The sequence below is a fragment of the Enterococcus sp. GC34 genome (assembly GCF_040886645.1).
Taxonomy (GTDB): Bacteria; Bacillota; Bacilli; order Lactobacillales; family Enterococcaceae; genus Enterococcus; species Enterococcus faecalis.
In genome coordinates, this window is record NZ_JBFOEF010000007.1 from 1 (window position 1) to 57671 (window position 57671).

The window sequence follows — 57671 nt, forward strand, 5'->3', positions numbered from 1 at the left end:
TGTTTGAATGTCAAGAACTTTTTTTAAAAAGTTTTTTCAAGTTGTTTTGCTTGGTCGTTGTCGTCTGTTGTGACAACTTCTATATCTTATCATTAACTCAGTTGTTTGTCAACAACTTTTTAAAACTTTTTTGTTATTTTATAACAAGTTTTTTTGATCAAATGATTGATTTAAAAGCAATCTCTTTAACGACTTTGTTATTCTAACATGTTATTTATCTTTTCGTCAAGAAAAATTTTCAACTTTTTAAAACTTTTTTCTTAACGAACTGTTTGTCAGAACAGATATTAATATACCAAGGATTTTTCTAAAACGCAACTATTATTTTGCAGAAAAATAACATTTTTTTCAATTTCGAACGATGAATATTTTCTACAAAGAAAACATTCGTTTCTTTATCTTATAATCCCTTTTCTCTTACTGAAATGTTCGTTAATCATTCGTAAAAAAAAGCAACGTACTTTATTGTACGTTGCTCTCTTCTTTTATTCCAGCGATTGGAATAAAAATTCTAAAGATCGTTCCTTGATGCAATACACTTTCTGCATCAATACGTCCTTTATAGTTTTCGACTAATTGTTTTGCAATCGATAGACCTAAGCCATTACCACCTTTATTTCTTGCACGGGCTTTATCTACTCGGTAGAATCGATCAAATATTTTCTCCAAGTCTTCTTCAGTGATTCCTTCACCAAAATCTTGCACAGCTATTTCAAATTCATTCATCGTTCGAGAAATGGAAATATGCACTTCTTTTCGATCTGTTGAATATTTAATCGCATTATCTAATAGAATAATTAGCAATTGTTCAAAGTGATTACGATAGATTTTCAGTTCAACTTCAGTCGGTAAATCATCATCTAATGTGATATGAAATTCAGGATAAACCAATTGGAAGTTATTAAATACTTGGTAGACTACTTGTTTAGCATCTGTTCGTTCATTTGCATATTGGGTGTCCACTTGTTCAGCGCGTGAAAGGTCAAGCATTTCTTGGACCAAACTCTTCATACGACTAATTTCTTGTAAACTGGCCTTTAATGATTCATCTAAAATTTCAGGATCGTCTTTTCCCCAACGATTTAAAAGGTTTAAATGGCCTTCCATAATCGCAACGGGCGTTCTTAATTCATGGGAAACATCTTCAACAAACTGCTCTTGTTGTTCGATATAGCGTCTCATACGATCTAACATTTCATTAAAGATTTCCGAAATATCTGCTAACTCATCTCTCGTATTAATCTCCGGCATGTGGACATCTGATTGCGGGTCTTTGCGGATTGTATCCATCGTGTCTCTCAATACTTTTAATGGTTTTAAGAAATAAGAAGAGAGGATAAAGCCTAAGACACTACTTACAATCAAAGAAATCACTTCTAGAACTACAAGCGTTAATAATAAATGATTACGAATTTCATAAAAAGAAGAAAGTTCATAAAACGCTTGAATATAGCCAATCTTTTCTCGTGTTTCTTTTGAAAAAATAGGTTCCACGGAATAAAAACCGGTTTTATCAAAAACGGTTCGAACAACAGGTAATTGTCGATCCAATTGTAATAACTTATCATATTCATTTTGCGTTTTAAAAACTAGTTTTTGGTTTGTGTCATACACAGATAAATAAAGTTCTGGTTGTCCTAGTTCAGATATGAAACTGTCCATTTCCATAAACGAACCTTCTACTGCTGTATGCTTATTATAGTAGTTTTCATCTCTTTCACTCGGCGTTTTTAAATAGTCAAAAACGTCTGTTACCGTTAAATTTTCATTGGCATTAGCTAATCGATTTGTTACTTCTGCAATCGTTGCTTCGACATTTTCCTTTTCTTTGGCAACAATAAGACTGACAGAAGACTTATAGGTAATCACCGCAAAAATGGTAAAAACTACAAATATAAAGAAAGAACTTGCGAAAGCCCACTTTATAGTTAAAGATGGGCCTTCCAGTTCTTTTTTAATCGTTCTTTTCATTAATTAGTTCTCACGAACGCATAACGTAGCCAGTTCCACGGACAGTTTGGATGTAGCTTTCTTCTCCAGGTACGTCAATTTTATTTCGTAAGTAGCGGATATACACATCCACAACGTTTGTTTCTACTTCTGTTTCATAGCCCCAAACTTTATTTAGTAACACATCACGTGCCAAGACAACGTTCACGTTTTCCATTAGCGTTAATAGTAATTCGTATTCGCGTTTTGTTAATTCAATCATTTCAGAATTACGACGAACGACACGATTTTCTTTTTCAATTGTTAAGTCACGATATGTAATCGTTGTTTGTTTTGCAACGTTTTTATCGCCCTCAATATCAATACGACGAAGTAACGCACGTAAACGAGCTAACAATTCTTCAATTGCAAATGGTTTAACAATATAATCATCCGCTCCATGGTCTAAACCAGAAACACGGTCAATTACTGAATCACGCGCAGTCATCATAATAATTGGTGTATTTTTCACTTGGCGAACACGGCGACATACTTCTAATCCATTCAATTCTGGTAACATCAAATCAAGAAGGATAGCATCCCATTCGTTGTTAAGAGCGGCTTCCAACCCTGTACGACCATTGTAGTGTACTTCTGTCGTATACCCCTCATGTTTTAATTCAAGCTCAACGAATCTCGCTAAGTTCTTTTCATCTTCAATAATTAAAATGTTGCTCATTTGATTAATTGTCCTTTCTCTTTAAAAGCTATACTCAAGCTCAACCTTTTTATTCCTTACTACTTATTAGAGAATTACTACTCAATCTGTCTGGTTCTTTTTTAAGCCACAGTAAAACCATGAGCATGGTGAGCCACACTCATGGTCTCCAGCGTGTTTATTCTTCGTTGTACCAGCTGTAATGGTAGATTCCTTCTTTGTCTGTGCGTTCGTACGTATGAGCACCGAAGTAATCACGTTGTGCTTGAATTAAATTCGCTGGTAAGCGATCTGAACGATAAGAATCGTAATAAGCAATTGCAGATGAGAATGTTGGTACAGGAACACCTGCTTGAACAGCAATCGCAACAACTTCACGAACGGCTTGTTGATATTTTTTCGTAATTTCTACGAAGTATTCATCTAACAACAAGTTTTCAAGTGCTGGATTTTTTTCATATGCATCGGTAATTTTTTGTAAGAATTGTGCACGGATAATGCAACCTGCTCGCCAGATTTTTGCAATTTCACCAAATGGTAAATCCCATCCGTATTCTTCAGAAGCTGCACGGAGTTGTGCAAAACCTTGCGCATAACTCATTAATTTACTAAAGTATAATGCTTCGCGAATTTTTTCAATCAATTCTTTTTTATCGCCTGCAAAGTTAAAAGCTGCAGGTTTTGATAAAATGCCACTTGCTTTTACGCGTTCTTCTTTGTAAGCCGAAATAAAACGTGCAAATACTGATTCTGTAATTAATGGTAATGGTACGCCAAGATCTAACGCACTTTGGCTTGTCCATTTACCTGTTCCTTTGTTGCCTGCTGCATCAAGAATAACATCAACGATTGGTTGGTCGGTTCCTTCATCATCTTTACGTGTCAAAATGTCAGCCGTGATCTCAATAAGGTAACTGTCTAATTCGCCTTCGTTCCATTCTTTGAAAATCTCTGCCATTTCATCAACAGATAAACCTAAGATTTGTTTCATTAAATCGTAGGATTCAGCAATTAATTGCATGTCCCCATATTCAATCCCATTATGAACCATTTTTACATAATGTCCAGCACCATTTGGGCCAATGTAAGTCACACATGGTTCACCGTCTTCTGCTTTAGCTGAAATTTTTTCAAGAATTGGCGCAACTAACTCATACGCTTCTTTTTGTCCGCCAGGCATGATAGATGGTCCTTTCAAGGCTCCTTCTTCTCCGCCAGAAACGCCAGTACCAATAAAGTTAATTCCTGAGTTTGCTAGTTCTTCATTACGTCGCATTGTGTCTTTGAAGAACGTATTACCGCCATCAATTAAGATGTCGCCTTTATCAAGGTGTGGTAACAATTCTTGGATTGTCGCATCTGTTGCAGGTCCAGCTTTAACCATCAACATAATTCGACGAGGTTTTTCAATTGCATTCACAAATTCCTCAATTGAGTATGTTGCTTGAAAGTTTTTGTCAGGATGTTCTTCAACCACTTCTGTTGTTTTTGATCCTGTACGGTTATACAGCGCAACTGTATAGCCTCTGCTTTCAATGTTTAAAGCAAGATTTTTTCCCATGACAGCCATGCCGACTACGCCAAATTGTTGTTTTGTCATTTTATGACCTCCTATATTATAATCAACGAAAATTCTATGAGCATTCTCTTATAATCCTCACTATTATAACGCACTATCTTTCATATGAAAACAATATAGTGCCAATAAATTTCCAATTTCTTCATATTTTCTTAAAAAAATACAAATCCCCTAGGCTCCATGGTTAGCCTAGGGGATTCAACATTTCAAAAAATGTTTTTATGCTTATGCTTCTTTAGACATTACGTCTTTTCCATCGTAGTGACCACATGCTGGACATACGTGATGGCTTTTTTTCATTTCACCACAGTTTGAGCATGCATTTAAGCCTTTGATTGTTAATTTGTAGTGTGTGCGACGTTTTGCTTTTTTCGCTTTAGAAGTTCTTCTAGCTGGTACTGCCATTGTTGTTCCACCTCCTTGTAAAGATGCGTGTATTTACATACACAATATATTCCAACCTAGCTGTTATCTTCCTCTTCAGCATTATCGCTGAGTAATTCTGATAGTTTAGCCAGACGAGGATCCACTGTTTGTTCTGCTGCTTTCTGCTTACTTTCCAAATATGCTTCTTCTGAAATCACTTCCCAGTCATTGCCACTTGGCATTTCTTGACTGTTTTGTTCTTCTTCTGTAAGCACTTGAATTGGAATGGACAATAGAATGTTGTCTTCGACAGATTCATCTAAATCAATTGTTGGCTTGTCCAATAAAATAATCTCTTCAGCTGCAAATCGTTCATCTCTTGTATCCATTTGTTCTTTTGTCATAAAGACTTCATCGACCATGATTTGCATTGGCAAAGCCACAGGTTCTAAAGAACGGGATGAAGGAACGGTTACAGTTACCTGAATAGTGTAATGAAGTAAATATTCTGATTTATTGACTGCTAATAAGCCTTCTACTTTGATTGGACTTACATCCAACAAGGTATCATCTCGTTGAAGAAGCTCTTCTTTAAGATGCAATGTTTCTGAAAACACTAGCGGCTCTTCTTTGTATTTATTTAATTCTAACAAAGACCACTTCATAATTATCACTCCTAAGCAACAAAAGCTATTATACAGGGGTATGAAAGCTTTGTCAATGAAATTTTCTTGACAGCCCTTTCTTATTTCCTGTTTTTCTTTCGTTTTTTTTATAATTGTTTTTCTGTTGAAGATAACTTAGCGCTTATTTAATTAAATAACAAAATTTTTGTGTGAAATAACATAAATAATTTAAAACTAAGACATAATTTTACTATTTGCGCCCAACTCTTTATTTACTGAATACGTGTTTTCTGAACATTTCATACCACTGTCTTCCTTGTAAAAAAAGCTGAGACAAACTGACGAATCGGTTTGTCCCAGCTTTGCGTCCGAGTACATATTGCTTAAAATCAAATGATTGAATTAATTAGACTTAGATAGCTGTTGTTGCTCCGCGGTAAACAATACCACGACGAGGATCAACAGTAATCACTTCGTCATTATTAATTAATGATGTTGCATCTGCAGCACCTACGATAACTGGAATATTTTGTGCAATCGCTACAACAGCTGCATGAGAAGTTAAACCACCTTCTTCAACAACTAATGCTGATGCTTTTTCAATTGCAGGCATGTATTCTTTATCTGTTGTTTTTGTAACTAAAATAGCTCCTTCAGTCGCTTTAGCAACTGCTTCTTCAGCAGTTCCTGCAACAACGGCTTTTGCAATAATTGCTTCTTCACCGACACCTTGACCTTGAACTAATTTAGAACCGATCATTTGAATTTTCATTAAGTTTGTTGTGCCTTTTTCGCCAACTGGAACACCAGCAGTGATAATGATTAAATCACCTTCTGAAGCATAACCTTCTTCTTGTGATACTTTTGAAGCTAAGTTAAACATTTCATCTGTGCTTGATGGTTTGTCAGCAACTGTTGCGTAAACACCCCATGATAATGATAAGCTACGTGCTTTTTGTTCTGAGAACGTAATTGCAACGATATGTGCTTTTGGACGGTATTTAGAGATCATACGTGCTGTATGGCCTGATTCTGTTGCCGCAACGATTGTTTGGATACCCAAATTACGTGCTGTATGGCCAACAGATTGTCCGATTGCTTCAGTCATATCTGTTTTGCTATATAATTTCAATGCGAATGAATCTTGGTTAACTAATGTTTCTTCTGTACGAACTGCAATACGAGCCATTGTTTGAACAGCTTCTAATGGGTAATCCCCTGCTGCAGTTTCGCCTGATAACATTACTGCATCTGTTCCATCGTAGATTGCGTTTGCTACGTCATTTGCTTCCGCACGTGTTGGACGTGGGTTACGTTGCATTGAATCTAACATTTGTGTTGCAGTGATAACTGGTTTACCTAAAGCATTACATTTTTTAATTAAAGCTTTTTGGACAACTGGAACATCTTCTGTTGGAATTTCAACACCCATGTCACCACGAGCAACCATTAAACCATCAGAAACTTTTAAGATTTCATCGATATTATCGATACCTTCTTGGTTTTCGATTTTAGGAATGATTTGGATGTGTGTTGCGTTTTCTTCTTCTAAAATTTTAGTGATTTCTAAAACGTCAGAAGCACGACGAACGAAGCTAGCTGCGATAAAGTCAATTCCTTGACCAATTCCGAAACGGATATCGTTAGCATCTTTTTCAGTGATCCCTGGTAAGTTTACAGAAACGCCTGGTACGTTAACGCCTTTTTTGTTTTTCAAGACGCCTTCGTTTTTAACAACTGTTACGATTTCGTTTGCATCACGGTCGATATCAGTTACTTCTAAATCGATTAAACCATCATCTAAAAGAATGTGTGAACCTACGTTTACATCATTGATTAATTCTGGATAAGTGATTGAGAATTTTTCATTTGTTCCTAAAACTTCTGTCATAGAAATACGTACTGAATCACCAATTTTCATTGTGATTGCGCCATTTTCCATGTCATTTGTGCGGATTTCAGGACCTTTTGTATCTAGTAAGATCGCTACGCGTTTCCCTGTAATTTTTACAGCTTCACGAATGTTTTTAATACGAGCACCATGCTCTTCGTAGTCACCATGTGAAAAGTTCAAACGGCAAACATTCATACCTGCATTAATTAAGTTTACTAGCATATCAACGGATTCACTAGCTGGTCCAATCGTACATACGATTTTCGTTTTTTTCATTACTAAAACGCTCCTATTCCAAATTTGTTTATACAAAGCTAATAAGATTAGCTAATATACAAGATTAAAAAGAAATTTCATGATTTAACTCATAAAGAGATAAATCTGGTTTGTGTTTATTGTTTTCTAACGTGTCAATAATATCAGCTGCAACTACTTGGTTATCTAACATACCGATACATAAACCGCCTTTGCCTTCTTTTAGAAGTTCAACAGCATATGACCCAAATTTACTTGCTAATACACGGTCACGAGCACTTGGCGAGCCCCCACGAACCACGTGTCCTAAAATTGATACACGCGTATGGAAATCACCATATTCAGAAAGTTTATCAGCAAATTCATTTCCGCCCATTACGCCTTCTGCTAAAATGATTAAGCAATGTTTTTTCCCGCGGTCGCGGCCTTCTTGAATACGTTTGGCAACGTTTTTCATATCAAAATCATGTTCAGGAATAATGATTTCATCTGCTCCGCCTGCCACGCCTGACCACAATGCGATATCACCAGCGTTACGTCCCATTACTTCGATAACGAATGTACGAACATGGGAAGTCGCTGTATCACGAATTCGGTCAATTGATTCCAAAACAGTGTTAATCGCTGTATCAAAACCGATTGTGAAATCTGTTCCAGGAATATCATTATCAATTGTTCCAGGAATTCCAACAGCGGGGAAACCACGTTTTGTCAAAGCCATTGCGCCATGATAAGAACCGTCTCCACCAATAACAACTAAGCCTTCAATACCGAATTTTTTCAATTGTTCGATTCCTTTTAATTGCCCTTCTTCAGTAGCAAATTCAGGATAACGAGCAGAATACAAGAATGTTCCACCACGTTGAATCTTATCGCCAACGTCAGCAACATCTAAACGACGGATGTCGCCTGCGACTAAACCGGCAAATCCATAGTTAATACCGTAAACTTCGATTCCATCAAAAATACTTTTGCGTACGACTGCACGAATTGCAGCGTTCATTCCAGGGGCATCTCCCCCGCTGGTTAAAATACCAATGCGTTTCATTCGCTATTTCACCTCATATAATATACTTTCAACTGCCAAAAGAAACCTTTTCGCAAAAATTGATATACAAAAATATTACGTCATTCATTTTACCATTAAAGAACCAAAATGTCTTGAGTTAAGAAGAAAAAAATGAAAAAAGTTGAAAACAACTAGTATTTTTTACCGTAAATCATTTGAAAATGACGTTTTGCTCGCCTAAAACGTAAGCTAATTGTTGCTGACTAGCGCTTGTATGAGCGACCCAATTTTCTTCATTTAATACTATTTTCTTACCTGTTTTTTCAAAATAGACAATCACTGGAATGTGTCCAGCGTGACGACTGAGTACCTCTTTCATTTTCTGAAAAACGTCCGTTTGTTCGACATCTTTTGTAATTCTGATAAAACACGTTTCGTCACTAATTGATGTTTCTACTTGTTGGGCTTTTTCTATTCGTTGAACCAATATTTGCAATTCTTGATTGTACGTACTGCGTTCCACTTTTCCTTCCACATAATAAACTTGCCCTTTCTCGACACTCTGTCTTAACTGGCGAAAAACAGTTGGGAACAACGTTAGTGAAATACTTCCTGTTGTATCATCCCCATCAACAAAGGCCATTTGTTCTCCCTTTTTGGTCCGAATCGTCCGAATGTTTTTGACATAAATCAATAATTTCGTGGGCTGATTTTCAACAAGTTCATGAACAAGTTGCGTTTGCTTGGCTAAGCGTGTTTTTTTGAACTCTTCTGTCGGATGTCCTGATAAATAGACCCCTAAATATTGTTCTTCTTGTTCTAGTCGCTCTTCTAGCGGATAATCGACAATTTCTTCTTCCTTTGGCTTCAACGTTTCTAACAAATCCATACTACCACCGCTGAGAAGAATACTTTGGATATTACTCTCTAAACCTACCGCTAATTGACGGCGATTGGGTGCAATTTCGTCAAATGCACCGATGGCAATCAATGGTTCGATATTTTCAACTTTCAACCACTTACGGTCAATTCGCAAAAGAAACTCATCGAACGTTTTGTACGGTCCATTTTCTCGGCGTTCATTTAAAATATTTTGAATGAAGTCTCGGCGGATTCCTTTTAAAGAACTAAAACCAAATAAAATTTGCTGTTGCTGATTTAGGTAAAAGCTGTAGTGACTTTGGTTAATTGACGGCTGCAAAATCGTCTGCTTGTTTTTTCTAGCTTCGCCAATATATTCTTTAATTTTTGTTGGATTATGACGAACAGAATGCAACAATGCGACATAAAAAGCACTCGGATAATGAACCTTCAAGTAAGCCATTTGAAAACCAATAAAGGAATAGGCAAATGCATGCGAGCGGTTAAAGCCATAATTAGCAAAGCGCTCAATATAATCGTACACTTGGTTAGCTGTTTCTTTGGGATAGCCTTGTTGTAGCGCACCATTAACAAAATGATTTCGTTCTTCATCTAGCACATCTTTTTTCTTTTTACTAATGGCCCGACGTAAAATGTCAGCTTGCCCTAAAGAGAAGCCAGCCATTTTCGCAGCAACTTGCATAATCTGCTCTTGGTAAACAATAATTCCGTACGTATTTTCTAAAATGGGGGCGAGACTAGGCTCTGGATAACTAATTTGTTCCAAGCCTTTTTTTCGGCGGATGAAAACATCAATATTTTGCATCGGACCAGGACGATACAGGGCATTGACAGCAGCAATATCTTCAATGCTAGTTGGCCCTAATTTTCTTAATACATTCCGAATTCCAGCAGATTCAAACTGGAAAACGCCACTTGTTTCCCCTTTTCTAAATAAAGCCAGCGTTGTTTCGTCATCTAATGGAATCTGATTCAAACGAATGGTTTGATTATAGACGCGTTTAACAGCTGTGAGGGTATCATCAATGATGGATAAATTTCTTAAGCCCAAGAAATCCATTTTCAGAAGACCAATTTTTTCAACATCATTCATAGTAAATTGGGTCAATAAAATTTCATTCGATCCTGGTTGTAACGGAACCAAATTCAAAAGATTTTCATCACTAATTACCACACCTGCTGCGTGCGTAGAAACATGGCGAGGCAATCCTTCTAGCTGAACAGCTGTTTTATAGAGCAATTGATTATTTGGTGAAAAATTGACCAATTCTTGCATCCGTTTCGACTCTTGGTACGCTTCTTCTAACGTAATTTTCAGCTTGTTTGGGACAGCTGCCGACCAACGATTCGCTTCACTCTGGGACAACCCGAAAACACGTGCAACGTCCCGTAAAACCATTTTCGCAGCCATCGTACCAAACGTGGCAATTTGCGCCATGTGATAATGACCATATTTTTGACTGACATAAGCTAAAACTTCCTCCCGCCGATTATCAGGAATATCTAAATCAATATCGGGCATCGTGTAGCGTTCTGGATTCAAAAAACGTTCAAAAAGCAAATCATATTTGATTGGATCTACATCTGTAATTGATAGCACATAGGACACTAAAGAGCCTGCAGCTGAACCTCGGCCAGCGCCTGTAACAATTTGATTGTTATGACAGAAGTCCATCACATCCCAAACGATTAAAAAGTAATCATCAAAGCCCATATTGTGAATGATGGTTAACTCTTTTTCTAATCGTTTTTGGTAAACTTCATTTAGATGAGGCACTCTTTCTGGTAATTTTTCTAAACACAATGTGCGTAAATAAGAACCAGCCGTTTGATTATCAGGCACAGGAAAATGCGGTAATAATTTTTGATGTAAAGGAATGTCAACTCGGCAATTTCCAGCTAGCTGAATCGTATTCTGGACCACTTCTGCACCAGCTATTTGAAGCATTTGTTCCATCGTCGTCTCTGCTTCACGCAAGTAATTCAGACCTTCTATTTCCGGTGTTTGACTTGTAATATTCAATTGATTATTTTCTTTGATGCTCTCAAGAACAGTTACGGCAAAGCCTTCTTCCCTTGTTAAATGACGTACCTCTTGCAAAGCCACGCCAGGTAATTGTTCTCTTTGGTAAAAAGAAAAGAGCGCTGGATTGCGTTGTTGATTCATTGAAAAAGAATGTTCAACAAATAACGACTGGGGATCAAAATATGAAGCAAGTTGTTGGAAAGTGTGAACCGCTTGTTGTTCATCTTCAAAAAATGTTTGGGCGACTTCTCCTTTGGCTGACAAAGTCACGGCAAATAAATCACTTAATAAGGATTGATGTTCCGCTAAGTAAAAGGGACCCTCTGTCGTCATTTTGCTGCTAGATAGTTGCATTAATTGCTGATAACCTTTTAAATTTTTAGCAAATAAAAGCAACTCGGAATGCCCTTCTTTTTCTGCTGGGGTATATTCTAATCTTAAACCGATAATTGGTTGAATTCCCGCTTCTTGGCATGCTTCATAAAATTCAACCGCCCCATGCAAGACATTGATATCGGTAATCGCTAATGTTTGATAACCTAACGCTTTCGCTTGTTTTACATAGGAACGAATCCTAACCGTACTAGATAAAAGCGAATAGGAAGTAACGGTATGTAATTGTGGAAATGACATTGGACAGCTCCTTTTTGAATCCTTGCTATTTTTTGCCTCTTCTCTTATTTTCCTATCGCGGATTCTTTACTTTTAAAGAAAATATGCTAAACTAAGAGCTAGAAAAGAGGTGCTCATATGCGTTATCTTGTTGTATTTTTCTGGACCTTCGCATTAGGCCAAGTCGTTGGATATATCGGCGGTGCATTATCTGGTGGTTCATACGACTTTAAAATGACAACGATTCTATCGTTGGCAACAGCCGTTATTATTTTATTAATTGCACACTTTGCAGTACCGAAAGAAACCAAACCTGTTAAATAAGAAAAAACCAGTTACTAAAGTTATTGTAACTGGTTTTTTTATCTTTTCAACTGTTTAGAGCTTTTTATTTAAAACTTTTCGGAAATTAAAGAAGGACAACCCAATGTTTCCTAAAACGAAACAAGCGGTTACCAGAAAAACAGAAGAATAGCCAAAACCATGGGCAACTGTTGACCCTACCATCGGTCCTAAAACTTGACCGAAATTACTACACATCTGATTGTAACTATAAACTCTACTTACGCCCTCTGTTGGCGTTATTTTACTAATTAACGTATTGATTGATGGCATTAAAGCACCTGTTGAAAAACCTAAAAGGAATCGTAAAACACCTAACTGAAAAGGTGTTTGCACAAACGCCATGGGAATGTAACAAATAAAAGAAAGAATTAATCCGCCTAATAAAACTTTTTGGTTCCCAATGCGGTCCCCAATTTTTCCCAAAGTTGGAGAAGAAATAATTGCTGAAACGCCGGCAATCGAAACAATCAAACCACTAACAAATAATACATTCTCTGTATCGCCACTTAAAGATCGAATATATAGCGTTAAGATTGGGCTGATACTTGTAATTCCTAATTGTAAAATTAACGTAGTCACAAACAAACCAATCAATACTGAAACATGATCCATCTTACTAAAAATTTCTTTCGTCGTTAATAAATCCTTTTTCTCAACTGGTTGAAAATCTTCTTTAACTAAAAAGATAGTCAACAACGTTGTAATGAATAAAATAACGCCGGTAATAATAAAGACATTTTCCATTCCAAACCACTGTGCCAACGCACCGCCAATCGATGGCGCAATTAACGTCCCAGCAATTGCACCTGTTGATAATGTTCCTAGAGCCCAGCCATTTTTCTCTTTTGGCGCCTGCGACGCAATCATCGCTGTTGCGTTAGGAATATAGCCGGATAAAATCCCGTTCATAAAACGCATAATCAACAGCCAGTATACATTAGGGACAAATGCTAACGCCCCCATCGTGATCGTCATTCCTGCTGCAGCCCGAATCATCATAATTTTCCGACCTTTTCGATCAGCTAAATTTCCCCAAATCGGTGCAACAATCGCAGCAGCAAACGCCGTGACAGAAATTGCCAATCCAGAAAACAACTCTACTTGACTCTTAGGCGTCCCTAATTGTTCAACATATACTGGAATAAATGGCATAACTAAGCTAATACTCGCCCCTGTAAAAAAGCAACCAATCCATGCGACTAACAAATTCTGCTTCCATTTTATTTTCATACTTTTATCCACCTTATCACCTCTTCACCTACCACTATACTCTAAAAGAGTGAATCTCTCAAAAGAAAATTCTTTTAAAAAAAGTCTGGCAGACCGGCCAAAACGACCAATCTGCCAGACTTCTTAACACTTGGGCTTAAGATAAATAGCTGAACAAATGCAACACCTTCGAAGCTAACCGCTGTTATCTCAGCCTCACTTCTGTTTACTATAAAATAGCTAAGATTACAAAGTTTAAGATAAACAACGCATCAATGACCCAAATAATTGGTGAAACTTCTTTGGCTTTTCCTTTGACTACTTTCACCACTGCATAAAAGATGAACCCAGCAGCAATCCCATAAGAGATGCTATAACATAATCCCATGAAAATTGAAGCAAAAAATGCTGGAATCGCATCTTCTAAATCCGTCCAATTGATGTCTTTGAAAGAAGCTAACATCATAATTCCCACTAAAATTAACGCTGGAGCCGTAGCTTGTGCCGGCACAATAGCAATAAGTGGTGAAAAAAGACTACTTAGGGCAAATAGAATTGCTACCACTACCGATGTTAAACCTGTTCGACCACCCGCACCGATTCCTGCTGCACTTTCTACATAAGTTGTCGTATTCGATGTACCAAAAATCGCACCGATAGATGTTGCAATAGCATCTGCAAATAGAGCTTTGTCCATTTTAGTGCTGAAACCCTTACTATCTTCTAAAGCTAATTCATCTTCTTTAGAGAAAATTCCTGTTCGACGTCCCGTACCGATAAATGTTCCAATTGTATCAAACGTATCTGATAAACTGAAGGCAATAATGGTCATTAAAACTTGAGGAATTTTTGAAGAATCGCTAAACAATGACTGTAAGCCCTCAGCACCAAAAGCAGCGCCAAAAGTTGTACCTAATTCTTTAAATGAATTGCCCAACGAATTAGCATGCCAATCAACCGAAGCAGTGTCTACCACCCCCATTGGAATTGCGACTAACGTAGTAACCACAATGCCAATTAAAATAGCCCCACGAACATTGGTTACAACTAAAATCGTTGTTAAAACTAACCCAATTACCGCCAAAATAATGGCTGGATTATCAAAATTTCCTAAAGCGGGCACGATACTCGAACCATTCACAACACCATTTTTAGGTTCTGCTTGTACTGTGAAACTTAGTAAACCAGCATTTTTCAACCCCACATAAGCGACAAAAATTCCAATCCCACCACCAATAGCATGTTGTAAACTCTCTGGAATTGCTTTAATAATCATTTTGCGAATTTTTGTCACTGTAATCAAAATATTAATCAAACCACAAATAAAAACCATTGCTAATGCTTGTTGCCAAGTATACCCCATCCCAAAAACGACCGTAAACGTGAAGAAAGCATTGAGTCCCATTCCCGGCGCTTGAGCGTAAGGTACATTAGCAAACAGCCCCATAATTAATGTACCGATGATTGAAGCAATAATGGTCGCTAAAAAAACAGCCTGAAAAGGCATCCCTGTTTCTGAAAGAATGGACGGATTAACAAATAAAATATAACTCATTGCAAAAAAGGTCGTAACCCCCGCCATTATTTCAGTTGATACCGTTGTCTTGTTTTCCTTTAATTTGAAAAACGTATTCATAATTGCACTTCTCTCCCTTAAAATCCATGTTTTCGAATAATTACTCTTTGATTATAAGAGAATCGCTATCTTTTTACAACAAAATATTAACTATTATATATATTTATCTATATAATGTTCGTATTTTGCGGATATAAAAAAAGAAAAAGCTTTACATTGCTTCTTCTTTTCCTAATAATTGGATTAACCCAAACAACAGCATCTGTAGAAACATCATTAATAAAATAAACATTAATTTTTGAAGGGACCAGTCAAAAAAGATAATTTTCACTGTTTCAATCGGATTCATAAAAAGATAGACACTGTGTAATCGATCAAAACGTCCAACATAAATCGCCAAAGCAGACAAGAAATGAAGGCTGGCTTGAAAGCCTATAATTGTTCTATAGCCGCAATAACTTTGCAATTTCTGGCTAACAGTTGTTACTGTTTTCATCCCTAAAAGTCCATATATAACAATCCCGCTAGTTAAGCAAACAAACGCCCACCAATCACCAATTTGGTTTGCAAAAATCGTATTAAAGCCTCGATAAATAGATAACGTTTCTAAATGAAAAAATCCGTAAATAGGTACGGTGCATTAGGATAAAAAATTAACCAAGCAAAACCTATCAACCAATCCTTTTTACGTTTTTCTGCGTTTAAAAGATAACTAAGTTCAATTGGAATATAGGCTAACAACACGTTCAACGCCATAAAATGAAAATGAGTAGCAAATAACCACATATAGATACAATAGATTAAGGTGATCACTCGTAAATAATTTCTAGAATTTTTCAAGATGCTCTGCGCTCCTTTTTCAAACGGTTTATTTTAGTGTAGCATACTTCTTAAGCTTTTTTTTAAACCTTATAAATGAACATACTTCTCCCCTTGATAATCTTCGGTTTTATGCTAGACTGAGTAAAAGGCATTTAGGAGGAATTTTTACTTGAAAAAATTAATTGCTATTGATTTAGACGGCACAACATTAAATGCACAGTCTTTAATCAGTCCAAAAACCGAACAAACACTAAAAAAAGCGATTGACAACGGTCATTACGTCAGTATTGCCACTGGACGTCCCTATAGAATGAGTCATCAATTTTACCAACAACTTGGCCTAACGACCCCTATGGTTAACTTTAACGGCGCTTTAGTCCACATTCCAGAGAAAAAATGGGACTTGGAAAGCGAAGCCAATATTGAGCGTGACCTAGTCTTTGACATTTTGGCACAGAAAAAAGAATTACAATTAGATTTTGTTGCTGCTGAAAACAAAGAAACATTTTATATCGATACGTTAGATGGGTTCGATCCGAAATTTTTTGCTTCCAAAGCAACCTTAGATAATTTACTTAATGCTAAAAATTTACGAAGCAATCCTACCTCAATGATGGTTCGGACCACGCCAAACCAAGCTGAAAAAGTTGCTGATACATTGACAAAACAATATGGTGATTATATTGATGTCCGCACTTGGGGCGGTCCAATGCCTATTTTAGAAATGGTCGCAAAAGGAATTCAAAAGGCCCATGGCGTTGATCAAGTGGCGAACTTTTTATCTGTCAAACCAGCTGATATCATTGCTTTTGGCGATGAACATAATGACGAAGAAATGTTAAGTTATGCTGGTTGGGGTGTTGCTATGAACAATGCCACGGATAAAATTAAATCCGTAGCCAACGATGTCACTGAAAAAACAAATGATCAAGATGGTTTAGCAGATTACTTAGAAAATTATTTAGATCTATAAAAGGCTAAAATAAAAGTATTTCTTTAAAAAGAACTCACTTTGGTTTAGCTGATAATCTTAAGATTACGAAAGTAGGGCATAAGTCGAAACGACTTATGCCCTACTTTCGTTTTTCTTATTCCTTCAATGAATTTTGAAACGTGCTGATTTTTTCAGCCAATCTTTGATAAGTAGTAAAAGACGAATGCTGTAGCTCTTGTTCTTCGTTAACGGATAAAGTTTGTTGTGTCGTAATGGCCTTTGTTAGTGCATCTACAAAATGAATAAAAGAATTGTTGGTTTGTTTATTATATCCTGGTGAATAATATTTCGATTGACGATAAAAAGGCCGCAGGGCTGTTTCTGTGATTTTTTCCTGTTCATCTGAAAAGTATTCATCATAGCTGACATGTTTTATTTTCTGCTCTTCTGTTATCACTTGAAGTCGACCGATTAGGCCATTACCTAAATCTTCTGCGTAACCGATATACGTTTCTTTCGATGGCTCTTTTAGCCAAGTGTCCATCTCTGCTGCTAAAGGCATTAAACCTTCACGAGCAGAAGTTGATGAACCGCGTACCGTATAAAAATTACCTGTGACACGATTTTCGTCACGCATTTGTTTTTCTACATAAGTAATACCATTAACAACGGTGACTAACGTATCGTCTGTACGCGTGTTGCTTGCTTGAAATTCAGGATAATCCGACAGGCGTTTGTTGACACCCGAATAGCGTGTATCGTAATAAGGATCACTAGCAAACTCTGTAAACTCAACATTCAGAATCCGTTGCGTTTCAGGTTCCGTAATAATCTCTACAATGCCGTAATTTCCGCCAGTAAATACACCTTCATTTTTATAATAGTTACCCGTCATTAATCCCAAAGGCGGTTGATTGGACCAAAACATTTTTTCCTTTTTTTCTTCTGGTGTATATTTTGCTGGTGGGGTTGTCCCAAATGTCGTTTGTGTGGCCCCTGTAACCACTTCGTACGTGTATTCATGAGAATCAAAAGTCAATTGATTAGCAATCAGTTCGTCATTTTTAGTCGGCGCTTGTTTTTCCACCGCAGAAGTCGTTTGATTGGTGACGGTAACTTGCTTCACTTGCTTTGTCTCTTGCGGTCCACTTGTTGTTTGTTTCGTTGACTCTTGATCTGGCGCACAACCAACCAAAATAAATAATCCGATAAAAACCAACATTCCTTTAATATGTTTCATTCACTTTTCTCCTTTTTATAAACGCTTAATTTCCTCTTATCTCCAGTGTAGCAAACATTTATAAACCAAAACTGACGGAAAAATGAATAAATAATAAACAAAAACGCTAAGTCTCCTGTAGCTTAAGAGACTTAGCGTTTTTTTATTTAATTGCTTGGCGCTTTTGGCGCAACCACTCTTCTTTAATGTGTTCAGATAGGCGAATCATTCGTTTACCAACTTCACTATATTGGTTAGTAGCTAAATTGGCTAAAGAAATTCGAACTGACCATTTGTCACTCCCGAAAGCATCCGCTTTTAAAAGCATTAATTTTTCTTTTTCTGCTAAAGAGGTTAATACTTTTGTGATCGTCCACGATTTCGTTAAATAACTTGAAAATTCTGGGCCATAACGTTTTTCTGTCCAATCTCTAAAGTTAATTTCACAATAGTATGCTGTATTTAAACTTGCTAAAGGCTCTTCAATGCCTAAGGTGCGGAACAAGAGCTTTTCACGCGTATGACAGATATCCATCACTTCGTCTTTATATGCTTGACCGTCTTTTAACAAAGCATACAAACTAAATAAAGCCATCATTGCTTGCTGAATAGAAGAAAGTCCCGCTGCATGGTTCAACGCAATATCGCGGCTGTCTGCGACTAAGCGGCTGATAAAGTTAATTTGGCTTGTGTCTGCATTCAATGTAGCATAACGTGCCTGTAATTCCATTTTTCGAGCCACTGGCAATTCTTTTAATAATTGATCAAAGATGTTCTCTTGGCTGACCGCAATGGTCCCCACACGCCAACCGGTAGCGCCAAAGTATTTAGAATAAGAATAGATACAAGCTGTATTGTAAGGTAACTCCGTAAATAGTGAACGGAAAGCTGGCACAAAAGTTCCGTAAACGTCATCTGTTAAAATCATTAACTTAGGGTTATCCACTGCAACGATTTGTTTGATTTGTTCAATGGTAGGTTTTCCCATAGCATTAGCAGTTGGATTGCTGGGATTTACGACAAAAACCGCTTTGATGGACGGGTCTTTTAGTTTATCAATTTCCTTGTTTGAGTATTGATACGTCGTTTTTCCATCAATAATCATTTGCTCTGCTTTGATTTTAACCACGTCAAAATCATAACGTGGTAGTTCTGGAATTTCTAGATAAGGAGCAAACGTTGGTAATAACAACGCAATACGATCACCTTTTTCTAGTAAATAATTATTTGCCAACGTATCAAACAAGTAACAAATCCCTGCTGTACCACCTTCAACGGCAAAAATATCAAACGGTTGCGCTTCGCTGGAAAATAATTCTTGATTTAAATATGCTTTAATCGGTTGTTCACACGCCTTCAAGCAACGAACAGGATTCGGATAATTATCCCCAATCACATAGTCTAACATGGCATCTAACCACATTTCCTTATCCATCCCAAAATAGTTATGCTCTGCTGTCCAAATTTCTTGTAAGAAGGTTGCCCCTTTGCTAGGATTTTCTGCTAAAAAGTTTAAGAAGCGTTGCGTTCTACCAAAACTTGGCTGAATCATACCAGCCGTTTGTTCGCTCCCCTCTCTTAACGTTTCTTTTGTAGCAAATTGACCTAATAAAAAAAAGGCTTCCCTTGGTGTTGGCGCCGTCCAATTAGGATTGCCTCGCCCTGCATTTAACAATGTTTCTAAATTATGATTTTCTTCATGTAATTTCTTCTCTAAAAATAGACTTAATTCAAACGGACTAAGGTTTTCTGTCAATTCATCACTTGTTATCATTTTATCCTCCTGAAGCACACGCAGTCATTTAGTATTTAGTATTTAGTATTTAGTATGTAGTCTATACTACTCTTCTACCTCCAGATGTCAACCATTTAAGCGGAATATTCTGACAATTAATAAAAAAGAAGCAATCCTTTATAAAAAATAAAGGATTGCTTCTTTTTCGCTGATTAACCAAAGAACCGTTGCATCTCAATTTTTGCTGATTGGACAGAATCAGAAGCATGGATTAAATTTTTGGTGACAGACAACCCATAATCCGCTCGTAAGGTGCCACTTTCAGCATCTAACGGATTCGTTGCTCCAACTAATTTACGCACTTTTTTAACCACATTGTCCCCTACAACGACCATCACAACCACTGGGCCACTTGTCATATAGGCTAATAATTCAGGGAAAAATAGTTCATCTTTTAAGTGCTCATAATGTTCCTTCACTGTTTCTACTGTTAGTCGTTCGAATTTAAGGTGCAATAAGTCAATACCTTTATCTTCAAAACGTTGAATGATTTTGCCAACTAACTTTCGTTCAACGCCATCTGGCTTAATAATTACTAAACTTGTTTCCTTCATTTTTTCTTCCATCCCTTTCAAAACTTCCTTTTGCCCTTTCCCAAGGGGTAGCTACAGAATAAAATGAAAGCGGATACTTTGTCAATGATAAATTTTCTTTTCCTTTTGATTAAATAAAAAATTAAAGATTATTCACAAGGTTTGTGAATTGTTCTTTCAGTTCTGTATTACTTGTTTCTTTTAAAAACAAATAAGGTTGCTCTTCTACTGGCTGTTCTTTACTCACATAAACTTTGGCTTCACCATTCACTAAAGTAAATAAATAGACATGCTTCTGGGCAACTTGTGTCGCACTGTCAGAGTATACTGCCACCAGACAATAACCCCCTTCGTTGCCAGTTTCTGACCAATTTAACCAAATGGGATTGTTCCCAATAGCTGGTTGTATTTTAGGTTCATAACTCAATAAATCATCAGGCACTTGAATCGTGTAAAAAGCTACAGAGTGACCTGGTTGGTACGCTTGATAGTTCTGATTGCGTTCTTGACCCCAGGTTTCCATGTATTGTCCTAACTGTTTTGCTTTTTGCTGATTCCAAATCGTCCCTTCTTCTGTAACTAATTCAGTTAATTCTTGTGTTTGCGTTGTTTGCTCTAATTCCAACGCCGTGGTTTGACTAACTTCGGTTGCTGAAATCGCTCTTGTTTCTTCAGTATTTACATTGTTTGTTTGTACGGTTTGTACTTTCTGTGATTCCTCTTTCGATTTTTGCCAACCACAGCCAGATAAAACGCTTCCAACAACTGCTATCATAATAATCCCGTTTAGTTTCATTCCTTAAACTCCTGTTTTTATTTTTATTCTATCGAAATAAACCTAAAATCTCAATCCCTTTCTTTGGATAGTTGAAAACCATTTGGGAACTAGTAATTCTCCACAATTATAGTCCTCTAGTAATTGTTGGTATTGCTGTTCCATAGTCCTGATTTCTTTTTCACCAAAGCTCAGTGCCCAAACTAAAGAATAGAGTCCTGCGTGAAAAGTATAAAGCTTTTGAAACTGCCAAAATAAGGTAGGAACTTTCCCAGCAAAATAACCTTGTAATTGACCATAAGCAAACAATGGCGAAACTTTTCTTGAAAAAAATTGTAACTTGTAAAAGTCTTCATAAGGATCCCCAAAATCCCATCGATTAAAATCAATCACACCGACCTGCCTAGTTGGCAAGTAAATAAAATTTCCCACATGGAAATCTCCATGCTGATAAACTACAGGCCGTTGTTGCAATAACGGTAATTGTTTTTCTAAATATGAAATTATTGGCTGCTGGTACGGCATACAAAATTGAGATTCCTTATACTTATTTAGTTGGCTCTGCTTTTTTTCGTATAAATTTTGCGCAATCTCTCTTTGACTAATCCTTTCAGGCAACAAAAGCTTATGGATTTTGTTTAAATAGTGGCCCGCCTCTACGCCTAAGTTCAGTTGTCTTTTGGGAGAAAGAGCGGGTAAAACATCGCTTAAGTCTTCACCTTCTAGATACGTTAATAACATGTATCCTTGTTCACTTTCAGGAATAAGTGCACATAAAAAAGGTTTAGAACTGGGAAATCCTAACGCCGCTACTTTTTTGATAAATTGATATTCTTGTTGTTTGGCTAATAACTCTTCTTGTTGAAAAATTCGCAATAAAAAGGTTTCTTGATTTTTGGTAACTTTAAACTTTAAATCAGTTGACCAACCACGGTGAATAGCTTCAACTTTTTGCCATTGCTGAAACTCTGGAATCTTCTCAAACGCCCTCATTACTTTCGCCTCCATTTCCCTATTGGTTTTAGTATACCAAAGAAAAAAGGCTGGAGACAATTGGGGATAAATTGTCTCCAGCCTTCACTGGTTATCGTTTTCTAGTTTTCCTTATATAAATCGTTCCACTCGTTACTAAGAAAGCTCCTCCTAAAACAATCCAGAAAGTACTAGGTACTTCTGCACCTGCTTTTGGTAATACTTTTTTGGGAAGCTGTTCTTTTTTCCCAATCATATTTTTATCAGAAAAAGCATGCGTACTTCCTGTTGATTTGGTTCCCTGATTTGCTGATGATTTCAGCGAATTATCTAAGGATGACTCACTAGTAGTTTTTCCAGCTTTGTCTGGGTTTTGGTTTTGGTTTTGATCTTTTCCTTCGATTGGTCCTTCACTTGTTTTTGTTTCTTTGTCTTTTTCTGGTTCGCCACTTGCATCTGGCTCTTTGTCTTTTTCTGGCTCGCCACTTGCATTTGGTTCTTTGTCTTTGTCTGGTTCGCCGCTTGCATTTGGCTCTTTGTCTTTTTCTGGCTCGCCGCTTGCATCTGGTTCTTTATCTTTATCTAGTTCGCCGCTTGCATCTGGTTCTTTATCTTTATCTGGCTCGCCGCTTGCATCTGGTTCTTTATCTTTATCTAGTTCGCCACTTGCATCTGGTTCTTTATCTTTGTCTGGCTCGCCGCTTGCATTTGGGTCTTTGTCTTTTTCTGGTTCGCCACTTGCATCTGGTTCTTTGTCTTTGTCTGGTTCTTCTACATGTGGTTGATTTATCTTGTGGTTATTTTCAAATAAAGCACCTAATTGTAGCAATGTTCGGTCTTCACTTAATGCACTATTAAATTGAATCCCCAAAGGCAGTCCTTCTTTTGAAACGTAAGTTGGCACACTTAATGATGGATGTCCAAATAAATTTGCTTGTTGTGTAAACGGTGTATATGTGAACGCCGTCAGCCATTGGTCATAAATCAATTGTTTTTGTTCTGTTGGTGACAATTGATCAATTTTTTCCATCTGTGCTGCATGTTCTGGTTTTAGTAACGGATTATCAATACTAGGTGCCGTGGCAGCCGTCGTTGGTGTTAATAAGATAGGATACTGTTTATAAAATTCGTCCATCGCTTGTGCTTGTAAAGCAATATCTGTCCAAGCCGCAGTTGTCTCTTCACTCGTTATATTTTTTCCTGTTTGAAAAAGCGCCCATGTTAACAGTTCTACATCATTTCGTTCAAGCGGTCTTTTCAATTTCTGCCGCGCCATAAAATCGGCAATTCCTGCTGAGCCAGCAGCTACAGTATAATAATTTTTCATTAGACGTTCCCCATCAACAGGGTGCTTCACTTCAACCAATGTGTACCCTTGGTCTTTTAAAAAAGCAACAGCTTCAGCGACCGCCTCTTTTGCTTCGGCACTTACAGGCGTTCCGGCAGGGGATTCTGTTGTATAAGCAATGGGTTGCGCTTGACTTAAATGTCCCGCAGGAAGATCTTTTTTGGTTAATAAGGTTTCAAACAATGCATTTGTATCCGCCACGGTTCGACTTAAACCAAAGTGAACAGTTTGACCTTTTGCACTATTAGAATTGCCAATGATTACTCCTCTAGAAGGTTTCAAGCCTACGGTGCCTGTCCAAGAAGCAGGGATGCGGATAGAACCACCAGCATCACTTCCAGAAGCAATGGGAACAAATGCCGCGGCAACACTAGCACCCGCTCCGCCTGAAGAACCACCTGAATAATGGTTAGGATTCCATGGATTGACGGAAACGCCATATAACTTTGAATCTGAAATATTCTTCCAACCTAATTCTGGATAATTCGTTTGACCAATGATTATGAATCCGGCATTTTGTAGTGCTTTGACAAAGGTCGATGTCCCACCAGCTACTTGATCTTGGAGAAAACCAAAACCGTTCGTGTTGCTTTCACCTTTCAAGGATTGTCCTAACCCTTTTAGTAAGAGCGGCACACCTAGAAATGGTTGACCTGTATCTTGTAAAGCTTTTGCTTCTGTCAAAGCCGCTTCTTCTCGTAAAGTAATGACCGCATTTAATGTAGGATTTTCACGTTTAGTGATGGCCAACGCAATTTTTACTAATTCTTCGCTCGTTACCTTTTTTTCTCTTACTAAAGTTGCTAACTCCAGTGCAGTTGCTTGTTTATAATCTGCTTCTGAAAAAACACTCTCTGCAGAAACAGCTTTTTCATCTGTATCACTATTTTGTATCTCATTTGTGGTTTCAGTAGTTACTGCCACCACATTTCGGCTACTGCTTTCGGCGATTGCCGAAGAGGATTCTTTTTCCTGCATCACCGTTTGGCTAGTAGTTTCAGATTCCAAATTAGCTACAGTCTGACTGGTTTCTGTTGTTACTGATTCCGTCTCTGTTTGAACGGTTGTTTCTAGTATACTTTCTTGTGCCAACATTGGTACCCCTACCAGTGTTTGGCTAATTAATAAAATAATCCCTAACTTTTTGAACAAAATCGACTTCTTCATAAGTCACATCCTTTATCTATTAATACAGATAAAAAATCTGTATTACTTATAGCATAAATGAAAGCGATTAAAAAGTAAAGTTCTCTTGAAAATTCCAATGTTCAACTTTTAGGCTAGGTTCTTTTTATATGCTAAAATAGAATAGAAACGGAGGTTTTTTAATGGAATGGATTGAAATTAAGCACGCAACACAAAATAATTTGAAGAATATCTCTGTCAATATCCCTAAAAAGCAACTAACTGTTGTTACTGGACTTTCGGGTTCAGGAAAGTCCTCCTTAGTATTTGACACATTAGCCGCTGAATCACGTCGTGAACTAAATGATACATTTAGTTCGTTTGTTCAAAACTACTTACCCAAATATGGTCGTCCAGAAGTTGAAAAAATCGAGAATCTTCCTGTTGCAATTGTCATTGACCAGAAAAAAGTAGCAGGTAATTCTCGTTCGACAGTGGGAACGTATACAGATATTTATACGTTTTTACGTTTGTTGTTCTCACGAGCAGGTTCTCCATTTGTTGGTTATTCAGATACTTTTTCGTTTAATCATCCGGATGGAAAATGTCCCACATGTGATGGCTTAGGAAAGATTACCGAAATCAATCTTCATCAGCTAGTTGATTTTGACAAATCATTAAACGAAGGCCCTATCGATTTCCCCACATTTACAGTTGGCAACTGGCGGTGGAAACGTTATGCCCATAGTGGTCTATTTGATTTGGATAAAAAAATCAAGGACTATTCTCCTGAAGAGTTAGCATTATTTTTATATGCTCCACAACAAAAACTAGCTAATCCACCCAAAGAGTGGCCTCATACAGCTTTGTATGAAGGAATCGTCCCGCGCATGCAACGTAGCATATTGCATACAGACGAAGGCAAACGTCATCAAAAATACCTTAATCACTTTGTTACCGTAAAAAGATGTCCTGATTGTTTAGGAAGTAGAGTCAATGAACGTGTTCGTAGCTGCAAAATTAATCAGAAAAGTATTGCTGATGCTGTTGACATGCCACTCACTGAATTACATTCTTTTATTCGTTCAATGGACCTATCCTTAATAAAAACTATTCAAGAAGAGCTACTTGTACGTCTAGAAGCATTAATTAATATCGGTCTCTCCTACCTCACATTAGGACGAGCAACTGAAACACTTTCTGGTGGTGAAGCACAGCGGATTAAAATTGCTAAGTATGTAAACAGCGCCTTAAACGATATTATGTATATTTTAGATGAACCAAGTGCTGGCTTACATCCAAAGGACATCGAACGGATCAGTCGTGCGTTGCTCAATTTAAAAAATAAAGGAAACACCGTGGTTCTGGTGGAACACAATCCACAATTAATTAGAGAAGCTGATTTTATCATCGATATAGGACCTTTCGCAGGCGAAAATGGTGGCCATGTCCAGTTTTCAGGAACGTATGACGCATTTTTAGCCTCCAAAACCTTGACTAGTCAAGCGCTTCAAGAGCCGCTCCCTTTAAACGACCAACCAAGAAAAGCAAGGAAGTCTTTAACAATCGAACATGCGACACTGCATAATTTAAACAATCTATCTGTCGAAGTTCCGTTAGGAGTTTTGACTGTTATTTGTGGGGTCGCTGGTTCAGGTAAATCATCATTAGCGGAAGAAATTTATCAAAAAGCCCAAGCTGATAACCAAGAAATTATTCATCTTTCACAAAAAAGCATTACCGCAAATTTACGATCCACACCAATGACATATCTCAATATTTTTGATAAGGTCCGCAAACTGTTTGCGGAAGAAAATCATGTTAGTCCAGCTTTATTTAGCTATAATTCCAAAGGCGCCTGTCCTACTTGCAAGGGGAAAGGCATAATTGTCTCCGATATGTCTTTTATGGAGGATGTTACTAGTATTTGCGAAACCTGTCACGGAACGCGTTACAAAGAAGAGGTGCTTCATTATCTGTATAACGGAAAAAATATCGTTGAAGTACTAGCTTTAAGCGTTAAAGATGGCTATGATTTTTTCAAAGACCAGCCTTTTGCTCTTTCATTAAAAAATTTACTAGAAGTTGGCTTAAGCTATCTTAAACTCAATCAATCGCTCTCAACATTATCTGGTGGCGAATTGCAAAGGGTAAAATTAGCAGACACACTTCACCAAAAAAAAGCTATCTATTTAATGGATGAACCTACAGATGGCTTACACTTAATTGATATCCAACAAAGTCTTCAACTTTTCAATCGAATGGTAGAAGAAGGAAACAGCTTAATTTTATTAGAACATCACATTGATGTGATTAAAAGTGCCGACTGGTTGATTGAACTAGGTCCCGAAGGTGGAGAAAATGGCGGACAGCTTCTTTTTACAGGAACGCCAGCAAATATGTTAAATTCCACTCACTCTATTACTAAAGGCTATCTGTAAAATAATTGGAACAATAACAATGTTACTTTTATCCCCAACCTATATTACTTTTTAAGCTTGGAACAAAAATCTTTCTGGATTTTTGTTCCAAGCTCTTTCTTTTTTAATTTATATATGCACAGACCAATTCAAATACTTTTTCCATTGCCTGTGTTTGTGTATCTTCTGTTACTTTGACTGCGTTAGCATCCGCTCTATCGCAAATAATTCTTATAGAAACAAAAGCGCAATCATTTAAAAAGCAGCATTGTGCAATAGCTGCGGATTCCATATCCACACAGTCAATAGAGAATTGTTCAATTAAGTTTCTTTTTTCAGTTGTGTCACAAACGAAGCCTTCTCCAGTTCCAAAACGAACACACTTTATCTTTTCATCTAGATGTTGAAGTTCGGCCAGCATTCCTTTATCTCCTTTATAGTACAGCTGATAAGGAAATTTATTGATTGACTGTCTTTCACGAATATCGTAATGGCAGTATTCCTCACCTAGCACCATCTCAAAGAGTTGCAGTTTTTCATTTAAACAGCCACAAATACCGATATTAATTAGTTGTTCTATTTGAAATGAATCAATAAGTATTTGACTATATAGCGCAGCATTCGTCTTTCCTTGTCCTGCACAAACCATAATGACTTGCGATGTTTTTTGTTCATAAATATAAAATGTATTTTTTGCTAGCTGTATCTTTCGTTGTGGTGGAAAATATTCCAATAATTTTTGAAGCTCTAAATCCATTGCGGCAATAATTCCTAATTTCATCTATCTCCTCCTTTTTTCTATTTCAACCCAACTTCCATCTTCACAGGTTGGTGATCTGTATATTTAAATTGTTCGTCCTTTGTTTTCACGCTATGAACAGCCACATTATCAGAAACAATAAAACCATCAATTACATACACTTGGGATGTTTCATAGGAGCCAGTGTAAGGCTTATTAAGCACCCGCACAGTCGGTTGTTGGTCATCATAAGCAAGTGAAAAATGTTTAGGTAAGTCTGCTGGATCAATTTCTCCTGGTACCCAACCAGCTTCCCCTAAGTCAGGATATCGATGACTGCCTTTGAAAACTTGATTAAAGTCACCTCCAGCAATTACATAGTTTCCTTTAGCGTATTCTTGGGATAATACGTCAGCTAACTTTTTGCTTTGAGCAATCTTCCCTTCCCCATTGTCATAGGCTTCCAAATGTAAGTTAAAAACCACTAATTCTTTGTCTGTGCCTTTAATTGGAAAGCGCGTTTCTAGAAGCGCTCGTTTTAAGTTACTAATGCTAACGGGCCAACGAAAGGGATTTGGTAAAGCAATGCGTTTGGCCTCTGTTATTTTTTCATTTGATAATGTTAATAAACCACTTTCTACTCGTCCAATCGGCGGCCAAGGAATGGGCACATAATCTACCTTAAAGTTATAAGCAAATGCGCTGTTCAGCTGTAGCTGTTTTTGTAATTCTTCCTCTTGATTGACTTCATAAGAACGTTGCGAGCGACGATCGACTTCTTGGAATAAGTAAATCATCGCTGGTAATTCTTTTAAAGTTCCTTCAATGCCTGTTAAATTCTGTTGGACCATTGCCTTATTAACTGGTTGGACAGTTTTGCCACCGTCCATAAAAAAATCTTCTGTTTGTCCTAGGCCGGCATAGCCTATGTTATACGTGACTAAAGAAATGGATTGCTTTTTTTCGATGGTTTGCTCTGAAAATTGTTTATTTATAGCAACTGGTTCAACCGCTCGTGGTCGAAACTCTCGAAAGGTTAAATATCCTATCAAAATTAAAGCTATGCTTAAAAGAAGGACCATCAAGCTACCGAGATATTTAAAAAACTTTTTCATTGATTCCGATGTTCCTTTCACATTATGTCAAACCAAAAGTAGCAATTATCTTCGTTGCTACTTCTTCTGGTGTCATGTTTGAATTATTTATTTTCGTTATTTTTACATTTGGAAATGTACTTTCTAGTTCACCTTCGTGGCTTACTAATCGATGTTCTTTAAAGGTATTGAGTAATTCTTTTCGAGAAAAGTCGACATCGCGTTTTGAAGGTTTTGCCTCTAGCCGCTCTGGATGAACATTCCGTTCTAGGCGGATTTCTGTTGAAGAGACGAGTTCGACGAAATAAACGGACTCATGTTTACTAAGAAAAATTTCTGATATTTCTTCTAAAAATTGAAAATCCTGTTCTTGATCAAAAGCAATCACCACTGTAAAAATAATGTTTTTTGTTGTATTTGTGGCTGGATTTTCTACAAAGGCATGAAAAAGTTCCTTTCTAACGGAATCAGACAATTGAAACGCACGTTCCGTATACCCAAGATAGTTTGCAAATAAGTCAATGGTTTGATGATTAAATAGTAATTTAGCATCTAACTGCTTTTCTAAAGCCTTGCCAACGGTCATTTTCCCGACAGCTTGTGCACCAATTAAAACGATTAAAGACATCAACTTTCCCTCCTCTAGTCTAATTTTTAGGTGGCTATCTTCTACTATATCACACTATATTACAACACCTTACAAAACTGTTCGGAAAATTTTCTGTTTTTTATTACAAAAAAAAGACAAAAGACTCTATAATGAGAGAGGACTCGATTGATTATAGATGAGATAGGTGACGGAGAATGACAATAGAAAAATATTTTCAAACAATAGATGGCAGTCAAATTTTTTATCAAATTTTTGGCAAAGAAACAAATTACCCCCTTGTGTTACTTCATGGTAATGGCAATGATCATACTTTTTTTAATTATCAAATTTCTTATTTCTCCAAAGAGTATCAAGTTATTGCGGTGGATACCCGCGGACATGGACGTTCCACCAATACACAAAGTCAATTAACTTTTCCGCTTTTGGCAGAAGATTTAGCTGGTATTATTCAACAAGAACACTTAACAAAAATTAATTTATTGGGCTTTAGTGACGGAGCAAATATTGCCATGGTTTTTACCCATTTATATCCTGATTTCGTCAATAAACTCGTCTTAAATTCTGGAAATGTCACCATGTCTGGTCTGAAAAAATATGTAACGATTGCCACTTATTTTCAATATTGGTTTTGTCGTATTGGCGCCTTTTTTTCAAAAAAATTGCGCGCACGGCTCCCTATCGTGGCTCTGTTATTTGAAGATACTGGACTGACAAAACAAGATTTAGAACACATCCCCTGTCCTACTCTTGTTATTACTGGCAGTCGAGATTTAATTGCGCTTTCCCATTCACGGGCGATTGCTGATGCCATTCCTGCTGGCAAATTGGTCTTGGTAAATAAACAGGGTCATTTATTTGCCAAAAACTCACCAGATATTTTTAATAAAACAATCGAAAAATTCTTAAAGGAAATGAAGGTGTCTAAATGAAACAAATTATTCATTGGATCAAAACGCATACAGGATTACTAAAAACACTGTTTGTTATTGCGGTCTCAATTATTGTTGTTGCCCAACTTTTATCAATTGGTAAAACGATCTCATTTGAACAGTTAAAACAGATTTTTGATGAGATTCCGCTATGGAAATTGTTATTGATGATGGTTATCGGTTTAGTTTCCGTTACTCCGATGCTAAATTATGACTTAACATTAAATCGCATTTTAAACTTGAAAGTCTCAAAACGGGAACTCCTTGAATCTAGCTGGATTGTCAATACAATCAATAATATTGGTGGATTCGGTGGTTTGGTCAGCATGGGACTTCGTTCTGAATTTTATGGAAATAAAACAGAGGAAAAGAAAATTTTACCTGCGTTAACCCATATTTTACTTTTTGTGTTATCCGGTCTATCTATTTATAGTATTCTTTGCTTTTTCCTTGTTCAGTTTGATCCAAAAATGGCTTATTTACAGCAATATTGGATTTGGTTATTAGGTGGCGGTCTTTATTTCCCATTACTTTATCTTATTTTACATTTCCAAAAAAATAGTTCCTTTGGTAACCTCGATGCAAAAAATCGCTTATCTTTAGTTGTTTCTTCGTTTTTAGAATGGACAGGTGTTTTAATTACCTTTATCAGTATTGGTTACTTATTAGATGTACCGATTCCTTTAATTGATATTGTTCCTTTATATGTAGCAGCTTCGATTATTGGGATTGCTTCGATGATTCCAGGGGCTTTAGGTAGTTTTGATGTCATGATGATTTTAGGACTGAGCAACTTAGGTGTCGATCGTGAAATTATTGTTTTGTGGTTATTGCTCTATCGTTTATTCTATTATATTATTCCTTTCTTAATTGGCTGTTTGTTCTTTACAAAACACTTAAGCCAAAAGTTGGATACTCACTATCGTCAATTGCTGAAACAAATTACTTTGGAAATTGCCCACAAGCTGGAAGTGGTTTTACTTTATTTTTCAGGAATTATGATGGTGCTCCTAGCCACTATTCCAGAAGCCTTCACTCAAGTGCATTGGTTAAGAGATATTAACCCCTTCCGTTCTCATATTATTATTCAAATTCCGAGTATTGTTTTAGGCTTTGCATTATTAATTATGGGACGTGGGATTGCTGATCGTGTTAAAAGAGCCTATTATCCAACGATTATTTTATTAATTGGTGCTATCTTGTATTCATTTGTTGTTGACTTTAGTATGTTTTCCATTTTCTATTTAGCTATTTTATTATTTATCGTTATTTTTTCAAAATCAGAATTGTACCGTGAACAACTGGTTTACTCTTGGGAGTGGATGACGATTGATGGGTTTATCTTTGGCTTGTTGACCTTATTATACCTAGTAATTGGTGTTTATAATTTACCGAACTTCCCACACCATCGTCATCATTTTGTGGAATTTTTCTTGTTCCCTTCCGAACGGATCTGGTTGTCAGGATTTATCGCTATCCTCTTAGTTATGAGTTTTAACTTTCTATTTGTTCGCTACCTCCAAGGGAAAAAACACCAAGTTGGTGAGTTTCCAGAAGATAGTATCTTGCATAATATCTTAACAACTTATGGCGGGAATATTGACAGTGAACTTGTCTTTCTTCATGATAAACAGGTTTTCTTATATCCCAAAGAAGAACCGACTGTCTTTTTACAATTCAACACCATTAATAATAAATGCGTTGTGATGGGCAACCCTTCTGGGAACAAAGAAGATTTTCCTGCGGCGATTGATGCATTCCTTAAAGAAACAGATCGTTTCGGCTATGTACCCGTCTTTTACGAAACCAATGAGGACAGCGTGATGTTACTACACGAATACGGCTACGAATTTATCAAAATGGGCGAAGAAGCCTTAGTTAATCTAGAAACATTTACGATGTCTGGGAAAAAATTCAAAGGTACCCGCGCAGTGTTTAATAAAATTACCAAAGCCGGCTATTCATTTGACGTACTCCAACCTCCTTTTAGTGCCGAACAAATGCACGAATTAAAAGCTATTTCGGATAGTTGGTTAGACAATCGAAAAGAAAAAGGCTTTTCACTAGGATTTTTCGATGAAGCGTATCTTCAAAGAAACCCAATTGCTGTTGTCCGAAATGCTGAAGGAGAAATGGTCTCTTTCGCTAATATCATTCCTAGTTACACAAATGAAGTTGGTACCATCGACTTGATGCGTCACCATAAAGAAAAAGCCCCTTCTGGAAGTATGGATTTCTTATTTATTCATTTATTTGAATATATGAAAACAGAAAATATTCATTATTTCAATTTAGGGATGGCTCCGTTAGCCAACGTTGGTCAATCAAGAAAAAGTTTTATTCAAGAACGGATTGCTGCGTTAATTTATGAATTTGGTTCAGAAATTTACTCCTTCCAAGGATTACGCGAATACAAGGAAAAATTTGCTAGCAAATGGCAACCCCGCTATACACTGTATTCTAAAAGTAGTTGGATTGTCTACGTGATGATCGCTTTACTCATTGTCGATCAAAAAAATATTGACTAACAAAAAGAAGCCCAATTAAGTATAAAAAGCTTGGCAACTTCACTGAAATTTAGTGAGGTTGCCAAGCTTTTTAATTTCTTTCATCTAGTTTTTCTTTAATTAAAAAGGCTGTTTCTTCGACAGATTTTGCGGTTACATCAATCACTGGGATGCCATACTTCGCAAAAATTTCTTCGGCATAAGCTAATTCTTGTTCAATCCGTTCAACATTGGTATAACTGGTCTCATTACCTAAACCTAAGGAAGCCAACCGACTGCTACGAATCTGTCCTAATGTTTCTGGCGAACAAACTAAACCAATCATTTTTTGTGGATCCATTTCTTCCAAAATTGGCGGCAATGGAACTTCTGGAATTAATGGTAAGTTAGAAACGCGGTATCCTTGATTTGCTAAATACATACTGACTGGCGTTTTTGAGGTCCGCGAAACGCCTAACAACAATATATCAGAATCAAGAAACCCTTGAGGATTTTTGCCATCATCATATTTTACAGCAAATTCAATCGCTGAGATTTTATCAAAATAGGCACGATCTAGCTGGTGGCGTCGTCCAGGCTCTTCAATAGGATCTACTCCGGCTTTCGCTTGAATTAATTCAAAAAATGGCGCCATTAAATCTAAATATAACAACCCTGTTCGTTCACTAAATTCTTTCGCCGCTGTGATTAGTTGTTTACTGACTAATGTACTGACAACTAAGGCTTTATCTTTTAAGGCATCTTTTAAAATCTCTAATAATTCTTCTTCTGTTGTGACAAAAGAAAAATTGTATCGATTAAGAAAAGAAATATCTGGATATTGTGCGCTTGCTGCAGCTAACAATTTTTGTGATGTTTCTCCAAGTGAATCGGAAATAGTATAAACAATGATCTCTTTTTTCATAATTAAGCTCCCTTATCTATTTTGTGCGGCTTCTTTCGCTTGTTGCGTAATATAGGTTAAAATTTTCGTTTTCGTAATTTTTCCAATAACTTTTTTAGGATTTTCTTTTTCAACGACTGGCAAAGAATCCACTTCGTATTTTTGCAAAGTGTCAGCAGCTTCAAGAATAGTAAATTCTGGTGTGCAGGTTTTCACATGTGGCACTCTTGTCATACAAACAGCAACAGGTGTGCCATCAATATTTGTATTTAAAGAGGCTCGTAATAAATCTTTTCGTGACAAAACCCCTAATAATTCTTTTGCTTCATCCATGACATAAAGAGAACCGACATCATACATAAACAAGTTGGTAATCGCATCTCGAATTGAGGTGTCTTGGGCAACCATCAATGGTGGACTCATGATCTCCTGAACTTTTGTTTGAAAAACGTCAAAAAAGAAAAAAGCCTCCATGTTATCACTTTCGTAAGTATAACCAACTTTCGGACTTGCTTTTAAAATTCCTGAAAGTGTTAAAAAAGACAAATCAGAACGCAATGTCGCACGTGAAACGGCTAGTATGTCCGAAATGCGTTCACCACTAACTGGCTGATGCTCTTTTACAACAGCGATAATTTGCTCTTGTCGTTTACTTAATTTCATCATTTCCTCCTCAATTCCTCTTAAACAAATTGTGCATCCGCTTACAATTATACACATATTTATTGTTTTTTCAACATATTGACAAGAAACTTTTTCTATTGACAAACTTATTTCCGTCTATTATGATGTTTATTGAACATATAAGACACATATTAAACGGAGGTCACGCATGAAAAAGTTTATTTATTCTTTTAACGAAACACACAATGAAGGTAAAGAGACTCTTGGTGGTAAAGGGGCGAACTTGGCAGAAATGACACGCTTAGGTTTGCCGATTCCGCAAGGATTCACGATTACAACCCGTTGCTGTATGGACTATTTGGCAGATGCTACTTTCTTTGAAGAATACTTACAATCAGAAATTTTGAAAGCGGTTAAAAACTTAGAAACTGAAACAGGCAAATCTTTTACCGCGGATAATGAGATTCTCTTAGTTTCTGTTCGCAGTGGTGCTGCCTTCTCGATGCCTGGTATGATGGATACTATTTTAAATTTGGGTTTAAATGATCAACGTGTGAAAAAATTTGCGACCTTAACCTCTCCTGGTTTTGCTTTTGATTGTTATCGCCGACTTATTCAAATGTTTGGAGACGTCGTCTATCACATTCCCAAAGAATTATTTGACCAACAAAAAGAGCGCTTGGAACAAGAGCTCAACAAAAAAATTACCGCTTTTCAAGAAGAAGATCATTTCGCCTTGATTGTCCGCTACCAAGAAGTTTTTGAACAACATCAGGTGGTCTTCCCGCAAGACCCTGTCGCACAACTTTTTGAAGCAATCAAAGCTGTTTTTGATTCATGGAATAATCAACGTGCGGTGGTTTATCGAAACTTACATCATATTGCACATGATTTAGGTACAGCTGTCAACATTCAAGAAATGGTTTTCGGCAATCGTGGACTAGACAGTGGCACTGGCGTTGTTTTTACTAGAAATCCGGTCACAGGGGAAAATCAACTGTTTGGAGAGTTTCTTTTGAACGCGCAAGGAGAAGATGTAGTGGCTGGTATTCGGACGCCAGAACCCATTCGTCGTTTACGTTTGACTATGCCAAAAGTTTATCAAGATTTTCGCCATTACGCAGAACTTTTAGAATATCATTATCGTGACATGCAAGATATTGAATTTACCATTGAAAATGAAAAATTATATATTTTACAAACAAGAAACGGAAAACGAACCGCCGCAGCTACGGTTAAAATTGCTTTAGACTTAGCCAAAGAAAATCGTATTACTAAACAAGAAGCACTGTTGCGTGTGACACCTGATACGATTGATCAATTAATTCATCCCGTGTTTGATCAAGAGAAACGACAACACATGGAACGCTTAGCTATGGGTCTTCCTGCTAGTCCTGGTGCAGCAAGTGGCCAAATTGTTTTTACAGCAGAAAAAGCCAAAGAACTGACCAATCTAGGAAAGAAAGTCATTCTTGTTCGTCAAGAAACTTCACCAGAAGATATTGAAGGCATGGTTGTAAGCGAAGCAATTGTGACCAGTCGTGGCGGAATGACTTCTCATGCCGCTGTGGTCGCACGAGGAATGGGAACTTGCTGTGTGACTGGTTGTGAAAGTTTAACCGTCAATGAAGAAACCAAACAACTACACTGCGGGCCACAGGTCATCTTAGAAGGAACAATCATTTCCGTCGATGGCTCAACGGGGGAAATTTATCTTGGCGAAATTCCCACAATTTCTGCTGATAATAACGATGACCTTCAAGAGCTCTTGTCTTGGGCAGATGCGTATGCTGATTTAACTGTTCGTGCCAATGCAGAAACTACACAAGATTTAGAGACTGCTATCCGTTTTGGCGCAGCGGGGATTGGTTTAGCGCGAACAGAGCATATGTTTTTCGGTGAAGAGCGTGTCTTGGAAATGCGTCGCTTGATTTTAGCAGAGTCTGAAAAGGAAGCAACCTATGCGTTGGAACAACTTCTTCATTTTCAACAGGAAGACTTTTATCAAATGCTGAAAGTAGTTCAAGACAAGCCCATGGTGGTCCGCTTGTTAGATCCACCGATGCATGAGTTTTTACCTCATGAAAAGAATGATATTCAATTATTAGCGAAGCAACTACAACGGTTCCCGGTGACCATCGCCAAACAAATTGAACGGTTACAAGAAACCAATCCAATGTTGGGACATCGTGGTTGTCGCTTAGGTGTGACCCAACCACAAATATACAAAATGCAAGTTACAGCCTTATTTACTAGTGCCATTCGATTAGTCAAAGAAGGAATTACTGTTTATCCAGAAGTGATGATTCCTCTAATCGCCGAAAAAGAAGAACTTCTCTATCTCAAACGCATTTTAAAAGAAACGATTGACGGTCTCTTTGAAGAACATAAAATGACTCCTTTCCCTTACGAAATCGGGACAATGATTGAACTACCTAGAGCTTGTCTGATTGCGGATCAGTTAGCAGAAGAAGCAGACTTTTTCAGCTTTGGAACAAATGATTTAACACAAATGACCTATGGCTTTTCTCGTGATGATATCGGTAAATTCATTAATACGTATCGGGAAAAGAAAATCATTACCCAAGATCCGTTTCAATCATTAGATCAAACAGGTGTTGGTCAACTGATTCAATTAGCTGTAGAGAAAGCGCGTCGTACTAAACCAAACATGAGTATTGGCGTATGTGGAGAAGTCGGTGGTGATCCGCAATCCATCACGTTTTTCCAAACACTTGGCCTAAACTACATCTCTTGCTCACCTTATCGGGTACCTATTGCGAAACTCGCAGCTGCCCAAGCCAAAATTTTAACCGAACCGGCTGTGACTGAAGAACAAATGGTCCTTCTTTAATTTAACGTGTGTAACAAATGATTCATCCTTACAAGATAAAAAGTGCTAGGAACATCAGTCGAAACGATTGATGTTCCTAGCACTAAATTTTAAGATCAATGATTGCACTCTGGTTATTTTCTTATAAACGCAGCATCTTTTGTCAAGGGGTCTGTTACATCTGATACATATCTTTCTACTTTCATATGCAAATCATATTTTTCTCTAAGTTCCGTAATACGGGTCATCATTGGAGAAGCGTGGTGTTTGTCTAATGCTTCCTGGTCTGTCCAACTATCAATCAGCAGAACTGTTTCTTCATCGTCCATTGGAAAAAAGTATTCATAGCGACTATTCCCTTTTTCTGCACGGATTGCCTCTACAATTCCGCTGGCAATCATTTCTTTGGCAAATTCTCTTGCACGTCCATTTGTCCCACTATAATAAATATTTATAGTAATCGCCATCTGTCTTCCCCCCCTAAATTTACTTGCCTTTTTACGTTCCCGACTAAGGTTTTTCATCATTTTACTGTGTTCTTCTGTGTTCGAAATCACTATAATATAGCAATTCTGTTTTGTAAAGAAAAATAGAACTCTAAAATTTTTGGCACATTTTTTGGCACATTTTTTGTTTATTCTATCCAAGTATCATCAAAATATTCATCGACAAATTCATCTATTGTTTCGTCGTGTTCTGGTTCTTCCTCAAATGGATTTTCTTCAGGTATATGATCTTCGCTCCATTTCGTGAAGTTATGAATCTGAATATGTCTTATGTCGTAAAAATCTACTTCATTTTCTCCAATCAACACGACGTCAAATTCTGCCATCCCACGGAAAACTCCGAAAACGTGTGGCTTCACTCGTTCATATTCATCTAATGAGTTCAACTGGATTTCTAGTACCTTATTTTGCTTAATAGAGCGATCTAAAAAATATTCTATTTGTCGCTGTGATTGCTGCGGCAATCTATCAATATTGCGAGCATGATATTCATCAGTACTCTTTATTGCTTCAGTCAATTCACCCAACGGAAAAGCTGTGGGCCACTTTAATTCGAATGGCCTGTCAACATAATCATTGTAAGGTTTAAACTCTTTTTTAGTTCGTCTCACCATCTGATACACTCTCCTATCAGAAATATTATACGAACGTTTGTTCTATTTTTCAACAAAAAAATATTAACATAACAAAAAAACACCTATCTCTCATAAGAAAAAGAGGTAGGTGTTTAACTATGGACCATACAGGACTCGAACCTGTGGCCTAACCGTTATGAGCCGTTTGCTCTAACCAACTGAGCTAATGGTCCTGAAAAAATACCTCTTAAATAATAAGAGGTATTAATAAATTACTATTTGCATTTATGAGACTTATGTTTTGGATCAATCCTGTATATCACTAAATACCCGTCTTCATTATAATAACCAAATACCCTAAATGGATTTTGGTCTTTGCCATAATGATAAACTTCTCTTTTGATCCCATTAATTTCAACTTCTTCATAATTACTTCCTCGGCCTTTTGTCCGCAAAAATAATTTATCGACCTCTGTAATTGATAAATTTTTTCCTGCTGTTTCAGCTATAAATTTATCTAATTCTTTCAAAGAACCTTTATCCATTTTTTTGAAGCAGTATTTATTGTCCAAACACTCTTGAATACAAAATCGAAATTTCATTGATTTTCTATCTAAAAAAGAACCATTTTCTACAACTACATCTCTTGTTAATTTCTTCGCCAACTATTAGTCACCTACATACACACTTTTATAATAATTAGCCATGTCTTCTGTAGATATTTTTTCCCTACAACTATCTCCTTCTGAAACTCCAGCTCTTAATCTTGCTTGTTTCCAAGGTAATTCTGTATGAGTCAATGCTTCAAGCTCATTTGCTGACTTATCACCATAAGTAATCCAAACTGATTCTAGAACATCCACAGTTTGATTATCTATTGCAGCAGGTGAAGTACATTTAGGAATAGAATTCCATTTATATTCTCTATATTTATTATACAATTCTGGAGAAACAGGTCCATGCGCCCAAGCCTGAAATTCAGAATCATCTATTATGCTGTCATCTAAAAGTGCATTGTTCCACGCTTGTGCATAGTAACAAAGTTTTTGTAACTTTTTAGGAGTCATTGACTCTTTATTCAAAAACCAATCAGCTATTTCAAAAATACTATATTTTTTATTCATACTAGCCCCTCCTTAACACTTATAATATAACATTTAGCTACATTATATGCAATAAAAATATAGCATACACCCCTTTGGAAAACGGCATTAAAACAAGTTTAAGAAGTTTTTTTCACTTACAAACACGTAAATATGCCTAATCATAAGCTGGTTATCATATTTGTTAAGTTTAATTAAATAACAAAAAAAGAGCCACCTTGGGGAAGGTGACTCAAGAGAAATTTAAATAAGTGTAATCTTATTTTATATTAAAACTATCAATAGTTCAACGTTTGTCCTGGATAAATCACGTTAGGATTATCTATACCGTTTTGTTGTGCTAACTCTTGATAAGTCGTGCCAAGCTTAACTGCAATGCTTGATAATGTGTCACCGTATTGAATCGTGTAAACGTTGCTTACTGCTGATCCATTGACTTTCAAAACTTGACTAGGATAAATAAGATTTGGATTAGCCAATCTATTTAAAGCCGCCAACGTTTGATAGTCTGTTCCATATTGATAAGCAATGCTGGATAACGTTTCACCGTATTGTACCACATGGGTTGCCTCTGGTTGCTTATCAGGGACAACTGTTGCATCTGGCAATAGTTCAATATCCCCTTTACTAATCCACGATAAGATGCCTTCTAACAATACTCTGCTTCCAGTTACTTCTTGCACTTTGTAACTATTGCCTTTTACCCATTGCGGAATAGCTTCGCCAGTTGCCCATGCATCTACATTAAATTTCACTTTAACTGTGTCGCCGACTTTAACATCAGAATTAGATGTTTTTTCGATTTCTTCACCTGCATCTGTTGCTGGCGTGTCCGTTTCTGGCTTATTGGTATCTGTGTAGCCATTATCAGTAATACCTGTTAAGTCTACGTTACCATCTAACCCACCAGCAATATAAGTAGATGTAAACTGCCAAATTGCAATACCATCCATACTTGGAAAATAGTTATACAACGGACTTGGTGTTATCTCATAACTAGGATATGCAGCAATCCATAAGGAATTAGGGAACTCTTTAATAATTCGCTGATAGTCTACGTATTGCAACGTAAAAGGTTTATAGCTGTAATACATTGGCGTATACCCTGCTTGTTTGATGCGGCGCATACCATACAAAATCGTTTCTGTATTTGCGTTTACATCAGAACTAGCGCCATGTTCAAAATCTAATGCAACGATGGAATTTTTAGGTGTTTGGATGCGTGGCAAGAAGTAATCCATTGTCATTTTGGCAATATCCATGTTTCCCCAGGTGTCATACCAAATATAGGTATGCGCACGTTTACCTTGAGCAATAGCACTTGCTACTTGGGTTTTATAAGTATACTGTTCGTAAATACCACTTGCATTGTAGCCACCAATTTGAGCGATAGTAAATTTATCATGTGCATAGCCAAAGCGACCTTGTTCACCTTGATAAATCGCCCAATCCACACCTTGGTCACCTTTTGCAGCAAACACATTTAAAGGCATAAAAAATAGAGCGATTAACGCTCCTACTAAAATTTTCTTTTTCATTCGTTTACTCCTTGTCTTTTAAATTATAAGCTGACACGCCTGTTATTACTCCTAAAAAAGTTGCAATAGCATTGATAGTTAAAACAGCCATATCTGTTTGTTGCCAACCGTAGGCTTTGCCTAACGTTGCTACTAAAACAGAACTAGCAGGAAGCACGGTTAGCACTCCCCATTTGATGATTTTGTAATACTTGTCTGGTAATATCATTTCTAAATTCCTCCTAAGTATTTCGTGATTAAATAAACAGCAACAGAAACACCAATTCCTGCAATTGTTCGCCACGTCCACTTTTGATTCTCTTTTATTTCCGCAATATCGCCTTCATTGTTTTTGGCCATTGAGAGCGCTATGTCTGCTTTCTCTCTTAATTGTTCATGATTATCCAACTTTGTTTCAATCCGTGCCAAACGATCGACGATTTCAATTAAAGGCTCATCTTTCAAGTTATCGTCTCCATCCCTCTAACAAAAGAACCGCCTAGCTTTTGCTAAACGGTTCACCTGTCATTTTAGTAAATTCATCTTCTGTAATACAACTAGGCACAAATTCTGCAACCTGCTCTGGAGTAAATAGTCCCCAATCATACATCAGTTTAATGTCATCATATGAATACATTATTTTGCACCTCCGATTTGTTCTTTAATAGCGTCAATTTCTCTTGTATTTTGAAGAGAAGTAAGCATCGTCTTAGAATTGATTTGTGCAAGTGATTCTGCTTTAGCAGTTAGCTTTTCATTTGCTTGTTTTAACTCACTATTTGAAACTTCTAAGCCATTAGCAAGATTTTCTAACAAATTCAATTTTTTTGTATAATCCTGTGTCACTGCTTCTTCCCATTTTTGTTCTGAAAAGTTAAAGAATTGGGATTGTTCATTCACTAAATTTTCTAGTGGTTTCTCCTCTACAAATGGCAATGCTACAACATAATCATCTTGAACTTCAAAGGTTTGAAATCCTACTGGGTAGAGTACTTTATATATTTTTTTCATTTTATTATCCACTCCTATTTACGACGCATAACGCCGATTTCTCTAAAAACAATTTTTTTATTTGCTTCATTTAATGTGTTTGCAGTATCTCCTGTAATCACTAAAGATGTACCAGATTTAGAAATAGATATTTTTTTATACGCCATTGTTGGGTCTGCTGAAGCAGAACCTACCCATGCAACTGCTGGTAATTCGTATTTTAATTTTGTGATATTCGGAGTAACTGGTATTGAGTGAACAATACCGCCACTGTTATCGTTGTAACGCGAGAATATCAAAACAATTTCATCTACATTGCTGCTGTTTGAAATTGTTACTGATTGAGATTCTGTCAAATAAGCACCAGTGCCATCCCAGTAGTCTTTCACCACCTCATAGGTTGGTTTTGCATTAACTGATACAGATTTCCCACCAATTTGGATTCCATCTTGAAAATTCTTTGTCCCTAAAACAGTCTCATTTCCAACGGCCTTTACTAATTTTCCTTCCACGCCGTCAATAGCATCTGCATGTGTTTTCATATACTTTACAACACCATTTTCTTTTAGCTGAACGATATCTGCCATTACGCTTCACCTACCTTTTCAAATGTAAAAACTGGTAATGCATCCAATTTTGCTTTATCCGTTTTAGACATTAAACCGTCTTTTTCAGAAGTGGCATTGCTAGGAAGCGTTGGAATAACAGTTGTGTCTGGCAGTGCTTTTACATCAGAAGCAGTTAAAATAACTTCACCTGTATGACCATTTACAGACGAGACAGTGCCTGCTTCAGCACCACTAATTTTTCCATCAACAAATTCATTTAATCCAACAACGCCAGCTGTACTAGTTTGTACATCAATAGCTACGCCGTCTTTTTTCACTACATATAAATCAGGCATTTATTTCTTCATCTCCTTTTACTTTTTCAAACTCAACACCAGAACCACCTAGTTTTCCAGCTTCATAATCAGCTAAAATTAGTTTGAATTTTTCATATTCTTCTTGAGAAATCATAATCCCATCGTTAGGTAAATCTAAGTCTGCACGCGTAATAATAACTGCTCCAGTTTTTCCGTTAACAGATAAAACTTTTGCCTGTCCGCTCATTATTTCTGATAAACCAAGGATTGCTGAAAAATGTGTAATAGGAAAAAACTGACGTTTAATCCCATTTTCATCAGTTTCCATCATTCTTTTAGCATCAACCATTGTCTACACCTTCAATCGTAAAAACATTTTGTTTTGAATCATCAACTGTCGCTATAATTAACGCCCCTTCTTCAATTGGATGATTAACTGTTCCCAATACTTCAACTTCATGATTCTTAGAAAATGAATTATCCTCTAAAATTTCTAACGTGTTTACATTGCCATATTTGACGGTGTATAGTCGTTCTTCTAATCTCTGATACAAATATTCCATATCCGACAACAAACGCTCTGAAAGTGAATTGTGGCGCACTCCTTGTATGTCTACACGTGCATCCATTAATTCGGCTAACATTGTGCCGCCTGGATCAACAGATTTTAAGATATCTTTGATTGATTCGAACCACATTAGATAATCTGTTTCTTGACCGTTCCGCCAAGCTTCAAATGTATCTTGTTGATTTTTGCGCCACTTTTCAAACTCTTCTTTTCTAGCGTTCATCCATGCTGTGAAGTCGCCTTTATTTTCATTGATAAAAGCGGTCATATCAGCTATCAAATCTTCTATTGATTGCCAATACGAACCCATTTCACCTTCTGTTTTAGAAACAGCATTCACAACAAAGTAAGAAAAGTTCTGCGTTGAGCCAATTAGATTGTCGCCTTTATGAATACTGAAGTATGCTTCCTGTCTGTGCAATGACTGCATAGAATATTCATCAAAGGTATACTGGATAATCCCTTTTTTGGCATTCACAATTTTTGCTACTCGTTGAATCGGATATTTGTTATCAATAACTGATTCAAAAAAAACTTCGCAACCTGTTAAATCAAGTGGCAAAGCATTTTCAACTAATACAGCTTCTAAAACCTCAGTATTTCGGTTCCCTTGTCGCACATTTTGAATACCAATGTAATTGTATGGCTCCGTGGTGCTTAGTGTCGCTTGCCATTTAACCATTTGTTTGCTCCTTTCTAAAAATTAATAACATCACGTGGGTTGATTCGTTGCCACTGTCCACCTTTCCACACTTCAAAGTGAAGGTGAATACCTTTAGCAAGTCCAGTGGATCCCATTATCCCAACACGACTACTAGTAGTCACTTTTTCGCCAACAACTAAATCAACTGAATCCAAATGACCATAATAGGTCCAATAACCATCATCGTGCTTAATTACTACATAATTTCCTCCTGTTCCGTCATAAGTGACAGTTTCAACTGTGCCGCAACGTGCCACATAAACAGGGGGACTCGTGCCTGCTGGCACTGAAGCAATATCTATGCCGCCGTGAATAACGTTCGTTCCCCAGCCAATCTGATCCCATTCTTGAGTAATCGTATAAGTTGAACGAACAGGGTTCATCCAGGTTAGCTTGCTAGGTTTCAAGTCTTTCAGCAAGTTGTACCAATATTGAGCCATCGGAATTCGTTCTGGATGTGTGACCGCTGGGCGTTCAAAGTTCGCTTCAAATGCCATCGTTGCAGTGCCAATATCTGTTAGTGCTTTGAACTCTGCAACGGAATATGGATAAGCCGCGGAAGGAATATATTGACCATTATGCATATGCCAATCTAATAATTTCAGCTGCGTGGTAATATTTCGATAGTCGCCACTGATACCAGCTTGAGCCAATAATCGTTGCACATAAGCACGGCCACTTTCACCAGCGATTGGCGACGTCCATTGAACTAGACCATAACCAGGACCTCCGCCACCTTCATCGATATCGGGCATGATTCCAGATTCTTGATCCATGTTCCCTAAAATCCCAGCGGTTGCTTGTTCGCTGTATCCTTTTGATTTCAAGAACTGCCAAACCGCCCAAGCATTTTTCTCTTTTTCGGTTGTTAGCTCTGGTGGTACATCACCATCATTGCCGCCTGATCCATCACCAGGTATTACTTCTTTACCTCCGACAATCAATCTATCAACATAAATAGTTGATTTGTTACCGCCTTTTCCGATGAAATAAGAGTTATTAGCAAGATTCCACTGGGTAGCTCCCCTAATGATCAAACCTGTACTTTCTTCGTTAGAAAGACCGATGATGTTAGTGGGACTGTTACCCACAAGTAACAACGATTTACCATCTGTTACTACGGGATTACCATTCGCGTCGTTTAATAATGGAAATGGGTTTCCTTTAGTCCCCATGTTGCCTACAGGGCTCGAACCATCCCAAAACCCCATGCCTTTTCGGGTTAGTTCCATTATTTTAGTTTTCCCATTCCAAGCTTGCAGAGCGCCGTTAACTAAACGCAAAATATCTCCATATGCATTGAATGATGTCTCAAAAATATCAGATCTAATTTTCCCCGATCGGATAAAGTCGGCATTTAAAATACCATCAATGGTCCAAGCGTTTCTAAAGGGGCCTTTCCATCCAGTAGTTGAAAAACCGAGACCTTGGTTATTAATAGCGATAACATTCTTCGCGGTATCTGTGGAATCTGTATCCATAAAATAAAGCGTATGTGGCCTATTTTTAGGATATTGAAGAATACTACCACCTTTCACGCCATTGATTAAATCGGTAATGTAATCAATAAAGTTACTCATGTAGTCTTTTTTAGTTAAGGTTTTAATTGCTTCTTGAAAATCTTGACTTTGCTGTTTATAAAAAGCAACTTGGATATCTCCAGCAGTAATCTTTATTGTTTTTTCTGCTAAAGCATCATAGACAATCCCTGTAACTTTCGTTTGAATGTCAATATCATAAAACTTGTGATACACAGTGAACGTATCGAATAAATTATAGTTTCTCATTTTCGCAAATTCTTTTGCTTCTTCTGAATCTGTGAGTTTCTCAATTTCTAGTTCAATAGAGACTTTAGGCTTATCACTTCCTGGATATAATGTAGTGAAGTATTTACCTGCTACTTTATTTAAGCTGGATAAATCTTTTACTCCTTGATCTTCAGTAAACTGAACGTATTGAGCGTAAACATCTGGATACTTGGTAATATATTCGCTTTTAACCGCATTTCCATAAATCCGTTGAGAAGTTCCGTCTGCTCCGCTTTGTAGCTCTGCAAATGGTAAAACTTTAGTAACAATTGATTGCCAATCAAATTTAATGGTTAATCCTTTTAAATCCTTTCCATAACGAACAGTTCCAACGTTATCTCGTCCTCTACGTCTTAACAAAGATAATTTAAAAGGTTCTCGTTTGATTTCTCCACCCCAATATTGAAGCAAAGAACCTTGTTCGCCAGCAATACAATTAAGTACGTTTCTAGCTTCGAATACCGTACTAGAAGCTGTGTTAATATCAGAATGAAGTTTGATATCGCATGGTTCATCCATGTTCTGTTCGATTAATTTCATTGCTTCTGCACCATTACGATTATCAACTGTAACTAGCCTCACTTGTCTGTTTCCTAGTTTATAAGTACGAGATTGAGCATAAATGACAATACTATTGGTAAACGTATCTTTAAACGTTTGTTTGATCTCGAAAATGTGATATTCTTCTAAATCGTTTGGCTTTGCTTTAATTTGATAGCCATTTTCGAAATAATCACTAAATCTGCTAATCGCTGGATAGTCCATTTCTAGTTCATATTTTCCGTTTGCTTCTTCAGTGATTTCGCAACGTGTCGCATCAATAAGACGTCCTAAGCCGTTTGTTGTAAAATCTTTTTCTCCAGGTTTAAAAATAACTGGAATCAAACTTTCCGCCTCCAATTAGGCTGAACCTTAAACTCTGTCACTTTTCCAGTCCAGCGAAAATTATTTTCTCCACTTTTTAAAATTGGGTAATCTTTGAAAAGTGTTTTATGATCCAAGATTTCAAACGCTCCACCTGATTTTCGATAAGCTTCTTGTTTTTCTGAATCAATAATGATATCTCCATCTATAGCTTTTAATGCGTATTCCTGATTATTGATGAAAAAAGAAATATCCCCAGAACCCAAAATCTCAATAGTAGGTTCTGAAGGATATTTTTCTGTGTTTATTAATTGTTTAGGATTACTTGTCCAATATTGGCCAATACGATTTTTTTTGAAAGGTCGGATACTTACAGTAAACTCAAAAGGAATTAAAATCCCTGTTTTTCTTGTTCCTGTAAACTTTGGCGGACTTGTTACGATAGCTTGATAGATGTAATGTTCATCAAAATAAACTATGAAGTCCGAATAGTTGCCCATATCGAGCCAGAACGAGATTTCATCTTCTAAGAAAGAAACTTCTTGTAAATTTCTTGCTTTTGCATAGCATGTAATGGTGCGATCTACATTTTTATAATACTCAAAATCAACAGCTATTGAGTCATTACCCATTCGTTCCCTCAGCTCTACTACACGTCCCGCAGAAAGCCGTTCAGGTCTTTCTCTCATAAACACATTGAATTCAGAGCTATGTTTTCCATTAAGAAAAAACTGACCTCTTTTAAATTCCACCAAAAGCACCTCCTACTGCATCGCTATCTCTATTTTTGACGACTTGAATGTATTTAACTAATTTTTGAGCCATGCTCATTAATTGCTTATCATCTAATTCACCCATTGCTTGTAAATTAATGTTAAAGGTATCACCACCAACGGTAGTCGTTGCATTGTTGTTCTTATTCGATTTAGATGCTTGAGATTCCTGTTGACTAACATATCTACCTGTGACAGAAAAATCCGGTAATTCTGTTGGTAAATCAGCCATATTTTTAACCGATTTATCCAAAGTTCCTTTTTCTTGGTCAATGCCATCCACAACACCCAACACGATATTTTTACCTATCATGTCACGCATCCAACGTGAAGGAGAATGAATTTTTAAAGCTCCTTTAATCCCATCTTTAATATTCCCAGCAACTTCTTTAATTTTTTTACCAACAGCACCAATCATGGACCCGATACCATCGACCAAACCTTGAATAATGTTTTTACCAATTTCAAATAAATCAACATGTTTTAAATCTTCAAAAGTTTGTTTTACATTCGAAACCGTATCACTAACACTTCTTGTGAGATTATTCCATGCGTTTTTAGCCCCTTGTACCATGTTGTTGAAGGTTTCTATTGTGCCATTCCTAATTCTATACCAGGTTTGAACAACTCCATCTTTTATTCCAATTGCCGTATCAACAATCCACTGTTTGAAATTGGACCATGTATCTTTTGACCATTGAACAGTTGCATTAAATGTATCAATGGTTCCTTGTTTTAGGTTGTTCCAGCCATCAATTACACCATTTTTAATGTTTTCTACTGTTTCAAAGAACCAAGTTTTCAAACTTTCCCATATTCTAATTGCTTCAAATTTAATATTTATCCACGTTTCGATGATAGAATATTTAATTTCAATCCAAACGTTGATTGCTCCGTATTTAATGTCAATCCAAAGTAAGGTGAAAAATAACTTCACATCAATCCAAATCTTTTTAATTGTCAACATCAGTCCATTAAAAATAGAAGTGACTGAATAGGAAATAGCTGTGACAGTGTTATAAAAGATATTTTTAATACCAAACCAAATAGTTTGGGCTGCTTCAGCAATATTATCCCAGACAGCAATCATGTTCTCTTTTGCTTCTTCCCATCCGCCTGTAATCATTGATGTGATGAAAAGTATTGGAGCTAACAGAACATTTTTTAGAATGGTAACGACATTTTCAGCGATCATTTTGACATTTTCAATGTTCGCTTTCATAGCGTTAACAACCATTTTAAACGCGTTTTTGATTCCTGTTACATATGGACCAATATATTTCCAAACAAAATCAAATGCTGTTGTGAAAACATCTGATATTGATTTTCCAATACCCTTAAACCAATCTTTCGCATTATCAAAGCCATTTTTAAAACTTTCACCGACACTTTTAGCACTATCAGCAGCACCCTGCTTGATATTTTCCCATGTGTTTTTTGAGCCTTCTTTTGTTGAATCCCAAAGTCCACTAAAGAATTCTTTAGTACCATTCCATTTATTTTTAACCCAGTCGGCTGCATTTCCAGGTGCTTCTTTCATCCATGTACCAGCATTTGAAAAAGCTTCTTTTGTGCCATCCCACATATTGCTGAAGAATTCCATTGTCGAATCCCAAGCTTTTACAACTACATCAGCAGCGCTTGAAATGACCTCCTGGATGTTTTTCCAAATGTTTTTAACAGCATCTCTAAAACCTTCATTGGTTTTCCAAAGATAAATAAATCCTGTGACTAACCCTACAACCGCAGCTAGAATAGCGACAAAAGGATTTGCTAACATTGTTGAATTAAGTATCGCTTGCGCAATTGATAGTCCTTCCGTTGCTTTTTGCCAAGCTGTAAATGCTGCACTTACTTTTTTAGCAAGCATTAACGTCCCGATGCTACCCGCTAAACCCGCAAGTAGCGGCGCATAAGGCTTTAACGTATCATACAATGTTTTAACTGTTTTTATCATTGGTGGAATCGTCTCAGCAAACTTAGATAAAGCTGCTTCCATCTTTGCGCCTTTGTCAGCAATGATTTCACTAATACTTCCAAAACCTGCACTTTTTAAGCCTTCGTCAATTTTAGTTACAACGTTAGCCACACCACGAACGATTGCTGTCTTCATGTTAGCCAATCCGGTTTTAATACCCGCGGTAGAATCTTTAGCAATCTGCTCTAATGATTTAAGGCCTCCACCGCCCTCTTTATTCAATTTAATTAGAGAGTCTTGAAATTCTTCAACTGAAATTGAACCATCAGAGAGACCTTCTTTCATCTGACCAGCAGTTAATCCCATTTGTTTTGCTAATGCATTTAGAGCTGGACCCAAACCACTGTTAATCATTGAGTTCCAAGTTTGCGCATCTACTTTACCATTTGAAAACGATTGGGACAGCTGGATGATGGCGTTGTCTACCATCTCAGCAGAACCACCGAAACCGAGAATTCCGTTATTTAAAGCCGCAAAAATCTGTTCTGATTTCCCTAAGTCATTTGTAGACGAAGCAATTAATTGAACACCTTTAATTGCGCTGTCTAAAGGTGTAGGCAACCCTTGGATACTCTTCTTTAAGCTATCCATTGTTTTTGATGTTTCACCAGCTGAAAAGCCCATATTTTCAAATACACGGTTTGCATTATTTAACGTATCCACACGATTAATGGCCCCATCGATGTTGCTGGTAATCAGCCCAATTCCTTTTGAAATGATTTTGGTTGCTCCGCTGGCTAAAAAGTTACCAACAAATGACGTCCAAATAGATCCAAGAGAGCGGCCGCCTTTTTGTCCTGTTCTGTCAACCTCTCCATCAAAACCTTGCAACTTTTTTACTGCCGAATTTAGACCTTGGGAGAATCCTGATTCATCTAGTATCATTTTTAAGACTAAGTCTTCATTGTTCAATAAGTACCCCCTCCCTTCTTAGAACATTGTGTGTTCATCAAGGAATTTAAGTTCTTCAAATTCTTTAACAGCATCTCTGAACGCATAAAGCTTCATAAGTTCGTTCAAGTCTGTATTCTCAATTTCGTTTAGTGTCCACCCATTTTCAAGCAACGCAATTTTTAATTCTGCTTCTCGGTACTGTGGACTAAATTTAAAATGAGGATGATAAAGGAGATCTATTACTTTTTTTTCTGATCAGAATAAACTGCATCATAACCGCTAGAAACAGACCCTAATAGTTGCCCCGTAATTTTTAAGATTTCACGTGCATCCATTCCGTCAAGAAATTCTTGGCCCGTAAATTGACCTTCAAAAATAACTTTTGCGATAAAGTCATAACACTTACGCAAGACAGGCCGAATTTCCTCCATGTCGTTTGTTTTGACGATTTCTTCTAGTTCTACTTGTAATTCTGTTGCATCTTCCATAACAGATCCTGGTAACATTTCAGCAGATTTAAATTGTTTAGTGGTGAAATTGCCTTCTTCATCTTTCAAATAAAGTTTAATTGTCGTTTGTAATTTGCTTGCCATTTTTTTAATTCCTCCATATAGATAGGACGACACTTGGCCGTCCTTAAATTTTATTATGCATTAACTATTACGTTGCATTCAGCTGTATGGTTGCCATCTTCAGTAGTGACAACAATATTTGTGGTTCCTGCTGCTACTGCTGTAACTTTTCCTTGTACAGGTGTTACTGTTGCAATTGAAGTATCATTTGATTTTAATGAATATTTTTTGTTGTTTGCATTTTCAGGTGTAATTGTTGGCGTTAGAGTTGCGGTTTCACCAACCGTTAGAACTAATTCCGTTTTATCTAAAGTTACACCACTGACAGGATTTGTAGACTCTTCACGTGGATTAGTAACCTTAGTAAACCAATTTTTGATCATATCTAAGTCAACACCTTCATCGTCTTCATCGACTGAATACATGTATCCGACACCAGGAACATCAACAAATGAACCTGTCCACTCTGGATGAGTGTAAGATACTGAACTACCTTCTAGAGTTGATGATTCATCAGAAGTCAATGCAAATTTTCCTTTATAAAAAATTGTATAGCGATATTTACCATTTGATTTACGACGGCGATAAGCAAATGCTCCATCTGGTGCAATATCATCTGCGGATCGTAAAACACCGCCTTTCAATTTTTCACCACCCGTAATTTCAGCTAAAACTTCATTTTGATATCCATTTGTTTCCAAAGTAACTTCTGCACCACCAAATGCAACGTACTGATCTTGAACTACACTATCGCCATAGTCAGGCGTTGTTTCTGTTGTAACATCTGGTTTAATACTTACTGCAGTCCCGATTGTTGTTGGCTCTCCGTAGATTGGGAAAGTACCTGTGTCATCTGTTAATGGGAACCAGGTTGGTTTCTCCACAGAAATGACACTTATATTTTTTTTAACTGCCATCTATTCTTCACTCCATTCGATTAATTGAGGAAAAGCAACATTAAAATTAACATGTTGAATTCCATCTGTTTTAAATGTCTGATAATCTTCTGAAAATAGTTCATTTTCATCTAAATTCAAGACATTAAAAAAAGCCCCACAGTTTTCTGTTAGGCTTGTTACTAATTGTTTATTTTTCTTGCTATCAACTAACGCAATATCAACGTTATATGCTTTATTCTGAACGTTTTGGCCAACATTATCAGTCATGCTTTCTTCTACGCTTAAAACAAAATAAAACGGTTCTGACGATTGCATCACATCATCAAGATAGATAGGTGCATCCGAGAACTGTTTTATTTTGCTAGTAAGCATTTTTAAAATTTTATCGTACATACTCTATCCTTTCTTAGCGATGACAATCGCCATTTGTTTAAACCGTTTTGGAATATAAGTTGCATGAGCTAATTTATAAGACTTTTGCAACATGAATCGCCCTTTTACAAATCCACCATTCTTGGTTCTGTGTCCGTCATTAACATATTTGAAATATTTTTCATTGTTAATTAAGGCGCCAACGATTCTACCACTTGATGTTTTTCTAGCTTTAATGATTCTGTATCCACGTCTTAAATCACCTGTTTTAATCGGCGTAATAGGTACAATTAACTGATAAATCTTCGCTAAGGAATCATTGACCATCGCCATACCTTCTTTTTCAGCAATTGGTGTCATTTTCTTCAAGTTTGCAATAACTTTGTCCGCATTCGAAGTCATTCTAAAATCACTTTTACTCATCGATTGCACTTCCTGTCAATGTTACTTCGATGTGGCTTGGATAGTTAAAGGGTTTCTTTGCAAATAAAATATGCTTTTGACCTGTACTTTGAATGACAGTGATTCTGTCGGCCTTTTTCACATCTACATCAGGCATTAAGAATAATTTTTGATCTTCGTAAGTGATATTAAAGGTCCCTTTGTTTTCAACAACTGGTAAGCTACCAGCGCTACCCAGGCCACTTTGAGACAATGCGCATTTTAACTTTCCATCATGGATTGGTGAATACCCTTGCTCAGTGATGCCCGTTTCAGAATTTTCAATATCGTTCATTCTTTCAATGACACACGAATCAAGATAGGTCATTGCCAAAATATCCGCTTCATTCAATAGAAAAACACCCCACTATCACAGCCAATTAAACGTTTTATAGTGTCGCTGTAGTTGCCAAGCAACGCTGTTATACTCTGCTGCGTAGTTGCATAGCTAATAGATGTATCACCGCGCTTAATGCTAGTTACAGCTTGTTCCGTTTCACTTTTAAGTGACTGATATAGAATTTCAATTACAAGCGAGGTAAGTAAATCCCAATCAATTTCAATCTTACATGTATTGTAAGATCCGATTTCCAAAAGAACTAGGTCTAAGACAGACGAAATACGCTCTTTTGAAACATTAGGTAGCATTTTTGAAACTTTTTCTATAATTACTTTTTTTTGTTCGTCTGTCATATAATCACCTAAATTTCTGTTAAATCTGCAGCTTCTTCTAAAATTGCAATAGCTTTTTTATCAGAAACACTCACTTCGATTTTTCCGTCAACTGCTGTAATAAATTTACGTGTTTCAGGATGAACAAAACCAACGAAATTTTTATTTTTTAAAACTTTGAATGTTTTTGTTTCAGGTTTCACTTCTTCAGTTACTTCTTTTGTCTCTTCGATTACTTCTTCTTTGACCTCTGACTTTTTAACCATAATTATTCTCCTTTACTTTTTAATTATTCACCTGGTGCTGCAGTTGCAAGGTTTAAGATTGCCCCTGAATTTGAAGCGTTGTATTCAATCGTGTATTCACCAACTAAACCAATACGTTTTGAATCAGTTGTTTTCGCTAATTCCTCTGCGCGCCATTCACGTAACGGACGTAGCTCCACATAGTTTGTATCTAAAGCAATCATTGTTCCACTTGGCAGTGACGGCTCAATTAAAGCTGTACCTGATCCATAATTTGAAACAATTTTCCCTAGTTGCAATCCAAAAGCTACTTGATCTCCAAAGTTAAACACTTTAGTGCCCGCTTTATCAACTTCATCGGTCATTAAATCAACCATATCAGTCGAAACCAGACATAGTTTTTCACCTGCATAACCTTTGTCAAACATAGTTTTAAACATTTTATCCACATCTTTACGTGTTACTGCATCAGCTGCAGACGTTTTAACTAAGTTATCAGAGTTGATTAAGTTAATTACACCAGCCATTTGACGCCCTTTAGCACCATTTTCATCAGCTTTTACACCAATTAATAGCTTTTTGTTCAAATCTAACTTCATTTCTAGCGCACGTTGAGAGACTTGGTTAGCTAATTCACTACCTACGCCATTAACATTAATTGCATCTAATGTTCCTGAAACAGAAGTAGATTTTCGGAAAATTTCGGTGTAGTTACTGAACCATTTACGCCCTGAATCTGCATCTTTGTATTCTCCACCTTCTAATTGTGCAGATGAATCTTCTCCATCAAGTTCTGATTCACGCCATTTGATCTCCGTAGAAGTTGCTGGGCTAGTTTTACCAGCTCCTAATAACCAGCTTAGAAACGGTGTTGACGGACGTTGTAATGCATTTACCTCTTGTGAAATATCTAAGTATTCTAGATTATTTACTGTAGTTTTTTTCATTTATAAATTCCTCCTAATTAAATGCTTGTAATTTTTGACCTAATGCTTCTTTAGGATTTTCAATCGGCTGCGTTGACTGATTACCATTAGTCGCATTAGTTTGTTGCTTATTACCGAATGCTTTTGTCATTTCCATGTTTTTAATTGCTTCAGCATGCTTTTCATTGATGGTGCTTAAGACACCTGTGAATGACTCTACAGCCTTTTGTGTGAACTCTGTATCTGAACTAACTAAAGTGCTTAACATGAATTGAGAAATTGAATCTTTCAATTCTTTATCCAAATCTAACCCCGCGATTTGTTCAGCAACAAAAGCTTTATTTTCGTTCGAACGGCTCTTAGCTTTCTCTGCTTCAAACTCAGCTTTTAATTTCTCAAGTTCTAGCTGTTCTGGTGTTTTGTTCTTTTTAGCTTCTTCATATTGCTTCACGGCTTCCTGTTTTAGCTTATCGAGGTTATTCTGTTTCCAAGCTTCTAACTGTTTATCTGCAGCACTTTGTGATTGAGATTGAATGAATTTCTGTGCATCTTCATTCGATTCGACAAATGCTTTAAAATCATCAATAGTGAACTCTGGTTCATTTCCCCCACCATCAGCAAACATCTGCAAATTCATTGGTAATAATTTTTTTGTTTTCATTTTATTTCTCCTTTCGCCCCACGATTCGTTTTCACGCCCCGCATTGCTTTAGATTATTTATTGCGCCCCGCCATTCAATCAAGCCCAGCATTACGCTAGTTTTACGTCATTTCGGACAAAATAAAAAGCCCAACTTTTGTTAGACTACTTTAAACAATGTTCATTCTGTTATCCTTCCATTTCATCCAATACTTGTTGTTTTGCCACATCTAGCATGCCTAATAATGGTAAACTACCACTTTGGCTGTAATACGTAGTGACATCTCCGTTCGGCCGCTGTATAACGATTACAGCCTGTTCAAAATCAGGTTCTCGACTTGATACCCATTCGTAAAACTCTTCGTTCGTCTGTCCACGTTCTTTCTTACGCTGAAAATCTTCAATGGTATTGACTTTTTTTGCCATAAGATTCTCCTTCCTCAAAAATTCTTCATAATCACTATCTAAGTAATCATAGGGATCCATCTAATCACTCCCAATTCTTATGGACCAGTTCAGCGTCTAGCATTTGATAATCAGCGACAGCATCTTTTACATTTTGTAGAGTCCTAGACACAATCGAAATAGTTAGTTTACTTTTTTTACCTGGCAAAGAATACAAAATATCGACGTGACAATAATTGCCACTCCAAACTGATTTAAGCTCATCTTTGACGATATTACCGTTGCCGTCTCTCAAAGTGTGCTTGGTCAAATATCGCTCATTTTCTTCTTCAAAAGCTTTTTTATAGGCTTTTTCTGTACCATTCGTAACTTCTAGATTTAATACTGCTTCGAATAATCCTTTCATTGCTATCCTCCTCTCCTATTTAATTTTATTCCCCAATTATTATTAGCGAATTCATCCAATAAATCACCGAACATTTCTTCATACAATTTATCTATATCATCACTAATTTCAGGGATAATTGGTATTTCAGTACAACGACAACGTCCATGATACGGTGGATGCCAATCGTCTTTAATCTCTTTTCCGTGACGTCCACCACAAATAGAGCAAACACGCTCATCTTCTGCTGACCAGCTTTGTGTTTGCTTAACACTTATATCCTTTAGCGATTTTCTTACACCCTCTACAGCAAAATGTGAATATTCCGTTCTAACAAGATTTTCAATCGATCGATTAAACTTTCCTTGTTCCAACTTAAACATGTCGCTAATAACACTATCGTTTTTCATCGTTTTAAGAGCTTCTAAAACACCTTCGCCGCTTGCCAACGAATTAATAATAGAATTGCTCAAACGTTGCTCTAGGGTTGATATATTGCCCCATAAACGAGATGAAAATGTTTTTCCGCTCCACGGATAATTCAGAATGTTTTCCATCTCTTTTTTTGATAAACCAGGAGCAGAGCCGCCTAATAATTGCATCAACGCATTAGAATTAGAATTATAGATTCGTTTTGCAATATTTTCTAAGTCGTTATTAAATTTACCGTTGACATCACTAGATATCGCTTCACCTGCAAGAGTAGAAAAAATGTCTGCTCGTAATTGCAATAGGCGATTGACCTTGGCATAGTCGTAAGATGGAAAATACTCATCTATGAATTGCTTATAAGCTTCGTCAGACTCCATCAACTTTTCATAGTTTTTCTCAATGTACTTGCGGTACTTTTCTTGGTCTCGTTTGCTAAAATCTTCTAGCATTTCGCTTTGTGTGATGTCGTGTAAATCCGCTTGTGACAATAGCTGTCGTTGTATTTTAACTAAAGCACGTTCAAAAACTGATTCAAGCTCACTAAGAGTTTTCTTCTCTAGTTTCAAACGTGCTTTGTCTTCTAATTCTCGGCGTTTTTCCCAATAACGTTCACTAGCCGTTGTTTTCTTCTTCGTCATTATCCGCACCGCCTAGCTTGCCGTATTCCCCGCTTGGATAGTTTTGCCCTTGTTCTAAGTTCATCATGTCCGCCTCGTAATCCGGATCTTTAACGAATGGAATTTGATTAATGATAGTACGTTTTGATACATAAGGTGCTAATTTAGGTAACGCCTCAGCAAGATATCCAATATCGGTTGGTAAACTACGACTAAACGTAAACACAATTTTAGAAACATCTACTTCTAATTTATCGTTAAATTTTATAAAAGCCGCCATCGTCTCTGCAACTTCTTTTAATCCTTCTTTAAAGTACTGTTCTTTCGTGTTTGTTTTGGCTTCTAGTGCTATTATTTGCCACTTGCGAGCTTCACCAGAGCTATTGGATTTAAATACTTCATCGTTGAAGTCGATTGACTTAGTGACTGTGTAGTAAAGCTTTTTCAGCTGATTAAGATGATACTCGTTGAAATCTTTGTTAATATCTTTCGTTACATAGCCAACCTTTGCTTGTGGATCTGGCAAATTAATAACACCTAGCTGTTCCATCATCCTCTGTGCTTCTTCTTCACCTAAACGAGACCCGCTAATCATCATATACGCTAATTTAAATTGCTCTACCTCGTTTTGTTGGTCTGACAGGCTTCTATCAAATGCATCAGAAAGTTCCTCTGCTACTTCAAAATCACAATAACGGTTCGTGTTGTTTTTAAATTCTGATAGGTAGAACGT

At 36.9% G+C, this 57671-nt stretch carries 56 protein-coding genes, 1 tRNA gene and 1 pseudogene (1 of these 58 running past the window's edge); 6 read left to right on the forward strand and 52 right to left on the reverse strand.

From position 1 onward, the window contains the following. Nucleotides 1-462: 462 nt before the first annotated feature. From AB3I72_RS08135 to dnaE, 8 genes are all read right to left on the reverse strand, one after another. Nucleotides 463-1971 carry a HAMP domain-containing histidine kinase gene (locus AB3I72_RS08135; RefSeq protein WP_002363430.1) on the reverse strand — a complete coding sequence of 503 codons (1509 nt, stop codon included), beginning with the start codon at nucleotides 1969-1971 and terminating at the stop codon, nucleotides 463-465. Between the two features lie 10 nt (nucleotides 1972-1981). Beyond that, a complete protein-coding gene (locus AB3I72_RS08140; RefSeq protein ID WP_002355954.1) occupies nucleotides 1982-2668 on the reverse strand; it encodes a response regulator transcription factor in 687 nt (228 codons plus the stop codon). Between the two features lie 157 nt (nucleotides 2669-2825). After that, complete coding sequence (gndA, locus tag AB3I72_RS08145) at nucleotides 2826-4247, reverse strand: NADP-dependent phosphogluconate dehydrogenase (RefSeq protein ID WP_002355953.1); 1422 nt, start codon at nucleotides 4245-4247, stop codon at nucleotides 2826-2828. Nucleotides 4248-4451: 204 nt separating this feature from the next. Then, nucleotides 4452-4631, reverse strand: a complete 180-nt coding sequence (rpmF, locus tag AB3I72_RS08150) for a 50S ribosomal protein L32 (protein ID WP_002355952.1) — start codon at nucleotides 4629-4631, stop codon at nucleotides 4452-4454. Between the two features lie 56 nt (nucleotides 4632-4687). Continuing rightward, nucleotides 4688-5257: a DUF177 domain-containing protein gene (locus AB3I72_RS08155; protein WP_368023804.1), complete on the reverse strand. Its 570-nt coding sequence runs from the start codon at nucleotides 5255-5257 to the stop codon at nucleotides 4688-4690. Nucleotides 5258-5630: 373 nt separating this feature from the next. After that, complete coding sequence (gene pyk, locus AB3I72_RS08160) at nucleotides 5631-7388, reverse strand: pyruvate kinase (protein ID WP_002355949.1); 1758 nt, start codon at nucleotides 7386-7388, stop codon at nucleotides 5631-5633. 64 nt (nucleotides 7389-7452) lie between these two features. Then, the gene (pfkA, locus tag AB3I72_RS08165) at nucleotides 7453-8415 is read right to left on the reverse strand and encodes a 6-phosphofructokinase (protein ID WP_002355947.1); all 963 of its coding nucleotides are present in this window, start codon (nucleotides 8413-8415) and stop codon (nucleotides 7453-7455) included. 172 nt (nucleotides 8416-8587) lie between these two features. Further along, complete coding sequence (gene dnaE / locus AB3I72_RS08170; RefSeq protein ID WP_368023805.1) at nucleotides 8588-11917, reverse strand: DNA polymerase III subunit alpha; 3330 nt, start codon at nucleotides 11915-11917, stop codon at nucleotides 8588-8590. A 117-nt stretch (nucleotides 11918-12034) separates the two neighbouring features. Here dnaE and AB3I72_RS08175 point away from each other — a divergent pair, with 117 nt between their 5' ends. Then, nucleotides 12035-12220: a YjzD family protein gene (locus tag AB3I72_RS08175; protein ID WP_002355945.1), complete on the forward strand. Its 186-nt coding sequence runs from the start codon at nucleotides 12035-12037 to the stop codon at nucleotides 12218-12220. Nucleotides 12221-12274: 54 nt separating this feature from the next. On the opposite strand, the gene AB3I72_RS08180 is transcribed toward AB3I72_RS08175, so the two are convergent. The 3 genes and pseudogenes from AB3I72_RS08180 to AB3I72_RS08190 all read right to left on the reverse strand — a co-directional run bounded on the left by AB3I72_RS08180 (nucleotide 12275) and on the right by AB3I72_RS08190 (nucleotide 15812). Continuing rightward, nucleotides 12275-13471 carry a multidrug efflux MFS transporter gene (locus tag AB3I72_RS08180; protein ID WP_002381323.1) on the reverse strand — a complete coding sequence of 399 codons (1197 nt, stop codon included), beginning with the start codon at nucleotides 13469-13471 and terminating at the stop codon, nucleotides 12275-12277. Between the two features lie 208 nt (nucleotides 13472-13679). Continuing rightward, nucleotides 13680-15086: an NCS2 family permease gene (locus AB3I72_RS08185; protein ID WP_368023806.1), complete on the reverse strand. Its 1407-nt coding sequence runs from the start codon at nucleotides 15084-15086 to the stop codon at nucleotides 13680-13682. A gap of 151 nt (nucleotides 15087-15237) precedes the next feature. Continuing rightward, nucleotides 15238-15812: pseudogene (locus AB3I72_RS08190) on the reverse strand (DUF1361 domain-containing protein). Nucleotides 15813-16017: 205 nt separating this feature from the next. Here AB3I72_RS08190 and AB3I72_RS08195 point away from each other — a divergent pair. Then, nucleotides 16018-16821, forward strand: coding sequence for a Cof-type HAD-IIB family hydrolase (locus tag AB3I72_RS08195; protein ID WP_010775688.1), 804 nt, complete (start codon nucleotides 16018-16020; stop codon nucleotides 16819-16821). 115 nt (nucleotides 16822-16936) lie between these two features. Here AB3I72_RS08195 and AB3I72_RS08200 read toward each other — a convergent pair whose 3' ends face one another. From AB3I72_RS08200 to AB3I72_RS08225, 6 genes are all read right to left on the reverse strand, one after another. Further along, nucleotides 16937-18022: a hypothetical protein gene (locus AB3I72_RS08200; RefSeq protein WP_368023807.1), complete on the reverse strand. Its 1086-nt coding sequence runs from the start codon at nucleotides 18020-18022 to the stop codon at nucleotides 16937-16939. Nucleotides 18023-18164: 142 nt separating this feature from the next. After that, entirely contained in the window at nucleotides 18165-19775 is a 1611-nt protein-coding gene (aspD, locus tag AB3I72_RS08205; RefSeq protein ID WP_002355939.1) for an aspartate 4-decarboxylase, read from the reverse strand. A gap of 173 nt (nucleotides 19776-19948) precedes the next feature. Then, entirely contained in the window at nucleotides 19949-20362 is a 414-nt protein-coding gene (gene ndk / locus AB3I72_RS08210) for a nucleoside-diphosphate kinase (protein ID WP_002383435.1), read from the reverse strand. 109 nt (nucleotides 20363-20471) lie between these two features. Continuing rightward, nucleotides 20472-21125 carry a DUF4767 domain-containing protein gene (locus tag AB3I72_RS08215; protein ID WP_086280988.1) on the reverse strand — a complete coding sequence of 218 codons (654 nt, stop codon included), beginning with the start codon at nucleotides 21123-21125 and terminating at the stop codon, nucleotides 20472-20474. Nucleotides 21126-21167: 42 nt separating this feature from the next. Next, on the reverse strand, nucleotides 21168-22112 hold the full coding sequence (locus AB3I72_RS08220; RefSeq protein WP_179189494.1) for an aminoglycoside phosphotransferase family protein: 945 nt from the start codon (nucleotides 22110-22112) through the stop codon (nucleotides 21168-21170). 76 nt (nucleotides 22113-22188) lie between these two features. Next, nucleotides 22189-24591: an amidase family protein gene (locus tag AB3I72_RS08225; protein ID WP_368023808.1), complete on the reverse strand. Its 2403-nt coding sequence runs from the start codon at nucleotides 24589-24591 to the stop codon at nucleotides 22189-22191. A gap of 161 nt (nucleotides 24592-24752) precedes the next feature. Here AB3I72_RS08225 and AB3I72_RS08230 point away from each other — a divergent pair, with 161 nt between their 5' ends. Further along, a complete protein-coding gene (locus tag AB3I72_RS08230; RefSeq protein ID WP_368023809.1) occupies nucleotides 24753-26990 on the forward strand; it encodes an ATP-binding cassette domain-containing protein in 2238 nt (745 codons plus the stop codon). Nucleotides 26991-27093: 103 nt separating this feature from the next. Here the strand turns inward: AB3I72_RS08230 and AB3I72_RS08235 are convergent, their stop codons facing one another. Genes AB3I72_RS08235 through AB3I72_RS08245 form a run of 3 tightly spaced genes read right to left on the reverse strand, consistent with a single transcriptional unit; the run spans nucleotide 27094 to nucleotide 29430 of the window. Then, complete coding sequence (locus AB3I72_RS08235; RefSeq protein WP_061100728.1) at nucleotides 27094-27750, reverse strand: 5'-methylthioadenosine/S-adenosylhomocysteine nucleosidase; 657 nt, start codon at nucleotides 27748-27750, stop codon at nucleotides 27094-27096. A gap of 17 nt (nucleotides 27751-27767) precedes the next feature. Beyond that, entirely contained in the window at nucleotides 27768-28823 is a 1056-nt protein-coding gene (locus AB3I72_RS08240) for an endonuclease (protein WP_252654678.1), read from the reverse strand. 22 nt (nucleotides 28824-28845) lie between these two features. Further along, nucleotides 28846-29430: an AAA family ATPase gene (locus AB3I72_RS08245; protein WP_002364651.1), complete on the reverse strand. Its 585-nt coding sequence runs from the start codon at nucleotides 29428-29430 to the stop codon at nucleotides 28846-28848. 176 nt (nucleotides 29431-29606) lie between these two features. On the opposite strand from AB3I72_RS08245, the gene AB3I72_RS08250 reads away from it, so the two are divergent. Together AB3I72_RS08250 and mprF are read left to right on the forward strand one after the other, a co-directional pair. Then, nucleotides 29607-30341, forward strand: a complete 735-nt coding sequence (locus AB3I72_RS08250) for an alpha/beta fold hydrolase (protein ID WP_368023810.1) — start codon at nucleotides 29607-29609, stop codon at nucleotides 30339-30341. Further along, complete coding sequence (gene mprF, locus AB3I72_RS08255; RefSeq protein WP_002358907.1) at nucleotides 30338-32869, forward strand: bifunctional lysylphosphatidylglycerol flippase/synthetase MprF; 2532 nt, start codon at nucleotides 30338-30340, stop codon at nucleotides 32867-32869. Before AB3I72_RS08250 ends, mprF begins: the two co-directional genes overlap by 4 nt. 70 nt (nucleotides 32870-32939) lie before the next feature. Here the strand turns inward: mprF and AB3I72_RS08260 are convergent, their stop codons facing one another. Both AB3I72_RS08260 and AB3I72_RS08265 read right to left on the reverse strand, forming a co-directional pair. Then, nucleotides 32940-33752, reverse strand: a complete 813-nt coding sequence (locus AB3I72_RS08260; RefSeq protein ID WP_002355927.1) for a pyruvate, water dikinase regulatory protein — start codon at nucleotides 33750-33752, stop codon at nucleotides 32940-32942. A 12-nt stretch (nucleotides 33753-33764) separates the two neighbouring features. Beyond that, complete coding sequence (locus tag AB3I72_RS08265; protein WP_002355926.1) at nucleotides 33765-34394, reverse strand: helix-turn-helix transcriptional regulator; 630 nt, start codon at nucleotides 34392-34394, stop codon at nucleotides 33765-33767. A gap of 169 nt (nucleotides 34395-34563) precedes the next feature. Here AB3I72_RS08265 and ppdK point away from each other — a divergent pair, with 169 nt between their 5' ends. Beyond that, nucleotides 34564-37209, forward strand: coding sequence for a pyruvate, phosphate dikinase (gene ppdK / locus AB3I72_RS08270; RefSeq protein ID WP_368023811.1), 2646 nt, complete (start codon nucleotides 34564-34566; stop codon nucleotides 37207-37209). A 113-nt stretch (nucleotides 37210-37322) separates the two neighbouring features. Here ppdK and AB3I72_RS08275 read toward each other — a convergent pair whose 3' ends face one another. The 30 genes from AB3I72_RS08275 to AB3I72_RS08420 form a co-directional block, all read right to left on the reverse strand. Continuing rightward, nucleotides 37323-37655 carry a putative quinol monooxygenase gene (locus tag AB3I72_RS08275; RefSeq protein ID WP_002358903.1) on the reverse strand — a complete coding sequence of 111 codons (333 nt, stop codon included), beginning with the start codon at nucleotides 37653-37655 and terminating at the stop codon, nucleotides 37323-37325. A gap of 167 nt (nucleotides 37656-37822) precedes the next feature. Beyond that, nucleotides 37823-38308: a hypothetical protein gene (locus AB3I72_RS08280; protein WP_368023812.1), complete on the reverse strand. Its 486-nt coding sequence runs from the start codon at nucleotides 38306-38308 to the stop codon at nucleotides 37823-37825. Nucleotides 38309-38428: 120 nt separating this feature from the next. Beyond that, nucleotides 38429-38502 (reverse strand) — tRNA-Ile (locus tag AB3I72_RS08285). A 42-nt stretch (nucleotides 38503-38544) separates the two neighbouring features. Then, nucleotides 38545-38934, reverse strand: a complete 390-nt coding sequence (locus AB3I72_RS08290) for an MAG6450 family protein (RefSeq protein WP_002410143.1) — start codon at nucleotides 38932-38934, stop codon at nucleotides 38545-38547. A gap of 3 nt (nucleotides 38935-38937) precedes the next feature. After that, a complete protein-coding gene (locus AB3I72_RS08295; RefSeq protein ID WP_202255171.1) occupies nucleotides 38938-39393 on the reverse strand; it encodes a Panacea domain-containing protein in 456 nt (151 codons plus the stop codon). 257 nt (nucleotides 39394-39650) lie between these two features. Further along, nucleotides 39651-40910 carry a LysM peptidoglycan-binding domain-containing protein gene (locus AB3I72_RS08300; protein WP_368023813.1) on the reverse strand — a complete coding sequence of 420 codons (1260 nt, stop codon included), beginning with the start codon at nucleotides 40908-40910 and terminating at the stop codon, nucleotides 39651-39653. Nucleotides 40911-40914: 4 nt separating this feature from the next. Beyond that, nucleotides 40915-41118 (reverse strand): phage holin, encoded by a 204-nt coding sequence (locus tag AB3I72_RS08305; RefSeq protein WP_010711247.1) that lies wholly within the window; start codon nucleotides 41116-41118, stop codon nucleotides 40915-40917. 2 nt (nucleotides 41119-41120) lie between these two features. Next, nucleotides 41121-41354 carry a hemolysin XhlA family protein gene (locus AB3I72_RS08310; RefSeq protein ID WP_002367247.1) on the reverse strand — a complete coding sequence of 78 codons (234 nt, stop codon included), beginning with the start codon at nucleotides 41352-41354 and terminating at the stop codon, nucleotides 41121-41123. 34 nt (nucleotides 41355-41388) lie between these two features. Then, a complete protein-coding gene (locus tag AB3I72_RS08315) occupies nucleotides 41389-41526 on the reverse strand; it encodes an XkdX family protein (protein WP_002380794.1) in 138 nt (45 codons plus the stop codon). After that, nucleotides 41526-41900, reverse strand: coding sequence for a hypothetical protein (locus AB3I72_RS08320; protein ID WP_368023814.1), 375 nt, complete (start codon nucleotides 41898-41900; stop codon nucleotides 41526-41528). Before AB3I72_RS08320 ends, AB3I72_RS08315 begins: the two co-directional genes overlap by 1 nt. 14 nt (nucleotides 41901-41914) lie before the next feature. Then, complete coding sequence (locus AB3I72_RS08325; protein ID WP_002417849.1) at nucleotides 41915-42466, reverse strand: hypothetical protein; 552 nt, start codon at nucleotides 42464-42466, stop codon at nucleotides 41915-41917. Further along, nucleotides 42466-42783, reverse strand: a complete 318-nt coding sequence (locus AB3I72_RS08330; RefSeq protein WP_002383822.1) for a hypothetical protein — start codon at nucleotides 42781-42783, stop codon at nucleotides 42466-42468. Before AB3I72_RS08330 ends, AB3I72_RS08325 begins: the two co-directional genes overlap by 1 nt. After that, on the reverse strand, nucleotides 42776-43093 hold the full coding sequence (locus AB3I72_RS08335; protein ID WP_368023815.1) for a hypothetical protein: 318 nt from the start codon (nucleotides 43091-43093) through the stop codon (nucleotides 42776-42778). Before AB3I72_RS08335 ends, AB3I72_RS08330 begins: the two co-directional genes overlap by 8 nt. Continuing rightward, entirely contained in the window at nucleotides 43086-43994 is a 909-nt protein-coding gene (locus tag AB3I72_RS08340) for a phage baseplate upper protein (protein ID WP_368023816.1), read from the reverse strand. Before AB3I72_RS08340 ends, AB3I72_RS08335 begins: the two co-directional genes overlap by 8 nt. A gap of 14 nt (nucleotides 43995-44008) precedes the next feature. Then, complete coding sequence (locus tag AB3I72_RS08345; RefSeq protein ID WP_368023817.1) at nucleotides 44009-46723, reverse strand: phage tail spike protein; 2715 nt, start codon at nucleotides 46721-46723, stop codon at nucleotides 44009-44011. Beyond that, nucleotides 46705-47439 carry a phage tail protein gene (locus AB3I72_RS08350; RefSeq protein ID WP_368023818.1) on the reverse strand — a complete coding sequence of 245 codons (735 nt, stop codon included), beginning with the start codon at nucleotides 47437-47439 and terminating at the stop codon, nucleotides 46705-46707. Before AB3I72_RS08350 ends, AB3I72_RS08345 begins: the two co-directional genes overlap by 19 nt. Continuing rightward, nucleotides 47429-50323, reverse strand: coding sequence for a tape measure protein (locus tag AB3I72_RS08355; RefSeq protein WP_368023851.1), 2895 nt, complete (start codon nucleotides 50321-50323; stop codon nucleotides 47429-47431). Before AB3I72_RS08355 ends, AB3I72_RS08350 begins: the two co-directional genes overlap by 11 nt. Nucleotides 50324-50571: 248 nt before the next feature. Beyond that, a complete protein-coding gene (locus tag AB3I72_RS08360; protein WP_002364485.1) occupies nucleotides 50572-50925 on the reverse strand; it encodes a hypothetical protein in 354 nt (117 codons plus the stop codon). Between the two features lie 53 nt (nucleotides 50926-50978). Continuing rightward, nucleotides 50979-51821: a major tail protein gene (locus AB3I72_RS08365; RefSeq protein ID WP_368023819.1), complete on the reverse strand. Its 843-nt coding sequence runs from the start codon at nucleotides 51819-51821 to the stop codon at nucleotides 50979-50981. Continuing rightward, a complete protein-coding gene (locus AB3I72_RS08370) occupies nucleotides 51822-52196 on the reverse strand; it encodes a DUF6838 family protein (protein WP_010712243.1) in 375 nt (124 codons plus the stop codon). A gap of 3 nt (nucleotides 52197-52199) precedes the next feature. Beyond that, complete coding sequence (locus tag AB3I72_RS08375; protein WP_368023820.1) at nucleotides 52200-52598, reverse strand: HK97 gp10 family phage protein; 399 nt, start codon at nucleotides 52596-52598, stop codon at nucleotides 52200-52202. After that, the gene (locus AB3I72_RS08380) at nucleotides 52591-52968 is read right to left on the reverse strand and encodes a hypothetical protein (protein ID WP_085345203.1); all 378 of its coding nucleotides are present in this window, start codon (nucleotides 52966-52968) and stop codon (nucleotides 52591-52593) included. Before AB3I72_RS08380 ends, AB3I72_RS08375 begins: the two co-directional genes overlap by 8 nt. Then, on the reverse strand, nucleotides 52965-53309 hold the full coding sequence (locus AB3I72_RS08385) for a hypothetical protein (protein ID WP_002395886.1): 345 nt from the start codon (nucleotides 53307-53309) through the stop codon (nucleotides 52965-52967). Before AB3I72_RS08385 ends, AB3I72_RS08380 begins: the two co-directional genes overlap by 4 nt. 8 nt (nucleotides 53310-53317) lie before the next feature. Further along, on the reverse strand, nucleotides 53318-53554 hold the full coding sequence (locus AB3I72_RS08390) for a hypothetical protein (protein ID WP_002372022.1): 237 nt from the start codon (nucleotides 53552-53554) through the stop codon (nucleotides 53318-53320). Between the two features lie 23 nt (nucleotides 53555-53577). After that, on the reverse strand, nucleotides 53578-54480 hold the full coding sequence (locus AB3I72_RS08395; protein WP_010784640.1) for a DUF5309 family protein: 903 nt from the start codon (nucleotides 54478-54480) through the stop codon (nucleotides 53578-53580). Nucleotides 54481-54493: 13 nt separating this feature from the next. Further along, nucleotides 54494-55120, reverse strand: a complete 627-nt coding sequence (locus tag AB3I72_RS08400; RefSeq protein WP_002404572.1) for a DUF4355 domain-containing protein — start codon at nucleotides 55118-55120, stop codon at nucleotides 54494-54496. Nucleotides 55121-55288: 168 nt separating this feature from the next. Continuing rightward, on the reverse strand, nucleotides 55289-55525 hold the full coding sequence (locus AB3I72_RS08405) for a hypothetical protein (protein WP_225583308.1): 237 nt from the start codon (nucleotides 55523-55525) through the stop codon (nucleotides 55289-55291). A 64-nt stretch (nucleotides 55526-55589) separates the two neighbouring features. After that, on the reverse strand, nucleotides 55590-55910 hold the full coding sequence (locus AB3I72_RS08410) for a hypothetical protein (protein ID WP_368023821.1): 321 nt from the start codon (nucleotides 55908-55910) through the stop codon (nucleotides 55590-55592). A 2-nt stretch (nucleotides 55911-55912) separates the two neighbouring features. After that, nucleotides 55913-56959, reverse strand: a complete 1047-nt coding sequence (locus AB3I72_RS08415) for a phage head morphogenesis protein (RefSeq protein ID WP_368023822.1) — start codon at nucleotides 56957-56959, stop codon at nucleotides 55913-55915. Continuing rightward, nucleotides 56934-57671: the 3' end of a phage portal protein gene (locus tag AB3I72_RS08420; RefSeq protein WP_368023823.1), read on the reverse strand. Its footprint extends 738 nt past the window's final position; the window shows 738 of its 1476 coding nt (coding positions 739-1476); its start codon lies beyond the right edge, outside the window; the stop codon is at nucleotides 56934-56936. The genes AB3I72_RS08415 and AB3I72_RS08420 overlap by 26 nt, the downstream gene beginning before the upstream one ends.

Bases quoted from the DNA above. Each gene is read 5' to 3' on its own strand.
- pfkA (WP_002355947.1), bottom strand. From the start codon at position 8,415: ATGAAACGCATTGGTATTTTAACCAGCGGGGGAGATGCCCCTGGAATG.
- AB3I72_RS08300 (WP_368023813.1), bottom strand. From the start codon at position 40,910: ATGAAAAAGAAAATTTTAGTAGGAGCGTTAATCGCTCTATTTTTTATG.
- pyk (WP_002355949.1), bottom strand. From the start codon at position 7,388: ATGAAAAAAACGAAAATCGTATGTACGATTGGACCAGCTAGTGAATCC.
- AB3I72_RS08295 (WP_202255171.1), bottom strand. From the start codon at position 39,393: ATGAATAAAAAATATAGTATTTTTGAAATAGCTGATTGGTTTTTGAAT.
- AB3I72_RS08325 (WP_002417849.1), bottom strand. From the start codon at position 42,466: ATGGCAGATATCGTTCAGCTAAAAGAAAATGGTGTTGTAAAGTATATG.
- AB3I72_RS08240 (WP_252654678.1), bottom strand. From the start codon at position 28,823: ATGAAAAAGTTTTTTAAATATCTCGGTAGCTTGATGGTCCTTCTTTTA.
- AB3I72_RS08260 (WP_002355927.1), bottom strand. From the start codon at position 33,752: ATGAAAAAAGAGATCATTGTTTATACTATTTCCGATTCACTTGGAGAA.
- AB3I72_RS08225 (WP_368023808.1), bottom strand. From the start codon at position 24,591: ATGAAGAAGTCGATTTTGTTCAAAAAGTTAGGGATTATTTTATTAATT.
- AB3I72_RS08390 (WP_002372022.1), bottom strand. From the start codon at position 53,554: ATGGTTAAAAAGTCAGAGGTCAAAGAAGAAGTAATCGAAGAGACAAAA.
- aspD (WP_002355939.1), bottom strand. From the start codon at position 19,775: ATGATAACAAGTGATGAATTGACAGAAAACCTTAGTCCGTTTGAATTA.
- AB3I72_RS08250 (WP_368023810.1), top strand. From the start codon at position 29,607: ATGACAATAGAAAAATATTTTCAAACAATAGATGGCAGTCAAATTTTT.
- AB3I72_RS08335 (WP_368023815.1), bottom strand. From the start codon at position 43,093: ATGGTTGATGCTAAAAGAATGATGGAAACTGATGAAAATGGGATTAAA.
- AB3I72_RS08410 (WP_368023821.1), bottom strand. From the start codon at position 55,910: ATGAAAGGATTATTCGAAGCAGTATTAAATCTAGAAGTTACGAATGGT.
- AB3I72_RS08320 (WP_368023814.1), bottom strand. From the start codon at position 41,900: ATGAAAAAAATATATAAAGTACTCTACCCAGTAGGATTTCAAACCTTT.
- mprF (WP_002358907.1), top strand. From the start codon at position 30,338: ATGAAACAAATTATTCATTGGATCAAAACGCATACAGGATTACTAAAA.
- AB3I72_RS08155 (WP_368023804.1), bottom strand. From the start codon at position 5,257: ATGAAGTGGTCTTTGTTAGAATTAAATAAATACAAAGAAGAGCCGCTA.
- AB3I72_RS08220 (WP_179189494.1), bottom strand. From the start codon at position 22,112: ATGGAGGCGAAAGTAATGAGGGCGTTTGAGAAGATTCCAGAGTTTCAG.
- AB3I72_RS08395 (WP_010784640.1), bottom strand. From the start codon at position 54,480: ATGAAAAAAACTACAGTAAATAATCTAGAATACTTAGATATTTCACAA.
- AB3I72_RS08265 (WP_002355926.1), bottom strand. From the start codon at position 34,394: ATGAAATTAAGTAAACGACAAGAGCAAATTATCGCTGTTGTAAAAGAG.
- AB3I72_RS08235 (WP_061100728.1), bottom strand. From the start codon at position 27,750: ATGAAATTAGGAATTATTGCCGCAATGGATTTAGAGCTTCAAAAATTA.
- AB3I72_RS08280 (WP_368023812.1), bottom strand. From the start codon at position 38,308: ATGGTGAGACGAACTAAAAAAGAGTTTAAACCTTACAATGATTATGTT.
- AB3I72_RS08340 (WP_368023816.1), bottom strand. From the start codon at position 43,994: ATGGTTAAATGGCAAGCGACACTAAGCACCACGGAGCCATACAATTAC.
- AB3I72_RS08175 (WP_002355945.1), top strand. From the start codon at position 12,035: ATGCGTTATCTTGTTGTATTTTTCTGGACCTTCGCATTAGGCCAAGTC.
- AB3I72_RS08200 (WP_368023807.1), bottom strand. From the start codon at position 18,022: ATGAAACATATTAAAGGAATGTTGGTTTTTATCGGATTATTTATTTTG.
- AB3I72_RS08405 (WP_225583308.1), bottom strand. From the start codon at position 55,525: ATGGCAAAAAAAGTCAATACCATTGAAGATTTTCAGCGTAAGAAAGAA.
- AB3I72_RS08370 (WP_010712243.1), bottom strand. From the start codon at position 52,196: ATGTACGATAAAATTTTAAAAATGCTTACTAGCAAAATAAAACAGTTC.
- AB3I72_RS08135 (WP_002363430.1), bottom strand. From the start codon at position 1,971: ATGAAAAGAACGATTAAAAAAGAACTGGAAGGCCCATCTTTAACTATA.
- AB3I72_RS08180 (WP_002381323.1), bottom strand. From the start codon at position 13,471: ATGAAAATAAAATGGAAGCAGAATTTGTTAGTCGCATGGATTGGTTGC.
- AB3I72_RS08275 (WP_002358903.1), bottom strand. From the start codon at position 37,655: ATGGCGATTACTATAAATATTTATTATAGTGGGACAAATGGACGTGCA.
- gndA (WP_002355953.1), bottom strand. From the start codon at position 4,247: ATGACAAAACAACAATTTGGCGTAGTCGGCATGGCTGTCATGGGAAAA.
- AB3I72_RS08305 (WP_010711247.1), bottom strand. From the start codon at position 41,118: ATGATATTACCAGACAAGTATTACAAAATCATCAAATGGGGAGTGCTA.
- AB3I72_RS08215 (WP_086280988.1), bottom strand. From the start codon at position 21,125: ATGAAACTAAACGGGATTATTATGATAGCAGTTGTTGGAAGCGTTTTA.
- ppdK (WP_368023811.1), top strand. From the start codon at position 34,564: ATGAAAAAGTTTATTTATTCTTTTAACGAAACACACAATGAAGGTAAA.
- AB3I72_RS08330 (WP_002383822.1), bottom strand. From the start codon at position 42,783: ATGCCTGATTTATATGTAGTGAAAAAAGACGGCGTAGCTATTGATGTA.
- AB3I72_RS08365 (WP_368023819.1), bottom strand. From the start codon at position 51,821: ATGGCAGTTAAAAAAAATATAAGTGTCATTTCTGTGGAGAAACCAACC.
- AB3I72_RS08355 (WP_368023851.1), bottom strand. From the start codon at position 50,323: ATGATACTAGATGAATCAGGATTCTCCCAAGGTCTAAATTCGGCAGTA.
- AB3I72_RS08385 (WP_002395886.1), bottom strand. From the start codon at position 53,309: ATGACAGACGAACAAAAAAAAGTAATTATAGAAAAAGTTTCAAAAATG.
- dnaE (WP_368023805.1), bottom strand. From the start codon at position 11,917: ATGTCATTTCCACAATTACATACCGTTACTTCCTATTCGCTTTTATCT.
- rpmF (WP_002355952.1), bottom strand. From the start codon at position 4,631: ATGGCAGTACCAGCTAGAAGAACTTCTAAAGCGAAAAAAGCAAAACGT.
- ndk (WP_002383435.1), bottom strand. From the start codon at position 20,362: ATGGAAGAAAAAATGAAGGAAACAAGTTTAGTAATTATTAAGCCAGAT.
- AB3I72_RS08415 (WP_368023822.1), bottom strand. From the start codon at position 56,959: ATGACGAAGAAGAAAACAACGGCTAGTGAACGTTATTGGGAAAAACGC.
- AB3I72_RS08375 (WP_368023820.1), bottom strand. From the start codon at position 52,598: ATGAGTAAAAGTGATTTTAGAATGACTTCGAATGCGGACAAAGTTATT.
- AB3I72_RS08185 (WP_368023806.1), bottom strand. From the start codon at position 15,086: ATGAATACGTTTTTCAAATTAAAGGAAAACAAGACAACGGTATCAACT.
- AB3I72_RS08400 (WP_002404572.1), bottom strand. From the start codon at position 55,120: ATGAAAACAAAAAAATTATTACCAATGAATTTGCAGATGTTTGCTGAT.
- AB3I72_RS08315 (WP_002380794.1), bottom strand. From the start codon at position 41,526: ATGTATTCATATGATGACATTAAACTGATGTATGATTGGGGACTATTT.
- AB3I72_RS08245 (WP_002364651.1), bottom strand. From the start codon at position 29,430: ATGTCTTTAATCGTTTTAATTGGTGCACAAGCTGTCGGGAAAATGACC.
- AB3I72_RS08360 (WP_002364485.1), bottom strand. From the start codon at position 50,925: ATGGCAAGCAAATTACAAACGACAATTAAACTTTATTTGAAAGATGAA.
- AB3I72_RS08140 (WP_002355954.1), bottom strand. From the start codon at position 2,668: ATGAGCAACATTTTAATTATTGAAGATGAAAAGAACTTAGCGAGATTC.
- AB3I72_RS08230 (WP_368023809.1), top strand. From the start codon at position 24,753: ATGGAATGGATTGAAATTAAGCACGCAACACAAAATAATTTGAAGAAT.